Annotated in this window: 58 protein-coding genes and 2 pseudogenes (1 of these 60 running past the window's edge); 22 read left to right on the top strand and 38 right to left on the bottom strand. The window is 42.0% G+C overall.

Translation table 11 applies throughout. The features are described from left to right. Window positions 1-420, top strand: partial view of a beta-barrel domain-containing protein gene (locus CJU60_RS00700; protein ID WP_095712619.1) — the final stretch only. Its footprint begins 1053 nt before the window's first position; 420 of the gene's 1473 nt are visible here — the last part of the coding sequence; its start codon lies beyond the left edge, outside the window; its stop codon occupies window positions 418-420. Window positions 421-737: 317 nt separating this feature from the next. Here the strand turns inward: CJU60_RS00700 and CJU60_RS00690 are convergent, their stop codons facing one another. Next, window positions 738-1880: a TetR/AcrR family transcriptional regulator gene (locus CJU60_RS00690; RefSeq protein ID WP_095712618.1), complete on the bottom strand. Its 1143-nt coding sequence runs from the start codon at window positions 1878-1880 to the stop codon at window positions 738-740. 141 nt (window positions 1881-2021) lie between these two features. Between CJU60_RS00690 and CJU60_RS00685 the strand changes: the two genes are divergently transcribed. Further along, window positions 2022-3359, top strand: coding sequence for an aldehyde dehydrogenase family protein (locus CJU60_RS00685; RefSeq protein WP_095712617.1), 1338 nt, complete (start codon window positions 2022-2024; stop codon window positions 3357-3359). A gap of 122 nt (window positions 3360-3481) precedes the next feature. Here the strand turns inward: CJU60_RS00685 and CJU60_RS00680 are convergent, their stop codons facing one another. After that, window positions 3482-3907 carry a DUF5391 family protein gene (locus CJU60_RS00680; RefSeq protein ID WP_024123470.1) on the bottom strand — a complete coding sequence of 142 codons (426 nt, stop codon included), beginning with the start codon at window positions 3905-3907 and terminating at the stop codon, window positions 3482-3484. Window positions 3908-4051: 144 nt separating this feature from the next. Next, on the bottom strand, window positions 4052-4468 hold the full coding sequence (locus CJU60_RS00675; RefSeq protein WP_232351001.1) for an aldo/keto reductase: 417 nt from the start codon (window positions 4466-4468) through the stop codon (window positions 4052-4054). A 273-nt stretch (window positions 4469-4741) separates the two neighbouring features. Between CJU60_RS00675 and CJU60_RS00670 the strand changes: the two genes are divergently transcribed. Then, window positions 4742-5197: an RDD family protein gene (locus tag CJU60_RS00670; RefSeq protein WP_095712616.1), complete on the top strand. Its 456-nt coding sequence runs from the start codon at window positions 4742-4744 to the stop codon at window positions 5195-5197. A 53-nt stretch (window positions 5198-5250) separates the two neighbouring features. Here the strand turns inward: CJU60_RS00670 and CJU60_RS00665 are convergent, their stop codons facing one another. From CJU60_RS00665 to yxaF, 3 genes are all read right to left on the bottom strand, one after another. Next, window positions 5251-6453 carry a DUF418 domain-containing protein gene (locus CJU60_RS00665; protein WP_095712615.1) on the bottom strand — a complete coding sequence of 401 codons (1203 nt, stop codon included), beginning with the start codon at window positions 6451-6453 and terminating at the stop codon, window positions 5251-5253. 149 nt (window positions 6454-6602) lie between these two features. Then, window positions 6603-7616 (bottom strand): quercetin 2,3-dioxygenase, encoded by a 1014-nt coding sequence (locus tag CJU60_RS00660; protein ID WP_095712614.1) that lies wholly within the window; start codon window positions 7614-7616, stop codon window positions 6603-6605. Window positions 7617-7705: 89 nt separating this feature from the next. After that, window positions 7706-8281: a transcriptional regulator YxaF gene (gene yxaF, locus CJU60_RS00655; RefSeq protein ID WP_095712613.1), complete on the bottom strand. Its 576-nt coding sequence runs from the start codon at window positions 8279-8281 to the stop codon at window positions 7706-7708. 130 nt (window positions 8282-8411) lie between these two features. Here yxaF and CJU60_RS00650 point away from each other — a divergent pair, with 130 nt between their 5' ends. Then, complete coding sequence (locus tag CJU60_RS00650) at window positions 8412-9482, top strand: SDR family oxidoreductase (protein WP_095712612.1); 1071 nt, start codon at window positions 8412-8414, stop codon at window positions 9480-9482. A 69-nt stretch (window positions 9483-9551) separates the two neighbouring features. Here the strand turns inward: CJU60_RS00650 and CJU60_RS00645 are convergent, their stop codons facing one another. Further along, window positions 9552-9983 (bottom strand): MarR family winged helix-turn-helix transcriptional regulator, encoded by a 432-nt coding sequence (locus tag CJU60_RS00645; RefSeq protein ID WP_095712611.1) that lies wholly within the window; start codon window positions 9981-9983, stop codon window positions 9552-9554. A gap of 223 nt (window positions 9984-10206) precedes the next feature. Here CJU60_RS00645 and CJU60_RS00640 point away from each other — a divergent pair, with 223 nt between their 5' ends. Together CJU60_RS00640 and CJU60_RS00635 are read left to right on the top strand one after the other, a co-directional pair. Further along, on the top strand, window positions 10207-10611 hold the full coding sequence (locus CJU60_RS00640; RefSeq protein WP_095712610.1) for a CidA/LrgA family holin-like protein: 405 nt from the start codon (window positions 10207-10209) through the stop codon (window positions 10609-10611). After that, window positions 10581-11273, top strand: a complete 693-nt coding sequence (locus tag CJU60_RS00635; protein WP_095712609.1) for an LrgB family protein — start codon at window positions 10581-10583, stop codon at window positions 11271-11273. The genes CJU60_RS00640 and CJU60_RS00635 overlap by 31 nt, the downstream gene beginning before the upstream one ends. A 131-nt stretch (window positions 11274-11404) precedes the next feature. Here the strand turns inward: CJU60_RS00635 and CJU60_RS00630 are convergent, their stop codons facing one another. Next, window positions 11405-11911, bottom strand: coding sequence for a DUF1433 domain-containing protein (locus CJU60_RS00630; RefSeq protein ID WP_095712608.1), 507 nt, complete (start codon window positions 11909-11911; stop codon window positions 11405-11407). A gap of 74 nt (window positions 11912-11985) precedes the next feature. Here CJU60_RS00630 and CJU60_RS00625 point away from each other — a divergent pair, with 74 nt between their 5' ends. Together CJU60_RS00625 and CJU60_RS00620 are read left to right on the top strand one after the other, a co-directional pair. Then, window positions 11986-13443 carry a DUF2974 domain-containing protein gene (locus CJU60_RS00625; protein ID WP_095712769.1) on the top strand — a complete coding sequence of 486 codons (1458 nt, stop codon included), beginning with the start codon at window positions 11986-11988 and terminating at the stop codon, window positions 13441-13443. Between the two features lie 14 nt (window positions 13444-13457). Then, window positions 13458-13868 carry a hypothetical protein gene (locus CJU60_RS00620; protein ID WP_010332560.1) on the top strand — a complete coding sequence of 137 codons (411 nt, stop codon included), beginning with the start codon at window positions 13458-13460 and terminating at the stop codon, window positions 13866-13868. A gap of 98 nt (window positions 13869-13966) precedes the next feature. Here the strand turns inward: CJU60_RS00620 and CJU60_RS00615 are convergent, their stop codons facing one another. Continuing rightward, window positions 13967-14998, bottom strand: coding sequence for a polysaccharide pyruvyl transferase family protein (locus CJU60_RS00615; RefSeq protein WP_095712607.1), 1032 nt, complete (start codon window positions 14996-14998; stop codon window positions 13967-13969). Window positions 14999-15086: 88 nt separating this feature from the next. Then, window positions 15087-16235: a glycerate kinase gene (locus CJU60_RS00610; protein WP_095712606.1), complete on the bottom strand. Its 1149-nt coding sequence runs from the start codon at window positions 16233-16235 to the stop codon at window positions 15087-15089. Window positions 16236-16428: 193 nt separating this feature from the next. Between CJU60_RS00610 and gntR the strand changes: the two genes are divergently transcribed. From gntR to ahpF, 6 genes are all read left to right on the top strand, one after another. After that, on the top strand, window positions 16429-17160 hold the full coding sequence (gene gntR / locus CJU60_RS00605) for a gluconate operon transcriptional repressor GntR (protein WP_095712605.1): 732 nt from the start codon (window positions 16429-16431) through the stop codon (window positions 17158-17160). Next, a complete protein-coding gene (gene gntK, locus CJU60_RS00600) occupies window positions 17153-18694 on the top strand; it encodes a gluconokinase (protein WP_024123482.1) in 1542 nt (513 codons plus the stop codon). The genes gntR and gntK overlap by 8 nt, the downstream gene beginning before the upstream one ends. A 28-nt stretch (window positions 18695-18722) precedes the next feature. Beyond that, a complete protein-coding gene (gntP, locus tag CJU60_RS00595) occupies window positions 18723-20069 on the top strand; it encodes a gluconate permease GntP (protein ID WP_024123483.1) in 1347 nt (448 codons plus the stop codon). Window positions 20070-20094: 25 nt separating this feature from the next. Then, on the top strand, window positions 20095-21507 hold the full coding sequence (gene gnd, locus CJU60_RS00590; protein ID WP_095712604.1) for a decarboxylating NADP(+)-dependent phosphogluconate dehydrogenase: 1413 nt from the start codon (window positions 20095-20097) through the stop codon (window positions 21505-21507). Window positions 21508-21797: 290 nt separating this feature from the next. Then, window positions 21798-22361, top strand: a complete 564-nt coding sequence (gene ahpC / locus CJU60_RS00585; protein ID WP_024123485.1) for an alkyl hydroperoxide reductase subunit C — start codon at window positions 21798-21800, stop codon at window positions 22359-22361. A gap of 13 nt (window positions 22362-22374) precedes the next feature. Then, window positions 22375-23904 (top strand): alkyl hydroperoxide reductase subunit F, encoded by a 1530-nt coding sequence (ahpF, locus tag CJU60_RS00580; protein WP_095712603.1) that lies wholly within the window; start codon window positions 22375-22377, stop codon window positions 23902-23904. Window positions 23905-24016: 112 nt separating this feature from the next. Here ahpF and CJU60_RS22105 read toward each other — a convergent pair. Then, window positions 24017-24150 (bottom strand): annotated as a pseudogene (locus CJU60_RS22105) (hypothetical protein); the annotation flags it as partial. An 82-nt stretch (window positions 24151-24232) separates the two neighbouring features. Continuing rightward, window positions 24233-25246 carry a hypothetical protein gene (locus CJU60_RS00575; protein ID WP_095712602.1) on the bottom strand — a complete coding sequence of 338 codons (1014 nt, stop codon included), beginning with the start codon at window positions 25244-25246 and terminating at the stop codon, window positions 24233-24235. Window positions 25247-25532: 286 nt separating this feature from the next. Between CJU60_RS00575 and CJU60_RS00570 the strand changes: the two genes are divergently transcribed. The 3 genes from CJU60_RS00570 (at window position 25533) to fbp (ending at window position 28414) form a co-directional block, all read left to right on the top strand. Beyond that, window positions 25533-26087: a Pathogenicity island protein gene (locus tag CJU60_RS00570; RefSeq protein WP_095712768.1), complete on the top strand. Its 555-nt coding sequence runs from the start codon at window positions 25533-25535 to the stop codon at window positions 26085-26087. A 40-nt stretch (window positions 26088-26127) separates the two neighbouring features. Continuing rightward, the gene (locus CJU60_RS00565) at window positions 26128-26286 is read left to right on the top strand and encodes a hypothetical protein (RefSeq protein WP_095712601.1); all 159 of its coding nucleotides are present in this window, start codon (window positions 26128-26130) and stop codon (window positions 26284-26286) included. 202 nt (window positions 26287-26488) lie between these two features. Next, window positions 26489-28414, top strand: coding sequence for a fructose-1,6-bisphosphatase (gene fbp / locus CJU60_RS00560; RefSeq protein ID WP_095712600.1), 1926 nt, complete (start codon window positions 26489-26491; stop codon window positions 28412-28414). A gap of 690 nt (window positions 28415-29104) precedes the next feature. On the opposite strand, the gene CJU60_RS00555 is transcribed toward fbp, so the two are convergent. From CJU60_RS00555 to CJU60_RS00530, 6 genes are all read right to left on the bottom strand, one after another. Next, a complete protein-coding gene (locus tag CJU60_RS00555) occupies window positions 29105-30040 on the bottom strand; it encodes a hypothetical protein (protein ID WP_095712599.1) in 936 nt (311 codons plus the stop codon). Next, the gene (locus CJU60_RS00550; protein ID WP_095712598.1) at window positions 30033-31817 is read right to left on the bottom strand and encodes a hypothetical protein; all 1785 of its coding nucleotides are present in this window, start codon (window positions 31815-31817) and stop codon (window positions 30033-30035) included. Before CJU60_RS00550 ends, CJU60_RS00555 begins: the two co-directional genes overlap by 8 nt. Window positions 31818-31965: 148 nt before the next feature. Beyond that, the gene (locus CJU60_RS00545; protein WP_095712597.1) at window positions 31966-32991 is read right to left on the bottom strand and encodes a DUF4365 domain-containing protein; all 1026 of its coding nucleotides are present in this window, start codon (window positions 32989-32991) and stop codon (window positions 31966-31968) included. A gap of 164 nt (window positions 32992-33155) precedes the next feature. Continuing rightward, complete coding sequence (locus CJU60_RS00540; RefSeq protein WP_095712596.1) at window positions 33156-33701, bottom strand: hypothetical protein; 546 nt, start codon at window positions 33699-33701, stop codon at window positions 33156-33158. Between the two features lie 112 nt (window positions 33702-33813). Then, on the bottom strand, window positions 33814-34293 hold the full coding sequence (rlmH, locus tag CJU60_RS00535; protein ID WP_003226975.1) for a 23S rRNA (pseudouridine(1915)-N(3))-methyltransferase RlmH: 480 nt from the start codon (window positions 34291-34293) through the stop codon (window positions 33814-33816). An 80-nt stretch (window positions 34294-34373) separates the two neighbouring features. Then, a complete protein-coding gene (locus CJU60_RS00530; protein WP_003236479.1) occupies window positions 34374-34544 on the bottom strand; it encodes a CxxH/CxxC protein in 171 nt (56 codons plus the stop codon). Between the two features lie 184 nt (window positions 34545-34728). Here CJU60_RS00530 and CJU60_RS00525 point away from each other — a divergent pair, with 184 nt between their 5' ends. After that, window positions 34729-35142: a hypothetical protein gene (locus CJU60_RS00525; protein WP_095712595.1), complete on the top strand. Its 414-nt coding sequence runs from the start codon at window positions 34729-34731 to the stop codon at window positions 35140-35142. A gap of 33 nt (window positions 35143-35175) precedes the next feature. Here the strand turns inward: CJU60_RS00525 and fdhA are convergent. From fdhA to CJU60_RS00495, 6 genes and pseudogenes are all read right to left on the bottom strand, one after another. Further along, window positions 35176-36391 (bottom strand): annotated as a pseudogene (gene fdhA, locus CJU60_RS00520) (formaldehyde dehydrogenase, glutathione-independent). A gap of 62 nt (window positions 36392-36453) precedes the next feature. After that, entirely contained in the window at window positions 36454-36624 is a 171-nt protein-coding gene (locus tag CJU60_RS00515) for a hypothetical protein (RefSeq protein ID WP_010332581.1), read from the bottom strand. A gap of 195 nt (window positions 36625-36819) precedes the next feature. Continuing rightward, entirely contained in the window at window positions 36820-37068 is a 249-nt protein-coding gene (locus CJU60_RS00510) for a DUF2651 family protein (protein WP_095712594.1), read from the bottom strand. A gap of 18 nt (window positions 37069-37086) precedes the next feature. Then, window positions 37087-38250, bottom strand: a complete 1164-nt coding sequence (locus CJU60_RS00505; protein WP_095712593.1) for a hypothetical protein — start codon at window positions 38248-38250, stop codon at window positions 37087-37089. Between the two features lie 9 nt (window positions 38251-38259). Further along, window positions 38260-38997, bottom strand: coding sequence for a YiiX/YebB-like N1pC/P60 family cysteine hydrolase (locus tag CJU60_RS00500; RefSeq protein ID WP_095712592.1), 738 nt, complete (start codon window positions 38995-38997; stop codon window positions 38260-38262). Window positions 38998-39146: 149 nt separating this feature from the next. Next, a complete protein-coding gene (locus tag CJU60_RS00495) occupies window positions 39147-39617 on the bottom strand; it encodes a GNAT family N-acetyltransferase (protein ID WP_095712591.1) in 471 nt (156 codons plus the stop codon). A gap of 109 nt (window positions 39618-39726) precedes the next feature. On the opposite strand from CJU60_RS00495, the gene rapG reads away from it, so the two are divergent. Both rapG and CJU60_RS00485 read left to right on the top strand, forming a co-directional pair. Continuing rightward, complete coding sequence (gene rapG, locus CJU60_RS00490; protein WP_095712590.1) at window positions 39727-40824, top strand: response regulator aspartate phosphatase RapG; 1098 nt, start codon at window positions 39727-39729, stop codon at window positions 40822-40824. Further along, on the top strand, window positions 40825-40941 hold the full coding sequence (locus CJU60_RS00485) for a Phr family secreted Rap phosphatase inhibitor (RefSeq protein ID WP_010332587.1): 117 nt from the start codon (window positions 40825-40827) through the stop codon (window positions 40939-40941). It abuts the gene before it with no gap. 40 nt (window positions 40942-40981) lie between these two features. Here the strand turns inward: CJU60_RS00485 and rocF are convergent, their stop codons facing one another. The 8 genes from rocF to CJU60_RS00445 all read right to left on the bottom strand — a co-directional run bounded on the left by rocF (window position 40982) and on the right by CJU60_RS00445 (window position 48372). After that, complete coding sequence (gene rocF / locus CJU60_RS00480) at window positions 40982-41872, bottom strand: arginase (RefSeq protein WP_024123509.1); 891 nt, start codon at window positions 41870-41872, stop codon at window positions 40982-40984. 74 nt (window positions 41873-41946) lie between these two features. After that, a complete protein-coding gene (locus CJU60_RS00475; protein WP_095712589.1) occupies window positions 41947-43350 on the bottom strand; it encodes an amino acid permease in 1404 nt (467 codons plus the stop codon). Window positions 43351-43573: 223 nt separating this feature from the next. Then, the gene (rocD, locus tag CJU60_RS00470; RefSeq protein WP_095712588.1) at window positions 43574-44779 is read right to left on the bottom strand and encodes an ornithine aminotransferase; all 1206 of its coding nucleotides are present in this window, start codon (window positions 44777-44779) and stop codon (window positions 43574-43576) included. Between the two features lie 340 nt (window positions 44780-45119). Continuing rightward, window positions 45120-45722: a sporulation delaying protein family toxin gene (locus CJU60_RS00465; protein WP_095712587.1), complete on the bottom strand. Its 603-nt coding sequence runs from the start codon at window positions 45720-45722 to the stop codon at window positions 45120-45122. 61 nt (window positions 45723-45783) lie between these two features. Further along, the gene (locus CJU60_RS00460; RefSeq protein WP_095712586.1) at window positions 45784-46737 is read right to left on the bottom strand and encodes a sporulation-delaying protein SdpB family protein; all 954 of its coding nucleotides are present in this window, start codon (window positions 46735-46737) and stop codon (window positions 45784-45786) included. Continuing rightward, window positions 46722-47276, bottom strand: coding sequence for an SdpA family antimicrobial peptide system protein (locus CJU60_RS00455; RefSeq protein WP_095712585.1), 555 nt, complete (start codon window positions 47274-47276; stop codon window positions 46722-46724). The genes CJU60_RS00460 and CJU60_RS00455 overlap by 16 nt, the downstream gene beginning before the upstream one ends. 182 nt (window positions 47277-47458) lie before the next feature. Continuing rightward, complete coding sequence (locus CJU60_RS00450) at window positions 47459-48094, bottom strand: SdpI family protein (RefSeq protein WP_095712767.1); 636 nt, start codon at window positions 48092-48094, stop codon at window positions 47459-47461. Beyond that, complete coding sequence (locus tag CJU60_RS00445; protein WP_095712584.1) at window positions 48094-48372, bottom strand: autorepressor SdpR family transcription factor; 279 nt, start codon at window positions 48370-48372, stop codon at window positions 48094-48096. The genes CJU60_RS00450 and CJU60_RS00445 overlap by 1 nt, the downstream gene beginning before the upstream one ends. 221 nt (window positions 48373-48593) lie before the next feature. Between CJU60_RS00445 and rocR the strand changes: the two genes are divergently transcribed. Further along, window positions 48594-49976 carry an arginine utilization regulatory protein RocR gene (rocR, locus tag CJU60_RS00440; RefSeq protein WP_095712583.1) on the top strand — a complete coding sequence of 461 codons (1383 nt, stop codon included), beginning with the start codon at window positions 48594-48596 and terminating at the stop codon, window positions 49974-49976. A gap of 80 nt (window positions 49977-50056) precedes the next feature. After that, window positions 50057-50344: a PepSY domain-containing protein gene (locus CJU60_RS00435; protein ID WP_176471061.1), complete on the top strand. Its 288-nt coding sequence runs from the start codon at window positions 50057-50059 to the stop codon at window positions 50342-50344. Between the two features lie 116 nt (window positions 50345-50460). Here CJU60_RS00435 and htrC read toward each other — a convergent pair whose 3' ends face one another. From htrC to walR, 6 genes are all read right to left on the bottom strand, one after another. Next, window positions 50461-51660, bottom strand: coding sequence for a serine protease HtrC (gene htrC, locus CJU60_RS00430; RefSeq protein ID WP_095712582.1), 1200 nt, complete (start codon window positions 51658-51660; stop codon window positions 50461-50463). A gap of 81 nt (window positions 51661-51741) precedes the next feature. Continuing rightward, window positions 51742-52536: an MBL fold metallo-hydrolase gene (locus tag CJU60_RS00425; RefSeq protein ID WP_024123515.1), complete on the bottom strand. Its 795-nt coding sequence runs from the start codon at window positions 52534-52536 to the stop codon at window positions 51742-51744. Window positions 52537-52550: 14 nt separating this feature from the next. Then, the gene (locus tag CJU60_RS00420; protein ID WP_024123516.1) at window positions 52551-53396 is read right to left on the bottom strand and encodes a two-component system regulatory protein YycI; all 846 of its coding nucleotides are present in this window, start codon (window positions 53394-53396) and stop codon (window positions 52551-52553) included. Next, a complete protein-coding gene (yycH, locus tag CJU60_RS00415) occupies window positions 53383-54750 on the bottom strand; it encodes a two-component system activity regulator YycH (protein ID WP_095712766.1) in 1368 nt (455 codons plus the stop codon). The genes CJU60_RS00420 and yycH overlap by 14 nt, the downstream gene beginning before the upstream one ends. Further along, window positions 54740-56575 carry a cell wall metabolism sensor histidine kinase WalK gene (walK, locus tag CJU60_RS00410; protein ID WP_044160205.1) on the bottom strand — a complete coding sequence of 612 codons (1836 nt, stop codon included), beginning with the start codon at window positions 56573-56575 and terminating at the stop codon, window positions 54740-54742. Before walK ends, yycH begins: the two co-directional genes overlap by 11 nt. A 6-nt stretch (window positions 56576-56581) precedes the next feature. Continuing rightward, complete coding sequence (walR, locus tag CJU60_RS00405; RefSeq protein ID WP_010332599.1) at window positions 56582-57289, bottom strand: cell wall metabolism DNA-binding response regulator WalR; 708 nt, start codon at window positions 57287-57289, stop codon at window positions 56582-56584. Between the last annotated feature and the right edge of the window lie 382 nt (window positions 57290-57671).

Genomic DNA, 57671 nt, shown 5'->3' with positions numbered 1-57671 from the left:
AAAATAAAAGCAACTAGTGACGGCTATGTTAATGTACTAACAAATATATCTCCAGGTGACAATTTACAAGCAGGCACTGCTATTTTGACTATTGTCCCTGATAAAGAGAAGCTTAGAGCTAACATTTATATTCCGAGTCATGAGATCACAAATATTAATGAAAAAGATGAAGTAAGATTCCATATTGAAAATACAAATCAAACCATTAAAGGTGTCATTATCAAAATAAGTCCAGACAGTATTAGTGATCAAAATGGGCAAAAATTTTATATTGCTGAAAGCAAAATAGAAAGCAAAGAAATAGTTAAAAATAACGGAACAAAAATACACTTAAAAAATGGCATGCAGACTGATGTATCTATTATTGTTGATTCAAAAAGATATATTGATTATTTTTTAGATACATTAAACTTACATTAATCCCCATCAAGAGAAGTGTGCATATATGCCTCAAAGCAGATGAGCATCTGCTTTGAGGCATTTTTTTTTTAGAAAGGTAGAGGACGTATAGAATCATGTTTCAAAACAAACTGTTATTTTTACTCTTTTTATTCTCTTCAATCGTTCGCCTTTTCTTTAATACAGTATTGTTCCCCACTGTAAGCTGGAAGTCTTGGACGGTGAATATTGTTTTTATTCTTTTGTCTCTTCTATTTCTCAATCTCACCTTAAAAGAAAGAAAATCAAAAGACCAAGTATCATAACGACCTAAAGCCCGGATTAAGTCTCCGGGCACTTCAAAGCAATACAACCTTATACTTCTTCACATCCAAAAACTGCAAAAACTCCCTCGTCAGCACTTCCGGCGCATACGCCTTCCCTTCATCGAGCCGATACAATATCAGCCCGATAATCATCGCCGATACATAATAGGCATAAAGCTTTTTCTCCGCAGGAATATTAGTTTGCTGATGCAGATAAAATGATTCCAACGCTTTGAGCATCTCGGGTATCACATGAGGAACACTCCAGTCCCGATTGAGCAAATGGACAATAGGCATGCGGTCTAAAGCAGAAAGCAGGCTGGCGAGCGCCTCCCTCGCTTCCTCTAAAGAAAGCTCATTCGGACTGAAGGCAATCGACAGGTGATCTATGATCTCCGCACACGCTTGCTGAATGATGGTCTGCAGCAATTCTTCTTTACTGGCATAGTGATCATAAAAGGTTGCGCGGCGGATATTGCTTTTCCGGGTAATGTCAGAAATCGTGATGGCCGCGTAGTCTTTTTTCTCTGACAATACGTCCAGCAAAGCCTTCTGCAGCGCTTCTCTCGTTCGAACCACACGCCTGTCGATTTGCTTGTCCTCCTGCCGCTCCCATGACGGAGCCTGTCCAAACAGCCAATAAAACCGCTTTTGAGAAACGAGCTCCCATACTTTTTGGCTGATGGCTTCCGGAGACGCCTCCGCATCCTCATTCAGCCAATACAGGATAATCGCGTACGTGTACAAGGCCCGGTAATGTCCGTAAATTTCCCGTTCGATCGGCGTCAAATTCACATGAATCGGTGCCAGCAACACATCCTGCTGAAACACATCCTTAAAAAAACGATGAAACTGTCCTCTGTTCATCATCGTGCCAAAAAAGGATAGATGCTCGTGGACAAAAGACAAAGTCGGATGCACGGTGTGCCATTTTTTATTTAAATGGAATGTGTCTATATGCTTGAAGGCGTTATAGAGCGCCTTGCCCAGACCTTCCTTCATGTCTACGATTACATCCTCAATAATGGAGAACTTGTCTTCATAATAAAGATAGAGTGTCCCGCGGCTCACTTGTGCGTGTTCAGCAATTTCTTTCATTGTAATCTGTCGAATATCCCTTTTTTCTAATAAATCCAGAAGCGCCTGTTTGATTTGAGCCTCAGCAGATTCCGGCAAAAGAGTCACCTCCAAACTTAGACAGATGTTCGATATATGTACGGTAACGTATAGATGATTCTCCGTTGTCTTTCTTATAGAAAAGATACCACTTTATAATAGTTCCGAGATAAGCAGAAAGCAAATCAGGGGGATTTTACAATGGAACAGCAAGTAAAAGACGACATTCAGCGCGTCTTCCAGCTTCAGAAAAAACAGCAAAAAGTGCTGCGCGCTTCAACAGCGGAACAGCGTAAAGAAAAGCTTCAGCGCTTTTTGGATTCCGTCATGGCACATGAAGAGGAAATCATCGAAGCGATCCGCAAAGACGTGCGGAAGCCATATCACGAGGTCAAAAAAGCGGAAATCGAGGGTACAAAAAAAGCGATCAGAGATAATATGAACAACCTGGAAACATGGATGGCACCCAAAGAAGTCGGTTCATCCTTAAGCTCTGATGCCAACGGAATCCTTATGTACGAGCCTAAAGGCGTCACGCTTATACTCGGTCCGTGGAACTACCCGTTTATGCTGACGATGGCGCCGCTTGCCGCTTCTATCGCTGCAGGAAACAGCGCCATTGTGAAGCTGTCAGACTTTACGATGAACACGAGCAATATTGCCGCAAAAGTCATCCGAGATGCTTTTGACGAAAAAGAAGTTGCCATTTTTGAAGGAGAGGTTGAAGTGGCCACTGAACTTCTTGATCAGCCGTTCGACCACATTTTCTTCACCGGAAGCACAAATGTCGGAAAAATCGTCATGACAGCCGCCGCCAAACACTTGTCATCTGTCACGCTTGAGCTTGGCGGCAAGAGTCCGACCATCATCGACAGTGAATACGACTTAATGGACGCAGCGAAAAAAATTGCTGTCGGCAAGTTCGTAAATGCCGGCCAAACCTGCATCGCACCGGATTATATCTTCATTAAAAAAGACGTGCAGGACAAGTTCGCAGGCATTTTACAAACCATTGTCAACGCAGGATTTATGGAAGATGATTACACGCCGGATCGAAACAAATTTACGCAAATTGTCAATGACCGCAACTTTAACCGCGTCAAAGCTTTATACGACGATGCCATCGAGAAAGGCGCCGAAGTCGTGTTCGGCGGCGTATTTGATGCAAGCGACCGTACGATCTCGCCAACCGTTTTGAAAAACATTACGCCAGATATGAAGATCATGCAGGAAGAAATCTTTGCACCGATCCTGCCGATGATGAACTATGAAGACATCGATGAGGTCATTGATTACGTAAATGACCGCGATAAACCGCTCGCGCTTTATGTATTCAGCCACAACCAAGACCTGATCGACAACGTCCTTCAGCACACCACATCAGGAAATGCAGCTATCAATGATGTCGTCGTTCATTTCAGTGACGTCAACCTGCCATTCGGCGGCGTAAATACAAGCGGAATCGGCTCTTACCATGGGGTATACGGATTTAAAGAGTTTTCTCATGAAAAAGGTGTGTTTATTCAAGCAGCTAAATAAACATGATTTAGAGAATCTGCATCATCTTGCAGGTTCTCTTTTTCTATCATCCCCGACAAAGTTTCATAACAATAAATAAATGTAGTTCACAGAAAAATCATGCATTAACACAAAATAGAAAACTATGTAAAATCCCTTGTGACAGGTTTCTTTGGCGCAGAACGAAACGCTGCAAAAAACCAAATGATGTTTACAGCCGCTGAAGCGAGACAGAGCCCCATCACAGTGATCACATCAGAGAGCGGATGGTCACTGAATATACTGACCATCAGCACAATGGCGGCAGTAGATAAGTGAATCAGCAAACCCATGCCGCAAAGCGCCGCCATCACATATCTCATTGCATCCACACCCAGCATGTAAATGAGGATTGGAATGAGATAGAAAACAAGTATCATACCAATTGCCGACCACATACCGATAGAGTTGAACTGATTGGCTGAGGACCCCGTGTCTGCCAGCGGAGAAAGTGAAGCCGCAGCAATCATCACGCAAAAAAGGATCGCAGAAATCGCAGTCATGATCACCACGCTATTTTTTCTGGACATGATCAATTGACACCTCCTAAAATAGAAATATTAACCTTTATTATCATAAGGTAATATCTAATAGAAATCGATGGGTTTTCTAAAAACACCCATAAAAAAAGATATACTCCATTCATTTGAAATAGAGTATAACTGGAAAAAACGTTAAGAACTGAACATCTGATCCATTTGTTTCAGTTCATCTTCTGATAAATGAAGATTTGCTGTTTTGATATTCGTCTTGAGCTGGCCAGGCCGAGTGGCTCCAGGAATGATCAAATCAATCCCAGGCTGATGCAGCAGCCATGACAAAGCGACCTGTGCCGGCTCCGCTTGTTTTTGTTCAGCAAACCGCTTTAATTTCTCCAGCTTCGCTTCGATCAGCTCCCACATCTGCTGCAAGTCACTTTGCTTCTGTTTCAATTTCTCCTGGTAATTTCTTAGCAGCTCGCGCTGAGTATCATCCAAGCGATCTGTCTGTTCCTGCAGGCTGAGGAACGGCTTCATTTCCTCTAAAGACATGCCCGTTTTCTTCAAACATCTGATGAACAGCAGTCGTTTCTTATTATCCTCACTAAACACCCGATGCCCTTCGCCTTTCGTTTATCCGGCAGAAGCAAGCCAATTTTCTCATCATAACGAACTACATCCTCAGTCAATTGGCACTGCTTTATGGCTTCTAATAATGTATAAGACATGTTTTTTAATCATCTCTGGTATATTTATATAGTAGAAAACAAAGGATAAAAGACTCATTTTTCAGTAATATCAGGATTTTATCACCATATCATATTGCAAAAGCTTTTTTTACAAAGTATACTGTTCCAGATTAATTCAAAGGAGAGAGAAATATACATGGAAAAACCGGCAGGATTTTGGATTCGTGTTTTAGCTTATTTGATTGATGGCATTATTGTATCTGTTCCTAGCTATATTATTCTATTTATTATCAATTCCGTATTTATCGCTGGATCCATCGCAACAGACCCATACATGACAAAAGACGAATATATGGTGAAATACTTAACGCTTGCCTTTTTGCCAGCCATGCTGATTATGATCGTCATCAGTGTGTTATATTACGGGCTGCTTACAGCTTCTAAAATGCAAGGTACGCTCGGCAAGAAAATTCTCGGGCTGAAAGTAGTCAATGAACAAGGCGGACGCGTGTCTATCGGGCAGGCAATCGGCCGTTACTTTGCGTACATATTATCTGGAATTATCTTTTATATCGGTTTTATCATGGTGGCATTCGGAGAGAAAAAAGGCCTGCATGACATCATTTGCCGTACACGGGTTGTATATAAATAATTGAAAACATGAAAAAGTCTAGACGTCAATTATGAGTCTAGACTTTTATTTATCTATGATTTCTTCAAGATTGGCTGCCACTTCATATACGTAAGACTCCTCCAAAACCATTCAAACGGTCCCATTCGGAATGCCCGCAGCCAAAGGTGACTGGTGATCATTTGAAGGGCACATACCGCGATCGTGATCAGCACGCCCGCAGCCGGATATACTTTTCCGTATAACCCTAACCCGTAATGATAGAAAATCCACGTACAAATGATTGATTGCATGAGATAGTTGGTAAATGCCATTCTCCCGACTGCGGAAAAGTATTGCAGCGGCTTAGCCAGTCTTGTCTTATGATAAAGATACACAATCGTTGTGACGTAGAAAAACATAAGAAAAGGTGCTCCAACCAGCAAAAATACTTCTATTTCGGTCACACTGTACAATATATGAGCGCTGATGCCAATGACCAGCCCCAACAGCCATACTCTTTTTAACGCTTTGCGGTGCTTTTCCGGCTGATGCAGCAATCTTGATTTTGCCGCCGCGGCGCCCAGCAAAAACATACTGAAATATGGGATGGAGGCAAAAAAGAAATTCAGCGGATTATAGGTCAGCATGCCATTCATTGACATATAAACGAGCCGATCGTGGATTCGCTGTTCCGCAATATCTTTCAAGCTGCCGTTTCCGTAAGCATGCAGCGCCTGCTTCGCTTGCTGAATGGCTGCTTGTGCCCATTCTTGTCCGTTTGCTTGATGAAAGCTTGCCAAAATGAACGGAAGAGAAAACAGGAGATACAAAGAGACTGCCCATATCAACAGTGTTTTCGGCTTTGCTTTTCTGAACAAAAGTAAAACCAAACCAAGCAGGGCGTATTCCGTTAAGATATCCCCGTCCCATATCAAAAAAGCATGAATGGTTCCAAAGATGAAGAGTGCCAATAATCTTCTGATATAAAGCGGGACAAAACGTTTTCCTTTGCTTAACGCTCTCTCCATCATCACCACCATGCCAAACCCAAATAAAAATGAAAACAGTAAAATACATTTGGTTTGAATCAAAAATTTCAATATTTCTGCTGCAGCAAAGTCTGCACCAGACCACTTTTCCGTGAAAAAATTATCCTTTCCAAGCATAGACAAATACATATCCGGATAACTGAAGTGCGCCAAATTCACAAATAGGATGCCGAAAATGGCAATTCCTCTTAACACGTCAAGCACACCAATCCGCTCATTTGTCAGAGTCGGCTGTAATGAAGCCATATGGATCACGCTCCTTTTTTCTATACCTCAAGCGTATGAAAAAAAGAAGCGAAGAAACATCGATTTAGGTGGCAGCAAAAAGGAAAAACCTTACAATCTTGTCACCTTCACAATAAAAACCAGGCTTCACAGGAAGCCCGGCGGAGATATTATGGTTTCATGACCTTTAAATCTAATGTCTCGATATTCTGCAAGACACGGTCGAATCGCAAAGCTTGAGGCTCACTCGGGAAAATATGCCCTTCATACGGATCTCCTAACGTGCGGAAAAACGGCTCGAATAAGCCCGGAGCCAATACACCCACCATTTTTGTATAGTGAGAATCCAAGCGATATGAGTGTACAGTGTTGGCAGGAACATGCAGGAAATCTCCAGGATTAAGCTGAATTTCTTCACCATCGGCCCACATCGTCATTTGCCCTTCAAGGCAATAGAAAGTTTCTGTATGATGCTCATGGTAATGATCAACGACGCGATCGCCTTTAGGACCTTCAGATGATACAACGATAAATTGCCCGTCCGTATTCTTTTGCGCAGCCACAATGCGGTGAAGCTGATCGCCCGTCAATAGGCGGTCTCCTTCTCCAGACTCAAGCACATATGGAACAACGCCAGCCGGAAGTTCTGTATTCTCCACTAGTTTTGGAGCACCGGCAGGGGTTTCATCCTCCGCAAATATAATGTCCGCCGCCTCAGCCGCTTTTGCAAAACGCTCTTTTGATACCTCTTCGCTTGCGTGCGGTGGATGTTCAGCGTGATCATACGGCGTTCCAAGCACGGAATACATATGTGCGACATTCCCTTTCATTGTGTAAGACACCAGCCGTGTTCTGTGGCTATGCATCCGGTAGCTGTGCGGCGTTCCGGCCGGAATGTTCGCATAATCACCAGCTACTAAAAGATGATGTTCTCCATCAAGCGTCAGTTCAAGCTTACCGTCAAGAACAAGAAGCCCTTCATGCGTATTTTTGTGAATATGAAGCGGAAAGGCATCTCCTTTTCCCCCAGAAAGCAGCACGATCTCGAACAAACCTCCCGTGCTCTTTCCGTTTGCCATCACTGTCGCGACCTGTCTGCCGAACAAATAGCGCTCTCCCTCTCCGCTGCGTAGCAAGTAAGGCACTTTTTCTTTGGGCAGTGAATGTTTACTTAACGTTTTCATGTTGTTTCCTCCAATTTAGACCAGTCTATATATTTTAGGTTTCCTACTAGACCGTTCTATATAATTGTAGGGGAAAGGATAACAAATTGCTACCCTTTTTTCCTCACCAATAATGGAATTTGTTCGGCAATGAGAAGAAGGGGCGTTTTGTCTTTATTCGTTAAAGAAAGCATAATGCCGCCTTCAATCATCGAATTAATCAGCATTCCAAGCTGGCTTGCTTCTTCTTCTGCAAATCCGTTTTCCATTAATTTTTTGGCGAAAACCGCTTCCCAGCTTTTAAACACTTTCATGCAAACCGTGCGCAGCGGCTCGCTGATTAACGCCGTTTCACTCGCCAGCAAGCCGACTGGAATCCCTTGAATGCTTTCCGTATTGTCAAACTGGCTGGCGGTTTTTTTGATAAAACGCTGAATCGCTTCAACAGGATCAGAGGATTCATCCATGCTTTTCTGTATCACATGTTCAACGATCTTACCCGTATATGTAACCGCTTCAATTGCTAATTCTTCTTTACCATTCGGAAAAAAGTGATATAGCGATCCCTTAGGAGCACCGCTTTCCTTCACAATCTGGTTTAAGCCCGTCGCGTGATATCCTTGCAGCTGGAACAGACGTGACGCTGTGTGAAGGATTTTTTCACGTGAATCTCCTCTGCTAGTCATTGAAACATTCCCTCCTAGGTATGGTAGAGCGACTTATATAATATAAAAAAGAACCGTGGGATTGTCAAAAGGGGTAAGAACCTCCTGGATGGGGTAAAAGTAGACAAACATGTCTAGGAGGGGATTCTCGATGACAACTGATGATACGGTCACCAATACTGAACAGCTTGAAAAACAGCAAAACCCGAAAACGAAGCTCAAACTGAAAAAAGTAAAGGATCAAGTCATCGTCATTACCGGTGCTACAAGCGGAATCGGCCTCGTCACCGCGCGAATGGCGGCCGAAAAAGGAGCAAAAGTCGTCGCAGCAGCCCGAAATGAAGACGCCCTTCAGGAGCTCGTTGATGAAGTAAAGAAAAAAGGGCACGAAGCCATCTATGTAAAAGCGGATGTGGGAAAAGAAGAAGACGTCAACCGCATCGCAGAAACCGCGATCAGCACATTCGGCCGCTTTGACACATGGGTTAACAACGCCGCTGTTTCGGTTTTCGGACACGCCATGGATGTTACCACCGAAGACATGAAGCGCGTGTTTGACACCAATTTCTGGGGTCCGGTCTATGGAACAAGGGCAGCCGTCAAACACTTTACAAGCAGAGGCGGTCCGGGTGCTCTCATCAATGTAGGAAGCCTGTTCGGCGACAGAGGAACCGTTATACAATCCACCTACGCGTCTGCGAAATTCGCGCTTCACGGATGGACAGAAAGCATCCGAATGGAGCTTGAAAAAGAACAGGCACCCGTCTCGGTCACACTCATCCATCCAGGCAGAATCGACACGCCTTACAACGAACACGCCAGAAGCTACCTGGACAAACAGCCGGCTCATTACCGCTCTATGATCTACCCGCCGGAAGCTGCAGCCGAAGCCATTCTGTTTGCCGCTGAACATCCGAAACGCGACATGTACATCGGCTCACAGGCAAAAGCCATCTCCATGCTGGGTGCACTCTTCCCCCGGCTGACCGACAGACTGATGGAAAAAATCATGTACTGCAGCCAGCATGCGGAAAGACCGTCCAAACCGCGTGAAGAAAGCGCGCTTTACCATGCGGGCTACGGCATGCCTGACAGGGGGACAAATAAAGGGTGGCTTCGGTCAAGAAGCTATTATGTAAAGGCCACAAAGCGCCCAGCGGTAACTGCGGCTGCGGCTGTCGGGCTTGCTTGTGTCTGGGCTGCCGTTAAACGCACCAAATGAGACCTTCCATCATTTGATTGCACACCATAAAAACCCATGCAGTTAACATAACGCATGGGTTTTTTGATGTTAATCGACAAAGGCCTTGTTCATACGCTGCAGAAGTTCGCCAAACATCTCTTTTTCATGTATTGACCACTCTTTCAGCATCTGTTCATAACGTTCTAAGCGCATCTGCTGATCTGCCTTTAATGCTTGTTTGCCGAGTTTTGTAATGGTAAACAGACTGACTCTTCTATCGGAAGGATCGGTAAAACGATAGATGAGCTCCTTGGCCTCTAAAGCTGCAGCTTGTCTGGAAAGAGTAGAAATATCAAGCTTAAACGACTCCGCCAGCTCTTTTACACGAGCGGGTCCAAACTCATCCAATTGTCTCAATAATAAGTAAGAGGATCTCTCCAAATTCCCTGTTCTTTTCTCTGATTGATCCAGATAAACAGCTCTCCTGATAAACGTGGTCAGCTCATATTCAATCAATTCGACTGGATTCTGTTTTTGCAATGGCTTTCGCTCCCCATTCCGATGTTTGACATTGACAGCATTCTATATACTTGTATAATACAAATGTATAAGCTCTGTATGAATAAGTATTGGATGATAAAATCTATTTATTTACTTGTATAGTACAACCATATAAAAAGAAAGTAAAGTCATTCCTCAGAACAAACCAAAAGGAAGTCAACCAGAAAGGAGGAAGCTGTTCTAATAGAGAGCAGTACTTGCTGTGAAAATCATTCGAATAATTTTGCAAGTGTTGATATTATATGTGTTTTTTATCATCGGAGAAGCACTTCAGCATCTGTTTCATTTACCGATATCAGGAAGCATAGTGGGCTTGGTATTGCTGCTGATCTGCTTAGCCCTCCGTATTGTGCCGGTTGCCATTATTGAAGACGGAGCCGGGTTTTTATTGTCCTTTCTGCCATTATTATTCATTCCGGCAATGACCGGAGTGATGAAGTATCCATCTCTCGTTTCATTAAATGGGTTGATGTTGCTGATTACAGTCGTTTTGAGCACCATCTTCACGATCATTGCAGCAGGAGCCGCCAGCCAAGTTCTGGAAAAGAGAGCCAACAAACGAAAGGAGAAAAAGAAATGCAGCAAGCATGTATCGCAATCATTATAATTCTTTTGACAGTTGCGGCTTACTTAGCGATGGTACAGCTCTACAAGCGATTCCCTTTTCCATTTCTTATCCCTGTTCTGACAACGACAATTTTGATTGTCGCGTGTTTGGCGATGTTCCATATTTCGTATGAAGGCTATATGATCGGGGGAAAATGGATCAATTCTTTGCTTGGGCCGGCTGTTGTGGCACTGGCATATCCGCTTTATAAACAACGGCACATTATTATGAAATACAGTATTCCCATTATAGGCGGTGTGCTGGTCGGGTTGTGTATGGGGATGATCAGCGGACTCATTTTCGCAGAAGCATTCGGGATCAATCATGACCTCGTATTGTCCATTCTGCCGAAGTCGATCACAACCCCAGTTGCTATCCAAATTGCCGCCGGCCTTGGCGGTGTTCCTTCCATGACAGTCGTATTTGTCATGATCGCGGGTTTTTCAGGCGTCATTCTCGGGCCGCTGATCCTAAACTGGCTTCGTATCCGCAGTTCACTCGGAAAAGGCATCGCATTAGGCAGCGCCTCCCATGCACTCGGCACCTCAAAAGCATTTGAATATGGAGAACTGGCTGTATCCATGAGTTCGGTCTCAATGACACTTTGTGCGGTACTCGGCTCATTCTTTGGGCCGCTCGTCGTCTGGCTGTTTCATATTTAACAAAAAAAGACTGCATTCAGTGGGCAGTCTTTTTCCATATCTATTTTACGCTGCTGATGCCGAACTGGCGTCTTGGAAAATGGCAAAGAGGAGAAAGTAAACCGATCAAAATAAACAGGCATTTCGCCTGTTTATTTTGATTCTCCAATGTCTTTTAAATATTGTTCCCGTTCTTCTTTCGTCAAACTATTTAAAAAGTCTTCTTTAACCTCTTTATCAAAATCATCCCAGTTTTCAAATCGATCCGCTAAGTCTTTAGAATAACCTATTGAATCTACTTTATCAGTTCCATATCTTAAGGAGACATCGAATGAGAACTTTTCAGGATTGTTGTTTACGTACCCTGTTAGTTCAATCATTCCCATTGGGCTGATTGAGACATTCTTATCAAACGTTATCTCATTTACAAAATGATGTATATCATCCTTCTTCAATTTTTCCTTTATTTTCGGTTTCATTTTTTCAGCATATTCTTCTGCTTTTTGTTGATCATTTTTCTCCTCTGTATTCACGCTCTGATTCCCCCCAGATTTATCTGATGATTGATTAGAATTTGAGTTTTTATGATTAAAGTAAACAATTCCTATTAAAAGTACTATAATCATGCCAACAAAAAGTGTTTTTTTGGAAAATGACATGGTTTTTCACCCTTTTTTATTTTATTATACTAGATATGTAAAGATTAGGAGTGTTGCGATTGTCTCATAAATACATGTCTAAAAAATTAACCGATGAAGATTTCAACCTTATTTCAAATAATGCTTATAAAATAGGAAAATACCATGTTGGAGAAACCATTGAAGTCAGTAATGGAGAAAAATTATACGTTATCGATTATAAAAAAACAGAAAAGGGCCTTAACGCTCTTACTCTTGTTTCCCGTGAGGATTACCGTAATTCTCATGAAGGCAAACACCCTGAAAAAATCCAAAACGCCATCATCGCATACCGCGGGTCAGAACCTATCAGCACTAACCAATTAAAAGAAACGATTAAGGAAACAAATCAGCGTGGAAAAAGAGAAGAGCTCATTAAAGAACTAGAGAAAAAAGGGATCAATATTCCAGCTGAAGAAGATGGGTCTTCTTTTGACTCAGTAACAGGTTTCTCTGAATATGCAAATGAAATCATCCAAGATTGGCTTCACATGGATACTAGTTATCTAGTTGGCAAAAAGCCGTTTGATGATGGAACAGATAACCAGGCCATTCAGGCAGATCAATATGCAAAAACAATACATAAGGATTTTAAAAATGCTGACATTCAAGTAACGGGTCACTCATTAGGCGGATCTAATGCAAGCTATGCAGTCGTGATGAATGACTTTATCAAACGCGGTGTCACTTTCGAGAATCCTAACATATATGAAAACCTGCCTGAGGATGTAAAAGCCCAGGCGTTAAAGGGAGAGTTTCGCAGCCGTTTAACAGAATATATTAATTTAAATGATGGATTATCCTTGCTGAATCGGGATGCTGCTGAAGTAGGCAAAGTAAAAGTGATGTATGACGAAGCTTTGCCCAATGGTGTACAGAATAATAGCCTCCCTGATGAAGTGAAAATGCTGGGTCTTGGACTGAAACATTATGGCAATCAATCTCTTGATATCACACTATTTGCTGAAGCCTTGATGGGAAGTCACGGCTTGGATCGATACAGCTTCCATTCAGATGGCTCTGCCCAAACTGTGGATGATGTTTTAAAGAACAACCCTGACTTTGCATTAACGATGCTTAAGCAAATGAAATCAACGAATGTGAAGGCCAATACAGGTGTTTCGATTCTCATTAAGTCACATGTATTGATGAATACAAGCACCCAGTTAAAACATATCGCTGAATCAGAATGGTCTAAGATTATACGCCAGATTGAAAGAATTGATGACAAAGTAAAGGATTCAATTGAGGATGTCAGGAATATGCATACACGAATGGTTGGTTTTGGCGCCTATGATGAATTATCAGTTTCCGATGTCGATGATCTGATCAATAAGATCAAAATGAACAAACCGCACCACCTTTTTTACTCAAAAGAAAAATATGATCAGGCAGTAGATGCAGCGCTCAATCTGCAACACTTTCTACAGATGATTGCAGATGATCTCGGACATATGGGACATGCGTATCATGATGCAGATCTGGCAGCGGCCAGTCGAATGGGGATTTCATAAGGAGAGAAAGAGACATGGATTTTATGAATAAGAAACCAACAGACGCTGACCGTTTTATGCAAAGAATGACGAGTCAGCATTCAAGCACTTCGATTTTTTCAAATGCTGGTGTAAATACCTCTGAAATGACACCTGAACAATTGGCTGCGTTCAAAGAGAGGAAGAGACAAGAACAAAAATTGGCGTTAATGAATTCAATCAAAAAACAATTAAGCTATGCATTCCAGGAAGACCGTAAGAATTTGTCTTCGATCCTTGAAAACATTACAGATGCCGAGCAGGCTATAAAGACAAAACGAGAAATCCTCAACCATCATATGTCTGGAAAAGCAATAGATAGTGTCACTGATAAAATGAAAGATCACCTTTCATTTGATAAAGTTCATTCTGATGTTTCGAGTGTAATCAATTCCATTGGCTTATAAGGTAGAGAGTCAATATCGCTTAAAATAAGGAAGATATCATCTCCGACAAAGTGGCGCAGCACAGAAAAAGCAGACTGTTCCCAGTCTGCTTTTTTCCATTACGATCTAAAGAAATCAACCAGCGGCTGAAAATCCTTAGACAAATCAACATCATTCGGCTCAGCTTGAAGCAGGCGGTCAATCATTTGCTCTAATTCCTCAATATCGTTTTTATCTGTGTATTCAATGAAGTTTAAGCTTTCAAGCCAATCCCGGTATGAATGTTTAGCTTTGCCGTAGCTATTTCCAAAGACGAGGCATGGCGTTTTTGTGATAATCGAGAAGATCATAGCGTGAAGGCGGTCTGTCACCACCAATTTACTGGAACCAATGCGGTCGAGCATTTCCATGAAATGCTTTTCCCGATCCTCGTAATCAATCATATCGACCGTATCAAGCACCGTGTCTGTACGCTCCGCATAGGTTGTTTTTTCTGCCCATTTCATCATGTGTGAAATAAAATCTTCATCGGTTACCTTCTCCTTGTCCGCTCTTAAAATAAAAAGAACGCCGTCCCGTTCAAGCTCTTTCGGTACGATATCCAAAGACAGCACCATATCCGGTGTAAAGATGACATCTGAATTGAAGGTTTCTTTCACAACATCGAGCGTCTGTGTCTCCCGCGCGGCAATCGTTAAATTTGGATTTTGATGGTACGCATCCTGTGTTTTTTTCTTTTCTTTGTTTCCGTCCTCTGTATCTTCAAAATAGACGGATTGCGGAAGAGAAATGGATTTATAGTCTTTAAACGCTGCAAAGACCTTCCTTCTGTCCTCCTCAATATCAAGGTAAAGGTTCCCCAGATTTCCTCCGCCGGTAAAGCAGACAATATCGTCTTCACGGATGATCTCCTTCACCAATTCAATGCCTTCGTCCGTCGCGTAGTCCATAATTTCAATATATTCATAGTACGGAAAATGATTTTTAATAAATTTCTCTTCCGCATACGCAATCGCTTGGTCTCCGATGTTTGTGTAACTCGGAGAACCAAACAAAAATACTTTTCGTTTATCATTTAATAAGGCTTCGGGTTTTACATTCGGTGCGATCCCTTTTACTAGTTTTTTGCCTTTGATTTCTTGTACAGTCATGTCTGTGTCCTCCTTCTAGGTTGTGTTTGGTTATCTGTCTGTACCCAGAAAGGAGGGTGTATATGCATGGGCATGTGCTTGACCGGCTTTATGTCAGATCCATCGTTTTCGCTAGTTTTAAGGATGCGGCAATGTTTCTTGCCGTTCTTTCCATATTCTCGGCTGCATGCTCAAGTGCGTCTGCAAGGGGCACGGCTCCCGGCACGATGCTGAAAAGGGTGTCCATCCCGTGTTCATAGACCGCATCACTGTCTCGCGAAACTGATCCTGCAAGTCCAATGACAGGCACATCGTATGCCTTAGCCGCTTTGGCCACGCCAATCGGCGTCTTGCCGTAAACTGTCTGGCTGTCAATCCGCCCTTCGCCGGTAATCACAAGATCTGCATCCTGAACCTTGCTTTCAAACTGGACCGCATCGAGGACGATATCAATGCCTCTTTTCAAATCAGCATGGAGAAAAGTAAGCAGACTCCATCCGAGACCGCCTGCTGCACCGGCGCCCTCTGTTTCCCTGAAGCTTGTTTCAAGCGTTGTTTCTGCCACATCCGCAAAGTGAGACAGGTTCTGGTCAAGTATACGCACCATGTCAGGCGTGGCGCCTTTTTGAGGACCGAAAACAGCGGAAGCCCCTCTTGGCCCTGTTAACGGGTTATCCACGTCGCAGGCGACTTCGATTTTCACATTTCGTAATCTGGGATCAAGTCCTGCCACATCTATTGAGGAAAGCTGAGAAAGCGCACCGCCTCCGGGGCCGATTTCATAGCCTGATTCATCAAGAAGCCTTCCGCCCAGCGCCTGAACCATCCCGGCTCCGCCATCATTTGTGGCGCTTCCGCCGATTCCGATGATCAAATGCTCTGCACCCGCATCAAGAGCCGCTGCGATTAACTCTCCCGTTCCTCTAGTAGAAGTGACAAGCGGATTCCTCTTCTCTGCGGGCACAAGATGCAACCCTGATGCGGCAGCCATCTCAATCACAGCTGATTTTCCGTCTCCCATTATGCCAAAAAACGCTTTAACCGGTTCCCCCAGCGGACCCGTGACAATCTGCTCTGTTATGGTTCCGCCCGTGGCATCAATTAATGACTGGACAGTCCCCTCACCGCCGTCCGCCATCGGCAGCTTCCGATATTCGGCATCGGGGAAAACTGTTTTGAAGCCTCTTTCTATGGCGTGAGCAGCCTCTAACGCTGATAAGCTTTCCTTAAAAGAATCCGGTGCAATAATGATTTTCATCCAATCGCCTCTTTCAAAAAATGATGATTCACACTGTCTTTTCTTCAATTTACCATAGTGAAGATGCACAATACATATTGAGTAATTGGGAAAAATTTTATAAAAAATTAGAAATGAAAGTGTTTGCATTAATAAAACATTCACGTTATCATACTTGTATACAAGTATACTCCTTAGTGAGGAAGGTGAGCGTATGCTAGACTCCAAGGACCTGTTGTATCCCGCAAAATGGCTTTCAAAAGCGTCAACCGGCGTTCGCGTCGCATGCGAGCTGAGAATGCGGATTATTTCAGGCATGATTGAAAGCGGTACCATTCTATCAGAAAATACAATCGCGGCTGAGTTTTCCGTAAGCCGTTCGCCGGTTCGCGAAGCGTTAAAAATACTGGCTTCCGAAAAAATCATTCGTTTAGAACGAATGGGAGCGGTTGTGATTGGGTTAACTGAAAAGGAAATCGCAGAAATATATGACGTGCGTTTATTATTAGAAACGTTTGTCTTTGAACGGCTTGTCAAAATCGACATTGAGCCTTTAGTCAAAGATCTCAGCAAGATTCTAGAAATAATGAAAGTCTCCATCAAATACGAGGACGCGGACGAGTTTTCATTTCAGGATGTGTTATTCCATGAAACGATTATCCGCGCCATTGATCACTCATACATTCAGATGATCTGGAACAATCTAAAACCCGTAATGGAAAGCTTTATTCTTTTATCAATGCGGGTACGGTTAAAGGAAAAGTACGAAGATTTCTCAAGGATTCTGGATAACCATGAGCTTTATATTCAAGCGATCAAAACAAAGGACAGGGCGCTGATGGTTCAGTCTCTGCACCAGAATTTTGACGATGTGCAAGAAAAAGTAGAGGACCTCTGGCTCTCACAACAAATGCTGGCAAAAGGAGCTGAACACAAAAATGACTAGTTATATGTTAGGAATCGATATCGGTACGACCAGCACAAAGGCTGTATTATTCACTGAAAACGGAGACGTGGTACAGAAAGAAAGCATCGGCTATCCGCTCCATACGCCAGACATCTCAACGGCTGAACAAAACCCGGAATTGATTTTTCAGGCTGTCATCCATACAACTGCAAAAATCACGAAACAGCACCCGGAAAAACAGATCTCATTTATTTCCTTCAGCAGCGCCATGCACAGCGTCATTGCCATGGGCGAAAATGATCAGCCTCTGACACCATGCATCACGTGGGCAGACAATCGAAGCGAAGGCTGGGCGCATAAGATTAAAGATGAACTCAACGGGCATGAGGTCTACAAACGAACAGGAACACCCATTCATCCCATGTCACCGTTAAGCAAAATTGCCTGGATCACAAACGAACGGAAAGAAATCGCTTCCAAGGCAAAAAAATATATCGGCATCAAAGAATACATCTTTAAACAGCTGTTTGATGAATATGTCATCGACTATTCCTTAGCATCAGCGACTGGCATGATGAACTTGAAAAGCTTGAATTGGGACGAAGAAGCGTTACACATCGCAGGGATCACGCCGGATCACTTATCCAAACTCGTGCCGACAACCGAGATTTTTCAGCACTGCAGCCCGGAATTAGCGATCCAGATGGGAATCGATCCCGACACACCTTTTGTCATCGGTGCAAGCGACGGCGTACTGTCCAATCTCGGCGTCAATGCCATTAAAAAAGGAGAAATCGCCGTTACAATCGGTACGAGCGGCGCTATCCGAACCATTATCGACCAGCCGCAAACCGATGAAAAGGGGAGAATTTTCTGCTACGCGTTAACGGACAAGCATTGGGTCATCGGCGGTCCGGTGAACAATGGAGGCATCGTTCTTCGCTGGATCAGAGATGAATTTGCTTCGTCAGAAATCGAAACAGCGACAAGACTGGGAATTGACCCATATGACGTGCTGACGAAGATTGCTGAACGCGTCAGACCGGGTTCTGACGGCCTGCTGTTCCATCCGTATCTCGCCGGGGAACGCGCTCCGTTATGGAACCCGGATGTACGCGGCTCATTTTTCGGCCTTACCATGTCACATAAAAAAGAACATATGATACGTGCAGCATTAGAAGGGGTCATTTACAATCTGTACACTGTGTTCCTGGCGCTAACAGAATGCATGGACGGACCGGTCACCCGAATTCAAGCGACTGGCGGCTTTGCAAGATCAGAGGTTTGGCGGCAAATGATGTCGGACATATTCGAATCTGAAGTCGTCGTTCCCGAAAGCTACGAAAGCTCATGTCTCGGCGCCTGCATTTTAGGCCTGTATGCGACAGGGAAAATCGATTCGTTCGATGCCGTGTCCGACATGATCGGCAGCACGTACAGACATACGCCAATCGAAGACTCAGCCAAAGAATATAGAACATTAATGCCGATATTCATCAATCTATCAAGATCATTAGAAAATCAATACACCCAAATTGCAAATTATCAAAGAAGCCTAATTACACACAAATAGCACATGACATGAAGGGGAGGGCATTATCATGCCATTAATCATTGTTGCACTTGGGATCTTAGCATTACTATTTTTGATTATGGGCTTGAAATTAAATACATTTATTTCCTTATTAGTTGTATCATTCGGCGTGGCACTGGCACTTGGGATGCCGTTTGATAAAGTTGTCAGCTCCATTGAAGAAGGTATAGGGGGGACACTTGGCCACATCGCACTCATCTTCGGACTCGGTGCGATGCTGGGCAAGCTGATTGCTGATTCAGGCGGCGCACAGCGTATAGCAATGACGCTCGTCAACAAATTCGGGGAGAAAAATATACAGTGGGCTGTTGTGATTGCTTCCTTTATTATCGGAATCGCGTTGTTCTTTGAAGTAGGATTGGTTCTATTAATCCCGATCGTATTCGCGATTTCAAGAGAATTGAAGATTTCTATTTTATATCTCGGTATTCCGATGGTCGCAGCATTATCCGTCACACACGGGTTCCTGCCGCCGCACCCGGGACCGACAGCGATTGCCGGAGAATACGGCGCAAATATCGGGGAAGTACTGCTGTACGGCTTCATTGTTGCTGTTCCGACAGTCCTGATTGCAGGGCCAATATTTACAAAGTTCGCGAAAAAAATCGTTCCTGCATCATTTGCGAAAAACGGAAATATTTCGTCACTCGGCACACAAAAAACATTCAAGCTTGAAGAAACACCAGGCTTTGGAATCAGTGTGTTTACAGCCATGCTTCCGATTATCATCATGTCGATCGCTACCATCATTGATTTGCTTCAAGAAACAATAGGATTTGCGGATAACAGTTTCCTGGCTTTCATCCGTTTAATCGGGAATGCATCGACTGCCATGATTATCTCACTGCTCGTTGCTGTTTACACAATGGGAATCGCACGCAACATTCCAATCAAAACCGTCATGGACTCTTGTTCTACAGCCATCTCGCAAATTGGCATGATGCTGTTGATCATCGGGGGAGGCGGCGCCTTTAAACAAGTGTTAATCAACGGCGGTGTCGGCGACTACGTAGCGGATTTATTCAAAGAAACGGCATTATCGCCGATTCTGCTGGCATGGCTCATCGCAGCGATCCTGCGCATCTCCTTAGGATCAGCAACCGTTGCCGCATTAAGCACGACGGGACTCGTCATTCCATTGCTGGGACAGTCCGATGCCAACCTTGCATTAGTGGTGCTCGCAACAGGCGCAGGAAGCGTCATCGCTTCACACGTCAACGATGCCGGCTTCTGGATGTTCAAAGAATACTTTGGATTAAGCATGAAAGAAACATTTGCCACATGGACCTTGCTGGAAACAATTATCTCCGTTGCTGGACTAGGATTTATATTATTGTTAAGTTTAGTTGTATGAAATTAATGAAGGAGATGTAACACACATGTTCAATACAATTGGTGTCATAGGCTTAGGCGTAATGGGAAGCAATATCGCCTTAAACATGGCAAATAAAGGCGAAAAAGTCGCCGTCTATAATTACACCAGAGATTTAACGGACCAGCTTGTGAAAAAGCTGGATGGACAATCGCTGAGCCCGTACTACGAGCTTCAAGATTTTGTTCAATCACTAGAAACACCAAGAAAAATCTTTCTGATGGTCACAGCGGGAAAACCGGTCGATTCCGTCATCCATTCGTTAATGCCTTTGCTTGAAGAAGGAGACGTCATCATGGACGGAGGCAACTCCCACTACGAAGACACAGAAAGAAGATATGACGAGCTGAAGGAAAAAGGAATCGGCTACTTGGGAATCGGCATTTCCGGCGGTGAAGTCGGCGCATTAACAGGGCCTTCCATCATGCCGGGCGGAGATCGAGACGTTTATGAAAAAGCCGCTCCGATCCTGACCAAAATCGCAGCGCAAGTCGGAGAAGACCCATGCTGTGTCTACATCGGACCAAAAGGGGCAGGGCACTTTACAAAAATGGTGCACAACGGCATTGAGTATGCAGATATGCAGCTGATTGCTGAAGCCTATACATTTCTTAGAGAAACGCTTCGTCTGCCGCTCGAAGAAATCGCCAGCATCTTTGAAATGTGGAATCAAGGTGAGCTGAAAAGCTATTTAATAGAGATTACAGCGGAGATTTTACGGAAAAAGGACGAACATACAGGTCAGCCGCTGATCGATGTCATTCTTGATAAAACCGGCCAGAAAGGCACAGGAAAATGGACAAGCATGCAAGCTATTGATAACGGCATTCCATCCGCTATTATCACCGAGTCCTTGTTTGCCCGCTACCTGTCGTCCTTAAAAGAAGAACGTATGGCGGCTGAACCATTGTTAGCCGGTCCGGAAACAGAGGAAAAACATTACGATAAGGATCTCTGGATTGAATACGTCAGACAAGCCTTATACATGGGAAAAGTATGCGCCTACGCACAAGGCTTTGCTCAATATAAAATGTCATCTGAGCTTTACGGATGGAACCTGCCGCTTAAAGACATCGCTTTGATTTTCCGCGGCGGCTGCATCATCCGCGCGGATTTCCTGAACGTCATCAGCGAAGCATTCCAAGAGCAGCCAGATCTCTCAAACCTGCTGATTGCACCTTATTTTTCAGAAAAGCTTAAAGCTTATCAGACAGGCATGCGAAAAGTCGTTTGCGAGGGAATCAGCGCCGGAAGCGCATTCCCATGCTTAAGTACCGCGCTCTCTTACTACGACGGCTACCGCACAGGGCGTTCCAACGCCAACCTGTTACAGGCGCAGCGCGATTATTTCGGCGCCCATACGTACGAGCGGACAGATATGGATGGCGTTTTCCATACCAATTGGTCTGATGCAAACTAATAGATAAGGCTGACAGCTGGAGCTTTTATACCAGCTGCCAGCTTTTTTTATAGGCTAAACTCACATATCACAACTAATTGAGAATCAGACATATAAAATTTGAATATTTGTCAAAGTGCAATTTATGCTGATAACACCAGCACTTTCCTTCACGATGAAAGGAAAAAGAGAAAATAATTAAGGGGTTTTGTCTTGACAAAAAATATATATTAATTAATAATTCATATATAATTAGAATTATTATTGAAAGCACTATTGCTTTCTAAACCATTTTTAGGAGGAATAACATTATGTCTTTAATCGGTAAAGAAGTACAACCATTCGAAGCAAAAGCATTCAAAAACGGTGAATTCATCGATGTAACAAACGAATCTCTAAAAGGTCAATGGAGCGTATTCTGCTTCTACCCAGCAGATTTCTCTTTCGTATGCCCAACTGAGCTTGAAGATCTTCAAAACCAATACGCTGCACTTAAAGAATTAGGTGTTGAAGTGTACTCTATCTCTACAGATACTCACTTCGTACACAAAGGCTGGCATGACAGCTCTGAAAAAATCGGCAAAATCACTTACGCAATGATCGGTGACCCATCTCAAACGATCTCTCGCAACTTCGATGTTCTTGACGAAGAATCTGGTCTTGCTGACCGCGGAACATTCATCATCGATCCAGATGGCGTGATCCAAACTGTTGAAATCAATGCAGGCGGTATCGGCCGTGACGCAAGCAACCTGATCAGCAAAGTAAAAGCAGCACAATACGTTCGTCAAAACCCAGGTGAAGTTTGCCCGGCTAAATGGGAAGAAGGCGGCGAAACGCTTACACCTAGCCTTGATCTAGTAGGTAAAATCTAAGGAGTGCATTCAATTGGTACTTGATCCAAATATCAAAGCACAATTAAATCAATACATGCAGCTAATTGAGAACGACATTGTTCTCAAAGTGAGTGCAGGTGAAGATGACACTTCTAAGGACATGCTGGCTCTCGTTGATGAGCTGGCTTCCATGTCATCTAAAATCACTGTTGAAAAAGCTGAATTGAACAGAACGCCAAGCTTCAGTGTGAACCGCGTCGGAGAAGACACTGGCGTCACTTTCGCCGGTATTCCTCTTGGACACGAATTCACTTCTTTAGTGTTGGCATTGCTGCAAGTCAGCGGCAGACCGCCTAAGGTAGACCAAAAAGTCATTGATCAGGTGAAAAAGATCAGCGGTGAATACCACTTTGAATCTTATATCAGCCTGACATGCCACAACTGTCCTGACGTTGTACAAGCTTTAAACATGATGAGCGTGCTGAACCCGAACATTACGCACACGATGATCGACGGTGCGGCATACAAATCAGAAGTTGAAAGCAAAAACATTATGGCAGTGCCAACGGTTTACCTTAACGGCGAATCCTTCGGAAGCGGCCGTATGACCCTCGAAGAGATTCTTGCGAAAATGGGCAGCGGCGCAGATGCATCTGAGTTCGCTGACAAAGATCCTTACGACGTTCTTGTTGTCGGCGGCGGACCTGCCGGCGCAAGTGCAGCCATTTATACGGCACGTAAAGGAATCCGCACAGGTGTTGTCGCTGAACGCTTCGGCGGACAGGTTCTCGACACAATGAGCATCGAAAACTTCATCAGCGTAAAAGCAACTGAAGGACCGAAGCTTGCTGCAAGTCTTGAAGAGCACGTGAAGGAATATGATATTGATGTCATGAACCTTCAGCGCGCAAAACGACTTGAGAAAAAAGATCTGTTCGAACTTGAACTCGAAAACGGTGCTGTCCTGAAAAGTAAAACAGTCATCCTTTCAACAGGTGCCCGCTGGCGCAATGTCAACGTACCTGGTGAACAAGAGTTCAAAAACAAAGGTGTCGCATACTGCCCGCACTGTGATGGACCATTGTTTGAAGGCAAAGACGTAGCCGTTATCGGCGGCGGAAACTCTGGTATCGAAGCAGCGATTGATCTTGCAGGTATTGTTAATCACGTCACTGTGCTAGAGTTCGCGCCGGAACTGAAGGCAGACGAAGTCTTGCAAAAACGTCTCTACAGCCTGCCAAACGTCACTGTACTCAAAAATGCACAAACAAAAGAAATCACAGGCGATCAGAGCGTAAACGGCATCACATACACAGACCGCGAAACAGGCGAAGAAAAACACGTTGAACTCCAAGGTGTATTCGTCCAAATCGGTCTCGTACCAAACACTGAATGGTTAGACGAAACCGTTGAACGCAACCGCATCGGCGAAATCGTAGTCGACAAAAATGGCGCTACAAGCGTCCCAGGCTTATTCGCTGCCGGCGACTGCACAGACGGTCCTTACAACCAAATCATTATTTCAATGGGATCAGGAGCGACTGCCGCTTTAGGCGCGTTTGATTATTTGATCCGGAATTAATATAAGAAATCCGCTATATTGCCAGATTGGCAGGATAGCGGATTTTTCTTATTTTATAGAAAAAAAACCGAACCAGGCACTTCAGTAAAAGTGCTTGATTCGAGCCAGCTTCTTATAGTTCCTCGCCATTCGTTTGAATGACGTTTTTGTACCACTCAAATGAATCTTTTTTATATCGCTTCATCTCGCCTGTTGTGAAGAAGACGATATCAATAATGCCCAAGGCGTATAGCCCAATTTTTGAATGTAAAGAGCTTAACCCGCCCTACCCTAAAAAGGTGCAAGAGAATCTCTTGCACCCTAATATATTAGAATTTCAAACGTGATTTTACTTATAATAATTATAATTATTAAATGTTGCGATCATATCTTCTTGTGTTCCTTTGTTTCCGCGGTTCGTATTAAAGTATAACGTGCCATCATCAAAATCAACAGATTCTATTTCGAAAAGTGTGTAGGCACCGCTGGTAATCCGGAAAGATAAGTTGTTACGGGTGAACAATTCTTTCGAAAAGTCAGCTGTTTGAGTTGTTTTTTGTTCTTTAATCAAACTATTTATATCCAAAGGATACGTTAATATAATGCTAACATTAGAGGCATTTCCATTTGCGTCTGGTTTTGAAAGCGGCACATATAAGGTTCCTTGATAGAAGGAAATCCCTTGCTGAATATACTTGGAAACATCGGTTGTAACATTATTAACTATAGCTTTCGTGTAATTGAGTTTAAAAGTAGCCTCATAGTCAAATCGTCCAGTTTTATCATTAAATGTACCAACAAAAAACCTTTTTCCTGATCTAACGATAAATTTATCTGTTCCGACTGAATATGTAATGCCACTTACAGATAAATTAGAACCTTTATAATTCAGAACGTAAGTTTTGGCAACTTTGTATGTTTTCTTTGTTGTATCTACACTCAGTTTTATTATTTTATTGACATACTTGGTTCCGTCTGACATTGGAGCAACATAAATGCTGACGTTTTTATCACCTGCAGATGCTTTTACAGCTAAGTCATTAGCGTGCCCTAAATCATAACTGGTACTATTTGTATCGGAATTTTTAAGGAGTGTAACAGTTCTATTACTCGATGTACTGCTCATTTTAATAGAGAATAATTGAGTTTTTTGAGTTGCACTGTTAAGTTTTGCTGCATAAATAGCGTTATTGTTGCGATCCACACACATTCCCTGCATCGCAGTAAAATACCCTGATTTTGATAAAGGTGTATAAGTTGTATATGTATTAAAGTAACCGGATTGAGCATATACAGTTGTGGCAGCTAAACTGCTTATAGCTAAGACAACCGCCGTTATGAAGACTCTTGGTTTTCTAAACATCCACGCTATCCTCCTATATTTTATTTCCAAATTATATATTGAAGAGATTTTATCGTCAATGCATTACCCATTTATGTAAATTCGATTTCTTACCTTATAAACTAAGAAATTGTTTGTTTAACCATTAAATATTGAAAACAAAAAGACCTACCAATGTCTGAGACTTTTGGAGGAAAAATAAATATCTTGGTGATTCAATGTAATGAAATTCAGTATTTTTTATATATAAGGGTTTAACAGGCAAAATATCTCTGTTAGTATGGCAACCAAAGGAGGAGGATAAATGATGCAAAGGATAATGAAGCTAACCGCAGTAAAACTGGCAGCCTTGGTATTCCTAGTAGGTGCCCTAGCCCTCCCGGTTTTGACTAATGCTGCGGGTGCCGCAGAATCCCAAGCCACATACAAAGTTGAAAACCTCAACGATAGTGTGCTGAAGATGACGTTCGATCATGCAGATGTTCATATTGACGCTGATGGAAATGCTACACTAAAAGATCACGTAACGGGCGAAGAACAAGTTCTCCCTAAAAGCTCAACTGACAAAAATGGTAATCCTGTTACACTTCAATACGAAAAAATTGATCATGGAGTTTTGATCAAAGTTGTAAACCAAGACTCTGGACAAACTAGCGGTACAATCAGCACTCAATCAGTTGGAAAATGTATTCTAGGGACTGGCGGCGGTGCGATAACTGGCGGCGGTACACTGGGTCTTGCAGGAGCTGCCGTAGGAACAGTCACAATCCCCGGTATTGGAACTGTAGGGGCTGGCGCTGTTGGTGCGATTACCGGCGCTGTTGGCGGTGCGATGACAGGGGCTGCTGCATCTTGCTTCTAATATAGAACTCTTCTTTCATTAACTATGGAAGGTGGTCGACATGTACAAAATCATCATTCCTGCAATACTAACCATCTTTGCGCTCTGGATACTCTTACAAATTTCACTGGAGATGAGCATCGTTAAGAACCCAATGAACTACTTTATCGTATTCATTATCTTTTTCCTCTTTATCAAGATGGTGAAAGAAAAACAATAGTTTGCTTTGAACAGGAAACCAGATTTGACATCTGGTTTTTTTGTGTTTCACTTTATCCACTCGTTTCAATTGTCTCTAAAAGCAGTTATGCGGTACTATCATATAAGGGTCCAATGATGAAAAATAATGACATACTTTTAAATTAACCTGATATGCACACGCTCATAAATAGGGGTTTATTCTAAAAAGGGGATGGACGGTTTTGGAAAGCAAGTACTTAGATTTACTCGCACAAAAATACGATTGTGAAGAAAAAGTGGTAACGGAAATCATTAATTTGAAAGCGATACTGAACCTGCCAAAAGGCACCGAGCATTTTGTCAGTGATTTGCACGGGGAATATCAGGCATTCCAGCACGTGCTGCGTAATGGTTCAGGACGAGTCAAAGAGAAGATACGCGACATTTTCAGCGGTGTCATTTACGATAAAGAAATTGATGACTTAGCAGCATTGGTCTATTATCCGGAAGACAAATTGAAGTTAATCAAACATGATTTTGATGCGAAAGAAGCGTTAAACGAGTGGTATAAAGAAACGATTAACAGAATGATTAAACTCGTTTCTTATTGCTCCTCGAAGTATACCCGCTCTAAACTGCGTAAAGCACTGCCTGCCCAGTTTGCTTATATTACGGAGGAGCTGCTATACAAAACAGAACAAGCTGGCAACAAGGAGCAATATTACTCCGAAATCATTGATCAGATCATTGAACTTGGCCAAGCCGATAAGCTGATCACCGGTCTTGCTTACAGCGTTCAGCGATTGGTGGTCGACCATCTGCATGTTGTCGGCGATATTTACGACCGCGGACCACAGCCGGACAGGATTATGGAGGAGCTGATCAACTACCATTCAGTCGATATTCAGTGGGGAAATCACGATGTCCTTTGGATCGGTGCCTACTCCGGTTCCAAAGTGTGCCTGGCCAATATTATCCGCATCTGTGCCCGCTATGACAACCTGGATATTATTGAAGACGTGTACGGCATCAATTTAAGACCGCTGCTGAACTTGGCCGAAAAATACTATGACGATAATCCAGCGTTCCGTCCAAAAGCAGACGACAACAGGCCAGAGGATGAGATTAAGCAAATCACAAAAATCCATCAAGCGATTGCCATGATCCAATTCAAGCTTGAGAGCCCGATTATCAAGAGACGGCCGAACTTTAATATGGAAGAACGCTTGTTACTAGAGAAAATTGATTACGATAAAAATGAAATCACGCTGCACGGAAAAACATATCAGCTGGAAAACACCTGCTTTGCGACAATTAATCCCGAACAGCCAGATCAGCTATTAGAAGAAGAAGCAGAAGTCATAGACAAGCTGCTATTCTCTGTCCAGCATTCCGAAAAGCTGGGCCGCCATATGAATTTTATGATGAAAAAAGGCAGCCTTTATTTAAAATATAACGGCAACCTGTTGATTCACGGCTGTATTCCTGTCGATGAAAACGGCAATATGGAAACGATGATGATTGAGGATAAACCGTATGCGGGCCGTGAGCTGCTCGATGTATTTGAACGGTTCTTGCGGGAAGCGTTTACCCACCCGGAAGAAACCGATGATCTTGCGACAGATATGGCTTGGTATTTATGGACAGGCGAGTACTCTTCCCTCTTCGGAAAACGCGCCATGACGACATTTGAGCGGTATTTCATTAAAGAGAAGGAAACGCATAAAGAAAAGAAAAACCCGTATTATTATTTACGCGAGGACGAGGCAACCTGCCGAAACATCCTGGCAGAATTCGGCCTCAATCCAGATCATGGCCATATCATCAACGGCCATACACCCGTAAAAGAAATCGAAGGAGAAGACCCCATCAAAGCAAACGGAAAAATGATCGTCATCGACGGCGGCTTCTCCAAAGCCTACCAATCCACAACAGGCATCGCCGGCTACACGCTGCTATACAACTCCTACGGCATGCAGCTCGTCGCCCATAAACACTTCAACTCCAAGGCAGAAGTCCTAAGCACCGGAACCGATGTCTTAACGGTGAAACGATTAGTGGATAAAGAGCTTGAACGGAAGAAAGTGAAGGAAACGAATGTTGGTGAGGAATTATTGCAGGAGGTTGCGATTTTGGAGAGTTTGCGGGAGTATCGGTATATGAAGTGAGGGATGTGGGGTTCAGGGAAAATGATATGCTCCCCCAAGGTAGACAGATGGTATAAAAAAATCTGTTTGTCTGGGGAGTTTTTTTATGGTTGGAAAATGGCACTCAAAAGAAGACAAAACTAAACATCTCTCTGAATGTGATCAGGAAAATGTATCGATGAAAAAATTCAAGAAAAATATAGAACTTACACAGAAATAATCCATAATGCATAACATTGCACGACATAGCCGAAGTTGAGATTCTGGCACACTCTAAACACTATAAGATCTACCTTGTGCTACTGAAAACGCGCTGTCGTGAAGGTCTTCTTATCTGGTTGTCCAATAACAAATAGAAACCCCAAGGTATCAAATTTCCAGAAGATCACGCTAAAAGACAAATGAGGAAAACGAAAGACAAAAAAGAGCTGACGCCTGATGAAAAAGTTCATCGGGAAAATGAGCTTCTACGTGCTAGTTCAAAAGGAGGCGTTTTAAGTTAGGTTCGGTAGAAGTTCGATACTTGCAATTTCAGAGCTATCTCTAAAGGAAAGCTTCTCTGTCCATATTTTAGGTGGGATTTCTAAGTTTCTCTAAGTAAGATACTAAAAAAGGTTAAATCATTATGGGGGTACTCTATATCAAGACAGAAAAGGGACGGAATAGCATTAACGCCCCACCCTTTTTTACCTTTCCTAGAAAGTTTTTGAATTAATTTTGAATATTTGCTGCAAATAGATTATAATCTATTTTTGGATATAGTAGACCCTCAATTGTTAAATAAGATTTATCATCCATTAAGTCTCTTGCTAGTCTTCTTTTTATCCAGCCAATATCTTTTATTGTGTTGTTTTCAAATAGCAAAGTAAAATTCCCTTGATATTCAAAAACTTCTATGTCAAAAACCTTTGTCGAAAAAACACGGACTTTATTTCGTGCCTTTTCTCTATAATCAACTATCTCATTTTTATCCAACCGAGGAAGGCGATTGAAATGGGTTTCAAAAATAATTTGAAAAACTGAATTTTTGAGGACATCAAAGAGTTCCAAAGAATACATGATATTTTTATCAGTTTTATTTTTTGCCAATTTACTAATAAGTACTCTGTTATGCTTTGAAAAGGGATAGAAATTCTTTAATTTTATTAATTGTTGAGTGTTACCTTGTTTATTTTCTATAATGGCTTTATATTGATGTAGGTAAGAAAATATTTTGGTGCTGTGCAATTGGTAAAAAAGATTTATCCAAGCTCTGTATAAATTTAAAGACTTAAAGGTTCCAGAATTATTCTTTAAAGGTAGCCCTACAAACATTTGAAGAAGTGAATTTTCTATATCCCTTCCGAGTTGATTCCCCTCATCAATTAAGGAATGCACCTCGCTACAATCTTGCAATTCAAAAAAACTTTTTTGATAGGATCCTTCTTTTTCTGAATATACAGCCTGAATTTTTTTATAGGCAAGTTCAAAACTGTAATAGTGTTGAAATGGACATGTCTTAATTACATCTTGATATAGCGAATAAGTTTCTGGTGATAATTTACTTTTTAAGTGATTATATCTTTGGTGGAGTGTTCTTCCGAAAGAGGTTTTTGCTATTTCATTTCCTAAATGATAGGATGCTACTAAAGTATTTATATCAATCACCGTCTTCCATACTTCTTAATCTATAAACAATAAACTCACCTAAAAGAATATTTGCAGCTAAAATGTTTGCTGGGTTTATTTGCAATTCATCCTTTCCATGAACCAAGTCATTTCGGTAATCTCTAACCTTCCATAACTTACTGAAGTCTTCATCAGTTATAGGGATAGAAAGTTGGCGAATCAGAGTTTGCACCTTGATTTTTAAAGGCGGATCTTTCAGTTTCCCAAAACTCTTATCTTTTATTTTTCTTGAATATTCTTCTGTAAAAATATCACTTTTTTCTTTTAATAGTTGCTTCAACAATTTTTTGAACTCTTGAATAATATCATCAGGCAAAAAAGGGTCAGTTTTTATTTTATCAACCAAAAATTCCATTGATATATTTGTATATATAACTTTATCTTCTATGTCTTCTGCTTTCCAACTTCTATTTAACCACTTTATGGCATTAAATAACTGCTTTTCTAAAATTGAATACTGCCCGGCCTGTTTTTTATACAATTTCTCTTCAAACCAATCCAATTCTCTAAACATTCTTTCAAATTGGGAATCAACACCTAAAGAAGTTTTTACCCACGTGTTTTTAGAATCACCCAAAATGTGTTCTAAGCCTATTATATTTTCTACATAATAAAGTGAAGAGCATTTTGGGTTTTGATATAATCGCAATCTATTCCATTCATTTGGCTCATTGCCTAAGTTGTATAAATTAAACACCCTCTCATTTTTGGAGAGTAAAATTATCATATCAATTGCATCTTGTACTTTTTGCCTTCCTAACAAGTAGGCATCATATGCGTTATCGGATTCGACAATTGTTTGAGCAAATATGTCAAACTGACCAAGTAAATTTTGATTGTATTTTTCTTCAAATCCCTTATACCTATTAAAGGCTTCGTTTTTAGTTAAAAAGGTTACATCTCCCAAACCAAATTCAGTGTTTTTTAACAAGAGATCTTCTATTGGAAGCAACACAAGATAAGGAACGAATTTAACTTCAAATCCTTCTATATTAATTTGTTCCTTCAACATCCCCGAACTCCTTAAAATCGCATGTAATGGAGAATGTGGATCAGAACCTTGAAAAGAAAGGAAATCTAACTTCTTATTAGTCAATTCATGAATAAACGAACTTAGAATAATATTGATACCATCTGTGCTTTTTTTCAACTCGAATATAGTACCTGTCGCTTCCAATGAACTACCATTTAACTGATACTTGAAAACCAAATCCTCAGCAAGATGTATTTTTTTTAAATCTTTTACTATATCTTGATTACTCTCAAATTGAAATTCCCCAAAACTTAGACCTCTTTTGCTAGAAATAAATAAGGATTTATGAGGTCGTATTAATTTACCATTACTGTATGCTTCACAGCTCCCACTTATTATATTTCGCTGTGTTGATGTCAAAATTGATAAATCTTTATATGTATCAATTCCATTTTTTATTTTCTTTGTCTTGAAATGTTCTACAATTTCTTCAATAGACTCAATAACTATATTCACAGTGTTATATTCACTATTTAAAAAATCCCTAAGGTTTCCAAGAATACTACCTATACTCCTAATTTCTATATGAATAATTGATTCTCTAATGAAATCAAAGCCACAAATCATATATTTTTTTTTGTTTTTTTGTTTTAGTACTAAATAATGCAAAATGATATTATCCTTAGAATATAGCATTGATAAGACCAAATCACAATTTCCAAATCCATTATATGGAACACTATAACTATTTAAAAAAAGGGATGATCCAAGTGGATTTATCATTTTTTTGCTCTTCTCCTTATTTATATGATTTCTAACAAATTTCTATGGGTTGCCTTTAATTTTTGTGATTTCTTAATATAAAATTATCTATTTTAATATGGTCTATAAATTCAAGTAACCTATTTATAATAAGACTCCGGTGATGTGTCTAAGAGCGGTTTAGTGTTATTATCTTTTCTTTTTTATCTCTAAGCTTATCCAACCCATTTGTAAGTTTTGTATAATCTCCAGAAGGGTTATCTTCACAACTCATTTCATATAAAAAAGCTAAGAGATTTATTTGATACTCTAAAAGCTCACTATAAATCTCCTTTAAATCTTCTAGTCTTGAAACTGTTAACTTATTTAATTCGAATTCTATTATTATGCTATTAACTTCTTGCTTCAAATCATTATAACTTTTGCCTGATAGTATGAATCCGGTATCAGTTTGAAAATTAGATACCCAATTTCTTGCTGGTAAATTGTGAATTAACTTTATCAAGTATTCTTTAGATTCAGACCAACTATCTTTTATTTCTTGTATTAAATGCTCAATTATTGTTTTGTAATGTTCGTGAATTTCCTCTATTGAAGGAATAATATTTTGCAGTAATTGAATTGAGAAATCTAAATCTAAACTTTCATTGTTTTCTAAAGCACTACTTAATCTCTTTACTAGTGAAGTAGCTATATTTAAATTATTCGCTACATATAAAAGAATACGCTGAATAAATTCTGTAGGTAATTCTGTAGTTTGTTTATTTATCAAATTAGTTTTGGGAATTTTAATATTAACAGTCTCTTGCCCTTGAATCTCACTCATTCTATCATTCAAATCGATAATTGGATTACACCAATAACAATTTTCAGTAGCATTATCCACAAGGAATAAAAATGTAGTATCATTTTGTTGATTCCAATAATTAATAGTAGTGACGCTTATTTGTTTTGTAAAATAATCTTCCGTACTTTCAATATCTAAACTGGCTGTCCCTTTACATTGAATATTAAAAAACTGATTTTTAGGTACTCCATTTTCAACTATTTGCCCTCTCATATCTATCCCCAAATCAATAGATTCTTCATGAGGATTAATAATTGCAAATCTTTGTAAAGAAGCTTTTAAAATATCCGCTGCAATATTCCCTGTTTGTTTATTGACACCATATGTAGGTAGTTTGTAATCAACCATATCTTTATCTCCTAGTCTAAGTAAAATCTTAGTCTGGTTAATATAGCATAAAATGCATTTAAGAGATGAGCAAAATTAAAAAAGAAAAAGAATCTTCCCTCACTTTATTTACCTGTTGGTTATTGTGTTTTACATATTCTAATAGGTTTATGGTTAAAAAAATATTATATACTTAAAGTGTAGTTCTGTATTAGTTCCCCATTTTGATAATATTCCACTAATGCTTCCATACGGGAAATATTCAATTCATAATAAACACCTAGTATGTATCTACAAACATGTTTAGGTAAAGTTTTTCCATCATAACTCCAAATATTATCAAAAGATTGTCTTGTTAAAGCTTTTAAACGCTCTCTATCTTTTTCTTTCTCACTTCTTCTTCCATTAGACTTTTTCATTTCTAAAGCAATCAAATTATCCTGTACCAGATTTTCCCCTCTACTGTGAAAAACTAAATCACAGTTAATTGTAATGATTTCTCCTTCTCTATCTTTTATTGTCTTTAGTCTTCCATTAATATTTCTGTTGTACTCAATATCAACATAATATTGCCTATAAAGAGTCTTATCTTTTTCGTTATTTAAGTAAAGCATTAACTGACCACATAAAGTTCGTTCAGAGACTCCACTTTGTATGAGCTCCTTTTGTTCAATTAAATATTTACTATTAGCTAATTCAAACAACTTTCTCATTTCGTTATACTTATACATAAATATATCCTCCACCTATTTCTTGCTATACATATTGAACCATTTATTCCCAAAAACCCACATACTTCCTTATTGCTTAATTGATTTTCTATGATAAACTCTAAAACCTCATTCACTTATGATAAGGCTCCCCACGATTAATCCGAAAAGCCCGATAAATCTGCTCCACTAAAATAAGACGCATCAACTGATGAGGAAACGTCATTTTCGAGAACGACAGCTTCTCATCCGCTCGCTTCATCACCGCGTCACTCAATCCGAGTGATCCGCCGATGACGAAGGTGACTTTGCTTTTTCCATAAGTAGCCAGCTTATCTATTGTATCGGCTAGTTCTTCGGATGTTTTCATTTTTCCTTCGATGGCGAGGGCTATGACGTGGGCGTCGGGGCTGATTTTTGATAGGATGCGGTCGCCTTCTTTGTCTTTTATGATTTTCATGTCCTGGTCGCTTAGGTTTTCCGGCGCTTTTTCGTCCGGGAGTTCGATGATGTCGATTTTTGCGTAGGCCGAAAGTCGTTTGGTGTATTCTTCAATGCCTTGCTTGAGGTATTTTTCTTTTAGTTTTCCGATTGTCACAATATTGATATTCACAGGTCATCCCCACTTTAAAAACAAGTTATTCATATATGTTGTCCACAATTGTGGATATCTTTTCTGTATTTTGTGTAAGATCATTCGTTCCCCACTATATATACTGCGGGGTCTCCACATAATTCACAGGCTGTGGATAAACTGTTAGTATGTTCGATTTTTCTGATTTCGGGCGGCAGCTCGTGGTCGTCTATGTACATATCCAGCACGGTTTCGATGTGTTCTTCACAGGAATAATACGTTTGTTTCATGTTCAAATCCTCCGATGGTTTCTTGCATTTTTGCAAATATTCTCTTCCCAATATAACCTATTTATTCACATGTTAGTAGTGCTTCGGGCTGAGTTTTATCCACAAATCGACAAACAAGCTGTTGATGACTCTATTTCGCCCGTATGTTAGTTTGGTTGTAACCGATGTTTGGGGAGGTCTGCATGTGCGCTTCAGATGGGTTTGGCTTTTTGTGATCATGTTGCTGCTTGCTGGGTGTCAGTCGTCTTATTGGGTGTTAGAGAAGGATCGGATCGGTGAAGGGAGTTCCGAGCTAGAATTATACGCAAATTACCTTCAAACACATGGTGATGTGAAAGGATACCAAGTCTTCATTATATCAGAAGGCAAAAAAATGGTCGTGGTGTCTCTCGGAAGCAGCGAGAAGGATAAGAAGCTTGAGGTGTCAGACGTCAAATACTCGCCTAAAGAAACGATTGTAATTGTGAAACGAAAGCCGGCTCCCGAGGAAAATGAGAAAAACCCTTATATTCTGATTGGACTGGACAAAATTGAAGGGGATTTAATTGTCCAAGACGAATCACGAGATCGATTTGAAGAAACGGATTATCAGCAATAAAGCCGGCGTTCTGAGAACGCCCGGCTTTTTCTTTTACTTCAATGTTCCATGCGGGTCGATGACGAATTTTTTGGCTGCTCCTTTGTCAAAGTCGCTGTATCCTTTTGGCGCGTCGTCCAAAGAAATGACAGTGGCGTTGACGGCTTTTGCGATTTGCGCCCTGCCGCTCAGGATCGCTTTCATCAAGTTGCGGTTGTATGTCATAGCGGGTGTTTGCCCGGTGACGAAGGTGTGGGCTTTGGCCCAGCCGAGTCCAAAGCGGATTTTTAAAGAGCCTGTTTTGGCGTCCGCATCCTTTGCACCGGGATCTTCGGTCACGTATAAGCCTGGAATACCGAGACTTCCGCCGACCTGGGTGACATCCATGATCGAGTTCAGTACGGCGGCCGGCGCTTCTCCTTGGCTGCCGTGTCCGGATGCTTCAAAGCCGACACAGTCCACTGCGGCATCAACGGTTGGTTCACCTAGTATTTGTTCAATTTGTTCGCCGAGGCGGTCGTGTTTTTGCACGTTGACCGTTTCACAGCCAAAGCTTCTGGCCTGTGCCAGTCTGTCTTCATTCAAATCGCCTACAATCACTGTGGAAGCGCCAAGGAGCTGGGCGGAGTGCGCAGCGGCTAAGCCGACAGGCCCCGCTCCCGCGATATAAACGGTAGAACCTGTTTGCACGCCTGCTGTATATGCCCCGTGAAATCCGGTTGGAAAAATATCGGACAGCATTTGTTAAATCAAGAATTTTCTCCAACGCCTGTTCTTTATCCGGGAAGACCAACAGCTGAAAATCGGCGTATGGCACCATGACGTATTCAGACTGGCCGCCCATATCAACGTAGCCGTAAGCCGATCCCGGCCGGTCCGGATTGACATTCAGGCACACATGCGTTTTCTGCGTTTTGCACATCACACAGCGTCCGCAGGCAATATTGAAAGGAACGGATACGATGTCGCCTTTTTTGATAAATTCAACATCCCGACCCGTTTCAATGACTTCTCCCGTAATTTCATGCCCGAGCACTAAGCCATCAGGCGCCGTCGTGCGGCCTCTGACCATGTGCTGGTCGCTTCCGCAGATGTTTGTGGTAATCACCTTCAAAATCACCCCGTGCTCACATTTCCGGTTTACATTCGCCTTCGGAACGCCGGGCCCGTCCCTCAAGATTAACTCCGGATAGCCGATATCCTCCACCGCCACGTTTCCTTTGCCTTTGTACACAACCGCTTTGTTTCCTGTCAACGCCATTCCTCCCATTCATGTGTTTGGACTTTGCGTCCTTGAACATGACTTCGGTTCGGCATGACCCTTTCCCTTTTTCACGCCTGCTTTTTCTGTATTCTTACAACAACAAATATGCCAAGAAAGCACCCGATAATGATTCCGATGATGTCGAACCAATCTGCTTTACCTCCGTTTAACAGGAACATCGTAGCCGCCGAAATCAGACTGATGATAACTGCAAGAAGAATGACCCGTTTGGTGCGCATATGCTTCCTCCTTTATCTGCATCCATTCTATATATTCATTTTACAGTAATTAACACCTGTTTGCTTAAAAAGGCCATTCGAGCTTTATAGTATTGAACCATGTTTAGATGGAGGCTGGACAATGTTCTATCATTGATATGTATCAAATTGCGTAACAGAAAAAAGAGACTTCACAAGTCTCTTCATAAACAGCGGTCAGTTGAATAATAATTTCCTGAGAAATAATGTGACAATACTGGCTGCTAATGCAATTGCAGTATAAAGCACAACCCAAAACATGAATGAACTGTTGCCAGAGGCTAACGTAAACAACAATATCAAACTCGCAATAAAGACGATGAGCGGACCAATCCAAACTTTCTTCCATATGAAATAACCCGCTGCACCAATTACGCCTGACATCATCGGAAAAACAAAAACGATAAGCAGTATAACGGCTCCCAAGTCGGAACCCCCTTCACCTTAAAAATCCTTCATCACCTCAAAATCATACAGCTTCAAATGACTCTTCGGCGCCACAATCTCCTTTACCTTCCCGATCTCTTTTTCCTTCAGTTTCTTTCCGGTTTTCAGGCTGTATTGTTCAATGTATGCAGGCTGGTTGTAGGTATATGTGAAGAAATAGAGGCTGCTGCCTTTTTGTGTGATTTCTTTGAAATCGGCTTTCATTTTTTCTGGGGAAAGGGCGAAGGCAATCCGGCTTTTTCCTGTCTTTGCATCGATCTTGTATACCTTTCCGAAGCCGTCAATGAAATACAGGGACCCGTGATACGAGAAAAAGCTTTTTTTAAAGCTGAATGGCATAGAGCTGTATATTGTTTGCTCGTCGTTTTTGTATTCGGCGATATTGTAAAGCTTCACCTTGCCGTTTTTCTTATTGATTTTCACCATTTGATAGAGATTGCTGGCTTTTTGCCCCCGAACCATCACATATACAGCTTGATCGTCCGCAGCAAGCTGAGACTCGATTGAGGCTCCTTCCCGATACTGCCATTCAGTGATGGTTTGATATGTGAGCTTCTTTTGATCGACTTGAATCTGAAGGAGCTGGTAGCCTTTCTCATCGTCTGTCGGGACAAGTGCGTAAATGGCGCCACCGTGAAAACCGGAGGCTCGGATGTAGTAAGGAATGACGTCTTTTTTCCACTCCCCGTTCATCTGGCGGTACAGCTCTGAGCGGTACCCGTCTCCCTTTTTGTCGTAGCCGGAATTGTAGAGGGTGTAAAAACCATCCGTATTTTGCAGAAAGCCTGCGCTGTCTCCGGTGTGCTGATAGGCTCTTTTATGGGAGCTCAGGCCGTCTTTGATCGTGAAAATCGTGTTTTTGTCCTCCAGCATCACACTGTCGTCATGAACCTTGGCGGAACCCAGCTCAAGGCCCTTCATCTGAAATGAAGATAGCGACCTGTCTTGGCTGATAAACAGGGCATAGCTTTTCCCGCCGCCGAATGCATCTTGATCCGCTGAGGTTGAGAAATACAGCAGGACTTCTTTGTCGTTCAGAAAATCAGGGTCTCGGAGATCCTGCTGACTCACAGCTATATGGCTTTTGAGAGGGGAAACGAAGACAAATAATGCGATTCCTGCGAGCATCAGCAAGGCGATGGTGATCATCCACTTTTTCATATCCGCTCCTTAATGAATCGTCATGACGGTTGTCGTATAGGAAGAACTTGTGATGTCACGCGGGTAAACGCCTAACCCTTTATTGCTGTCGATATCAATGCCGGCTTTGAGCAAAAATGCGGACCACAGGAGCTTGGAGCAGTTTTTGGCGCCGTCATGGCCGGTATTTCTGTTATTGACGAAGTTAAACGAGTATGAGTCGCCGACTTTCGATACCGCCCAGTCGGCAGCGGATGTTTTCTGTGAAGAAGTGACATTGACTGTCTGTACGATGGAGTTGTCTTCCACGTCTCTGGCGTTATAAGCAATTTGTCTGACGCCGTCGCTTGGAACCGATTCAACAATTTTGTCAGCGGCGGAGTACATGCCGACGTGGCCATGGTTGTAGTAGGCTGTGTAGGAGTTGGTGTAGTAGATGTTTCCTTTCGAGCTTGTGGGAAGTTTTTTCGTACCGGATGAGCCGCCCATCACGGACATGCCGCTTTCCTTGGCGAGCTGGTCTCCTTCTGCTTTATCTGCGGTGATTTCACTGTAAAACTGTTTGAGAATGACATCGGTCTTTACGTGCTGCTGTTTGGCAATCTGGCTGGCGGATTTTGTGATTTCTTCTGGGGTCGTGCCTGGCTGAAGCGCTGCAATTTCTTCAGCATAGTTCGTGGCCTTTACAGCTTTGGCGGGAGAAATAAACAGGCCGCCGCTAATTGTAAGCGCTACCAAAATAATAAACATTTTTCCCTTAATACTCATAACATCTCCTCTTTTCATGTGTGTTAGGAAAGATGATTTCCTTTATCAACATTATATTAGGGAAATGTGGAAGGTAACTAGGTGATTTACAGAATTTTTAGAAATCATTTACAGGAAGGTTGTCTCACAAAAAAAGGCCTTCCCCAGGCCTAGAGCTTCTTACTCATGATTACATCAGTCTCCTGAAATCCAGCCCGCTCATACAGCCGCCTAGCCGTCTCATTATGAGCAAATACGTGAAGAGACAGTTTTCGAATGCCCATGTTTCCCGCCATCTCGTCCAGTGCGTTCAAGGCTTGCTTCGCGAAACCTTTTCCCCGATATGATTCATACAGCCCGAAATCGTAAATAAACACTTCCTGCTGCGGGTGTTCCGGTTCTGCGTGAATCCAGAGCCAGCCAGCCGTTTCCTTTCCGTTCAGGATGATACTCCACAAATGGTGATGATGCGTTTGCAGGCCATTCGGCAGCAAATCAGAAAAAGTCTGTTTGGACAAAAGCATGGCCTCATCAGGGAGCCACGATCCTGCCTTTACCTTTTCTCTTGCATAATGCTTTGTCGTGTATGTCAGATAGGATCGAAATTCTTCGATCTGCATGGGGGTTAGCGTGATGGTCATATAGCTTCTCCTTTATTTATTGACTAGAGGATTTTACATAAAATAGAAAGAGGTGTTACTATCAAGATAAGCAAATAGATTGATAAATGAATAGAGAAGGGAGTTTCAAATGAATAAGATTGCACCCGCAGAAATCGCTAACATGCTCAACGATTGGTACCTTGCGATCAAGAAACATGAAGTTGAAGAGTCCGCCCGTATCTTTGAAGAAGTGAAGCCTTTATTGGATGATATGGAAGAGGATCAGGAGGTGCTTGCCTACTTCTCCTTATTAGAATTGCGCCATAAAGTATTGCTTCATGAAGCGAGAGGGCTGGGCTTTGAGCATGAGGAGTCTCCTCATATGAATGCTACGTCAGACATGCTGAAATATTACTTTTTTCTGTTTGAAGGCATGTATGAAGCCTATAAAAATAATTACGAAATTGCCATCGGGCTCTATAAAGAAGCGGAGCAGTATCTCAGCAACATCCCCGATCCGATCGAAAAAGCCGAATTTCATCTGAAAGTCGGCAAGCTCTATTATAAGCTGGGACAAAATATGGTGTCTCTCAACCATACACGGCAAGCGGTCAAAACGTTCAGAGAAGAAACGGATTACAAAAAGAAACTCGCCTCCGCATTAATTACGATGTCAGGCAATTTTACCGAGATGAACCAGTTTGAAGAGGCGGAAACTTATTTGGATGAAGCCATTCGCATGACGAGAGAATTAGAGGATCATTTTTTTGAGGCCCAGCTTTTACATAACTTTGGACTTCTTCATGCCCAAAGCGGCAAATCAGACAAGGCCATCTCAAAATTAGAAGAGGCTTTACAGAACGAAGAGTACGCCCGATCTGCCTATTACTATCATTCTGTTTACTTGCTGATACGAGAGCTGTTTAAGATTGAAAAGAAAGAACAGGCCCTAGCTTATTACCAAAAATTGAAGGAAAAATTAAATACTGAGCCGAATAAAATATGTGAGGCGAAAATTGATATTTTATATGCCATTTACGCAGAAGGAGGTCATGCGGAAACGTTTCACTTATGCAAAGAACATATGGATGTGTTGATGTTGGAGAGAGAATACGACAGTGTAAGAGAACTTTCCATTTTGGCTGGCGAACGGTATAGGGAAAATGAGCTTTATAAAGAAGCTGCCCACTTTTTTTATGAAGCGATACAGATTGAGGAACTCATTAAACAAACGGAGGTTATGTAAATGAAAAAGTTTCTAATTGGCGCAGGCGTTGCAGCAGTGATTTTATCCGGCTGGTTTATTGCAGATCATCAATCACACTCACAAGAGATGAAAGTCGCTGAGAAAATGATTGGATAATTAAGAAAACCCCCGCTGGGATGCGGGGGTTTTCACATGTCTACAGCAATTTCTTCCCTAGCAGGGATTCTACGAGCTCTACTGCTGTTTGACCAGTCTTGTTTTCGTGATCAAGAATCGGGTTGACCTCAACAAATTCAGCTGAGGTAATGATACCTGCGTCATACAGCATTTCCATAGCCAGGTGGCTTTCGCGGTAGCTGATGCCGCCGACGACAGGGGTTCCGACACCCGGTGCGTCGTTTGGATCAAGTCCGTCCAGATCAAGGCTGAGATGGACGCCGTCGCAGTCTGATAAATAATCGAGGGTTTCTTCGATCACCTTTGTCATGCCGAGGCGGTCGATTTCGTGCATGGTGTACACCTTCATGCCGCTTTCCTTAATATACTGGCGCTCTCCTTCATCAAGTGACCGGGCACCGATAATGACGACATTTTCCGGTTTGATTTTAGGCGCATATCCTTCAAGGTTCACCAGTGACTCGTGTCCGATACCGAGGCTGACGGCAAGCGGCATGCCGTGAATATTGCCTGAAGGTGATGTTTCAAGCGTATTCAGGTCACCGTGCGCGTCATACCAGATGACGCCGAGCTTATCGTAATGCTTCGCTGTACCTGCGAGCGTGCCGATCGCGATACTGTGATCGCCGCCAAGAACAAGCGGGAATTTTTTCTCTTCAATCACGGTGTTCACCTTTTGAGCGAGCTTTTCGTTTCCTGCCAGTACGGAATTTAGGTTTTTCAGTTCTTCATCGTTTTTGATCTTTTCACGGCTGATCGGAATGTCACCGAGATCTTCAACCGTATAACCCATTTCTGACAGCCTCTCAATCAGATGGGCATACCGGATGGCACTTGGTCCCATGTCCACTCCGCGTCGTGCTTGTCCTAAATCCATTGGCATTCCAATAACCGAAATCGTTTTATCCATCTGTGATTCCACCTCAACATATAAGATAATGTCCTTATGCGGGTTCTAACAAAGATGACTTGCGGACAACGTTTTTAAAGCTCTAGCTGACGATTTGCCTGCTTGCGTTTTTTAATGACGACATGATAAATGATGTAGCAAATGACCATAAACGGTACTCCGCAATACAGCGCGATACGCTGCTCCGGATCAAACGCGAGACTGATGAGAACGACTGTATTTAACGTCAGGCCGATCAGCGGAAGTACCGGATATAGCGGTGTTTTAAATTTCAGATCTTCTATCTTGCCGCCTTCACGGATATATTTTCGTCTGAACCTGATTTGGGAAAGCGATATCGCGATCCAGCCGACTTGCGCGCTCATGCCCGCCAAGGATAGAAGCACCATATACACGGTTTCGGCCGCCGCTACTTTTGACAGAAGCGACAGGCAGGCCACAGCCATCGTTACAATTAACGCGTTCAGCGGCACACCTCTTTTATTTGTTTTGCCGAGCGCTTTGAAGGCCTGTCCTTCATTCGCCATCGCGTACAGGATACGAGTCGATGCGTATAAACCTGAGTTTGCAACGGATAGCAGCGCAATTAAAATAACAAAGTTCATGATATCAGCTGCATATGGAATTCCGATTTGCTCAAATACGGCAACAAACGGACTTTCCACAACACCCGCCTGTTTCCACGGAATCATGCCGGCAATGACAATGATTGAAAGAACAAAGAAGACAAGTGTTCTCCATACTGTCTGTTTGATGGACCGCGGAATCGTTTTTTCAGGGTTTTCACTTTCTCCGGCTGCAACCCCGATCAGCTCAGTTCCCTGGAATGCGAAGTTCACGGTAATCATCGTTATCAATATTGCCTTTATGCCGTTCGGGAATAACCCATCTTCATAAAAATGCGTCAGAAACGGCGCTTGCTCTCCGCCTTTTAGGTCAATGAAGCCGAACATAGCGGCTCCGCCGAGAATAATAAATAAAAGGATAATCAATATTTTAATGCCGGAAAACCAAAATTCAGATTCTGCAAAGGCTTTCGCGGTTATTGCATTTAAGGTAAACATTAGGGCCGCAAAGACCAGACACCAAATCCAGACATCAACGTGCGGAAACCAGCGGAGCATCAGCTGCCCCGCTGACAAAAATTCTATTGCGCATGTAACTGCCCAGCCGAGCCAGTACAGCCAGCCGAACGCAAACCCAAAGGCCGGGCTGATAAATTTTGTCGCATAGGTCTGGAAGGACCCCGATACAGGAAAGGCGACCGCAAGCTCCCCTAAGCAGAGCATGGTCAAAAACATGATAAAGCCGCCCACTAAATAAGACAGAACCGCGCCGAGCGGTCCCGCTTGGTTAATGGTAAACCCGGTTCCCAGGAAGAAACCGGTTCCGATCACTCCGCCCAATGAAATCATAAACAAGTGGCGAGATTTCATTGTCCGCTGGAGCTGATTTCCGTTATCTTGGTTCGTATTCACATTCTGCACCCCTTCAGCAACTTGTATTGGATCTAAGCTGGAACATCTACATGGTGCGTATCCCAGTTTGCTGTCCAAAGAGTCTCTATCTATTTAATATAAAATTCACTTCTTCTCATAAAGATACATTATACTAAAATACTGTAGCTGAGCAAATAGGGAGTGCTAATTTTTCTGTTGTAAATTTATACAAACGAAGTGAATATCCCGCCATGATGCGGATTTATGCCTTTTGCAGCACATGCTTAATTTTTTCAATCGCCCAATCCAAATCCTTTTTGGAAATGATTAATGGCGGTGCAAAACGAATGACGGTATCATGCGTTTCCTTGCATAAAAGTCCTTCATCTTTTAAACGCTCACAATATGGACGCGCCGCTTCCGTCAGTTCCATACCGATAAACAGCCCTCTGCCGCGGACTTCTTTAATGATTGGGTTATCAATGCTCTCCAGCTCTTGTTTAAAATACTCGCCAAGCTCAAGAGAACGCTCCGCCAGCTTTTCATCTTCCAGCACTTCCAGTGAGGCGATGGACACCGCACATGCCAGCGGATTTCCGCCAAATGTGGAGCCGTGTGAGCCCGGGTTAAACACGCCTAAAACGTCGCGGTCCGCCGCAATGCATGAGATCGGGAACACACCGCCGCCAAGCGCTTTCCCCAAAATGTACATATCAGGATCAATGCCATCCCAGTCACAAGCGAATGTCTTACCTGTACGTCCGAGACCCGTCTGAATTTCATCGGCAATCAACAGCACATTTTCTTCCTTACAAATTGCCGCCGCTTCCTGCAAAAATCCTTCAGGCGGAATCACAATGCCCGCTTCGCCTTGAATCGGTTCAAATAAGAATGCCGCTGTGTTTGGCGTAATCGCCTGGCGCAGCGCTTCCGCATCTCCGTAAGGGATTAGTTTGATTCCCGGAAGCATCGGGCCGAACCCTCTTTTATACTCTTCTTCAGAAGAAAGAGAAACCGCCAGCATCGTCCGGCCATGGAAATTTCCGACGCACGCAATGATCTCCGCCTGATTGTCCGCCACGCCCTTCACTTCATAAGCCCAGCGTCTCGCTGCTTTCACCGCAGACTCAACCGCTTCAGCCCCCGTATTCATCGGCAGAATCATTTCTTTGCCCGTCAGCTTAGCCGCCTTTTCGTAAAACGGTCCGAGCTGATCGTTGTGAAACGCGCGAGACGTCAGCGTAATTTTATCAGCCTGATCCTTTAACGCCTGAATGATCTTCGGATGTCTGTGCCCCTGATTCACCGCAGAATAAGCACTCAGCATATCCATATATTCATTGCCTTCCGGGTCCTTTACCCAAGCACCCAGCGCTTCAGAAATAACAATCGGCAGCGGATGATAATTGTTGGCACCGTAATGAGACGTCTGATCAATAATTTCTTTGGATTTTGATAAAGCTGGCATATTTGAATTCCCCCTTGTTTTCTGTTTCAACACTATATCCTGCTTTCCCTTTTTATAAATGCAAGTTTCGTGCCAACTCGCACATTCGTGTATTTTCTACAATATTCGAGGCAAGGGTGCAAAAATATTCAGATATTTCGCGCGAAATTTTCATATAGTGCAAAATTCTTTTGCATTTTCGAATGAATATGTTCAACAAAAAAGGTATACACAAGTCCGATAAGAAGAATTCTTTTAAATAAATATAATTGATACAAGAATGACATGTTAAAAGAATACGTATTCGTTACAATATAAAAAGGCGTAATCTGTATGATGATTACGCCTTTTATCTATAATCTTAGTTTAGCTTCTCTGCAACATCCTTAACAAACATCTCTGTAGCGAGTTTAGACTCTTTATCGTTAGAAGTTATTCCCCAAAATTTCGTTGCATTGTAAACGTACAGATAGTCTACAGCGCCACCTGCTGCTAGTACCAAAACAAAAATAGCAGCACCCAGAGTTTCAACACACTTCCCTGAGACTAAATCCGCATGTTCAGAGCTGCCCATGTTAACCTTCTCAGCAGCTTTTTTTAAAAGATCTCCACCCTTGCCGAATTCCTCATCAATTAATTTAAGATCCTTTTTGTAAACCGATGTTTTCAAATCATTAAAATATTGAGGATCGATTTTTTTCATTTCATTTATTAATAATTGAGTAAGTTCTTTAGATTTATCTGAATTTCTAACATTATAATCGTTAGTGTTCCAAATTTCGGGAAATTTTTTCGAGATTTCACCTTGACCAAAAACAATTCCAGCAAAAACTTCTTCACCTGAGTATTTATGTAGATTCTTTGCTTGAGTAATAGGTGTTGCACCAGAAAATATAGATAGAACCAACATAATGAGCATTAAATAGACCAATTTAAGTTTTAGATCTTGAGCTGCTAAACGCATATCCATTTCTCCTCCCAATTTTTATTCCTATGGCTACGACTAGTGACAGCAAAAACAATGGCTATAATGACTTTCCTGCATCACCCCTTTTCATAAATAAATGGCTAATATAAAATCGTTTTCCTAATGAAAAATGAAATTGTTTTTCTATGGGCCTTAAATAGAGAATTAAAATACCTAGCATAATCATTGAAAAACTTATGAGACCAAACATAACTGCAAAAACTTCATGCATAAGTATTGCGATAATAAACATATATCTTCGATATGGCTTAGGTGAAAATAAAAATGCAAATAATATTAATTGAATAATTAAAGTTCCCCAAGTTGGGATCACAACTAAAGGTGATGACAAAAAGTCATTAAATAAGTTATGTAATAAAGGCGGAAAACCTAACATTGGATCTTGAGCGTAATAATAAACAGCAGTTCCATTTAACCAATCTTGATCAGCTAATTTTGCCGCGGCTGAGTTAAAATATAAAATTGCAATTTGAATCCTAATAAACACAAAAGTTGTTAGTGCTATGACGCGAAAATATAAATCTTTCTTGTTGAGGAGACTCGTACCTGTCTGTATATTTTCCCAATGCCATTTTCTTGAATCGGTCAATGTTATAGGCAGGAGTAATAATGTGAAAACTGCACTCACTTGCTCTCCTCCATCAATAGTCATAGCGGATACTTGTAAACTATAAGATATCCACCAGTGTATAATTCCAGTCAATCTGGGTCTCCAGCCTGACACAACAACCAGTAATAAGATGACACAAATCCATCGTATTAAATTAAGGTATATATGGTTATTAGGCACTGTACAAAAAATGCTGTATGTTCCATTACAATACGGTGTTACTTGTCCTGCACCCGGTCTAAAGAAAATGCTAGGATCATTTAAAGCAAGTGTTAAAGCTGTAGATAATGCCATAATACTTCTTGCCAAACCATAGACATTGGTCCAGGGTACGTTATCATTTGCCCACTTATAAATTTTAGTGTTTAACGTTTCGAACATTTTACATTCACCCTCACAACCTTAGAAGTTGGAACCACCTTATATTGGCTCCATGCCCATGGTATAAGACTTCCACTTACGATTCCCAGATCACCGCAAAGTGAAGCATATGGCGTAGGGTTTGTAAGGTCCGTTTGTACCTTCATCTCATCAAGACAATTCTTTGCATCCTTATCACATGTTTTCCACTTTAAAGAACTTGGCAGTTTAGAAATAATTAATCCAAGTTCTATGCCCTGTGCTCTTCCATATCTATTAAGCCCAAAGACATTTCTTATATTGTTATTTGGCCATGAAAGCATATCTGTATCACCATTCATACTGTATGCATAAAGATGATCAGATCTTGGATCTCTACTGTAAAACCCCCATCCTTGTGGAATAAATTGTTTTACCAAAAACTCTGCTCTAACAGTTGTGGAGAGAGGATTTTTCGGTAATGCAACTATGATACTTGAGATAAGCAAGATCGTTAGACATGCACAAATTGTTAAAAAAAAGAGACCTATTCTACTTTTATCACTACTAAAATCGTTCAATTATGAACACTCTCCCGATTACAATTTATCCTATTTATTTCTAAATAAACCCATAAAATACAGAAAAATATTATCATAATCTGAGTGAAAAATGAATAGTTTTTGAATATTTAGTTATTTTTTCCTAATTAAAAAGAGGTTAGAATAAGACTCTAACCTCTTTAAACAGGAAACATAACCGGCTACTTATTTAGTTCTTTTTGATATATGAAATAAGATCCTAATACGGATAAGAGTATGCTGCCTATTACCGCTATAAAAATAATCGGCTCAGTAAAAGACTCAGGAATAAATGCAGTTAAAACAATAATGATTCCGGCTAGAACAAATATTCTTGAACTCAATCTATGTGTAAGCCTCCATACATTTTCACTGCTTAATGTCCAAGGAGTTCTAATTCCCAAGAAGTAATTCGGTCTAACCTGCTGAAGAAAATTACCGAAAACCATAAATATAGCTCCAAGAATAAATGATCCTAAATATGGAATAGGAAGTTTTACACCTAACCCCGTCAATATTGTAATCAAATTAATGATAAATAAAACGAGAAACATGGTATTAAAAATAGTTAAGTATGCACGAGTAAAGGCCGTATAGTTTCGCCGGGGATCAATTTTAGGAATAAGCACCATAAGAATATATTGAATTATCATTATACCTACCAATGTGGCTATAGCGGTAGGTTTCTTAGAAAAATCATCTGCTTCACCGCTTATTCCCCAATGTGTTGCCAATTCATTTGGTAATTGTGAATATGTTATAATCCAAGCTAAAACTGTTAATGCTATCATAATTAGTGCAAAGAAATATTTTTTCATCATTCTTCACCTTCCTTCTTGTCATGGTCTGTAAGGGAAAAAAACCAGCCAATAAGATCTTGAAGTACAGTCGTATTTAAAGAATAAATAATATATTGTCCCTTTTTTTGGTCTCGAACTAAATCAGTGTTTTTTAAAATATTTAAGTGATGAGAAATACTAGGTTTTGACATATCAAATTGGTCAGCAATCTGCCCGGCTGTTAAATCTTGTTGTTTTAACAAATCCAAAATCCTTCTCCTTGTAGGATCGGCCAAAGCTTTAAAAGCCTTATTCAAATAATTCTCCCCCCTTTTAGGAAACATTAGGATTTAGATATTTATCTAAATAATAAAACATTTTATTTTTCCAGTCAATATACAATATCAGTATTTCCTTCCTATACGATAAAAAGATTAACTGTAACCGAATCATAAGTGCAAAATTCTTTTGCATATCATCTCCATTCTTTTATAAAATAGAAGCAATATTAAGAAAATAAATGAGGGAGGTTTATACTTTGGTCAAAGACAGCGAATTCCTCACATTAGTGTTTCAGAGCATTTTGGATGAAATTGATGTCGGCCTGCACGTGGTGGACGAGCATGGAAACACGATTGTTTATAACAACAAAATGATGCAAATTGAAGATATGGAGAAGCAGGACGTCTTAAATAAAAACCTGATGGATGTATTTATGTTTTCGAAGCAGCAGGACAGCACACTTGTGCAAGCCCTTCAGGAAGGCAAAACGATCAAAAATGTAAAGCAGAGCTATTTCAATAATAAAGGCCAGGAAATTACGACAATCAATCATACATATCCGATCGTCCAAGACGGCAACATCAAAGGCGCTGTCGAAATTGCCAAGGACGTGACAAAGCTGGAACGCCTGATCAGAGAGAATATGCATAAAAAAGGAAACGCGACGTACACATTTGACAGCATTCTCGGCACCAGTCCGGCGATTCAGGATGTCATCGAAAATGCCAAGCGGGCGACCCGCACGTCTTCATCGATTCTTCTCGCAGGTGAAACCGGCACGGGAAAAGAGCTGTTCGCACAAAGTATCCATAACGGCAGCGACCGATCAAGCGGCCCGTTCATTTCTCAAAACTGTGCGGCTCTGCCGGACAGCCTGGTGGAAAGCATCCTGTTCGGTACGAAAAAAGGCGCGTTTACAGGTGCCGTTGACCAGCCTGGCTTGTTTGAGCAAGCGCATGGCGGCACACTTCTGTTAGATGAAATCAACTCACTGAATTTGAGCTTGCAGGCAAAATTGCTGCGCGCCCTGCAAGAACGGAAAATCAGACGCATTGGTTCGACCAAGGATACACCGATTGACGTGCGCATTATCGCCACGATGAATGAAGACCCGATTGATGCCATTGCGGGTGAACGGATGCGAAAGGACTTGTATTACAGGCTGAGCGTCGTGACACTGATCATCCCTCCGCTTCGGGAACGCAAAGAGGACATTTTGCTTCTCGCGTCAGAGTTCATCCAGAAAAACAACCACCTGTTTCAAATGGCTGTCGAACATATCAGTGAAGATGTGAAGCAATTTTTCTTATCCTATGATTGGCCGGGAAATATTCGCGAACTTGAGCATATGATCGAGGGTGCGATGAATTTCATGACAGATGAACAAACGATTACGGCCAACCATCTGCCATATCAATACCGCATGAAAATCAAGCCGGCAGACATCTCGAAGACGGAACCCGCAGGGCATCAGCCCGCCGCTGATTTGAAAGAAAAAATGGAGAGCTTCGAAAAATATGTGATCGAAAACATCCTTAGAAAACACGGCCATAACATTTCAAAAACCGCTCAGGAGCTCGGCATCAGCAGACAAAGCCTGCAATACCGGCTGAAGAAGTTTTCTCTGCACGCAAAATAACAATCTTAATTACCCGAGGAGAGCCGGATCAGAAAAACCGTTCATCTTCCGATTTCACTTTTCACTTCAGTTTACATCTGATGATAAGGAGGAAATACCAAGGGACTGTTCAATCAGCTCAAATGAAGAAAGTGGACGGCGTATACGTCTATGTCATTAAAGTGCTTGGAGAAGATGGCAAACTTCATACCTTCAATGTCCAGAGCAGCATGAAAGTAATGAAACATCAGGTTCAGAAACCATCACAAAAGCAAAAGCACATAGCATTGCGGTCACAAATACAAAAGTACCGGGAAATCTTCTACGTTGTCGAAAGAAAACGGAAGTATTTGCAGCTGACAAGCCCTTACACGCTGTTTCACGTGTAACATCCATCTTGTATTTTTCTTCATATTCGATCTATCCTTTTAGAAACGGAACGGACGCCCCCGTTCCGTTTTTTTGCATAAAAAAACAGCCTGGCATCAGTGCCAGACTGCTTTTATTAACTTCCTAACTGATCTGCGGAGGACAGCTTCACTTCAACGGATTTTTCTTTTCCGCCGCGGTAAAACGTCACCTTCACCCGATCACCGACTCTTTTCTGATAAAGCCGCTTCCGAAGATCCACAATATCATTTATTTTTTGCCCGTCAAATTCAGTGATGACATCCAGCTCCTTGAGTCCCGCTTTTCCGGCAGGTGAAAAGGCATCTACACCCATTATCACCGCTCCATTGGTCACATGTTTAGGAAGCTTCAGTGTTTCATCCCAATGATAGCTTGCAATATCGCTTAACGATTTCATTTCAATTCCAAGAAACGGACGCTTCACTTTGCCGTATTTCTCTAAATCCTCTATCACCGGGATCACAAGCTTAGATGGAATGGACAGGCCAATCCCTTCAACCGCTGACTCCGCGATTTTCATTGAATTGATGCCAATGACTTTTCCGTCCATATTCAACAAAGCTCCGCCGCTGTTCCCCGGGTTAATGGCCGCATCGGTTTGCAGCACCTCTGCATTCCAGTCAGGCTGACCGTCATCATTGGAATCTACCGGAATCGCCCTCTCTGTTCCCGATATGACGCCCTGTGTGACAGAACCTGCAAATTCAAGGCCTAACGGATTGCCGATCGCAATCACCGGTTCACCAGATTTCACTTTATCTGAATTGCCAAAATCAGCGACAGCTTTGATTTTATCGCTTTTCACCCGCAAAACGGCAAGATCCATCAGCTGGTCGCTGCCGACAAGCTCAGCAGACACGCGCGAACCGTCTTTTAAACTGATTTCAATTTGGGAAGCGCCCTCGATCACATGATGATTGGTCACGACATAAGCAGAGTTGTCATTTTTCTTATAGATGACGCCTGAGCCGCTCCCAGCCTCACCGCTTTCTCCCCAAATATCTGTTTTTTGAATGTTTACGACACCGACAACAGCCGGCGACACTTTGCTGACAATCTGAGTGACAGCGTTGTTCACACTGACATTCACTGTTCGAATTGATTCCCGGCCGTTGGTCTGCTGCTGATCCGCCTCGCCCGTATCAAACCCCTCATTCGAAAGGTACGGCATAATAAACGCCATCAATACAGCGCCGACAATCACCCCGATCAGGCTTGAAAGAAAATAACCTTTTTTGCTTCTCTTCGGCTGTTCAGGAGTATTATGTTCTTCCTCACGCTCGTAATCCACCATATTCCATCCTTTCAGAGAACGTTGATATGGTTATATTGTGGATTAGAAACTCCTATAATAGTCATGTTACACAAGAAAAAATTATACAGCGCAAAGCGGAGTAGCCTTTTTCGGATCGGTATCAAACAAATCAAATGTTTCGCCTGTCACAAATCCTTTAGAAGCCAATGTCTGCTGGACAGACATTCTGGCCAGCTCTTTCATATTGTTGTCCTGACTCAAATGAGCGAGGTAGATACGAGACGTCTCGTCGCCGATGACATCAGTCATCGCCAACGCAGCGTCTTCATTTGAAACGTGCCCGACATCACTTAAAATCCGCCGCTTAATGCTCCAAGGGTATCTTCCCATTTGCAGCATGCCGACATCATGATTGCTTTCAAAAACGAACACATTCGCCGAGCGGATAATGCCCTTCATCCGGTCGCTGACATACCCTGTATCTGTCATTAAAGCGAGCTTGCGCCCATTACAATGAAACACATAAAACATGGGCTCTGCCGCATCGTGAGAGACGCCAAACGATTCTACATCAAGTCCGCCAAACGACTTCACCGTCTCCATCGGAAACTCAAACTTTTGATCGGTATCAATTTTGCCGATCTGGTTCTCCATCGCCTTCCACGTCTTCTCGTTCGCATAGATCGGAAGCTTGTACTTTCTGGCGATGACGCCGAGGCCTTTAATATGGTCACTATGCTCATGCGTCACAAAAATGCCGTCCACATCATCCAGCTTACGTCCGATTTGCGCCATTAATCCGTCCATGGCTTTCCCGCTCAAACCGGCGTCCACTAAAAACGCGTGATCCTCTGTTTCCAGATAAAACGCATTTCCCGTACTCCCGCTCGCAAGAACGCTAAATTGCAAGCTCATTTCAGTTCACTCCATTATTTTGATTGGTCTGTATCTAAAATCGTACTCTCCAAAGCATTCACAGTAAAATACTCTTGCACTTTCTTTTTCTCGCCGTTCACTTTTTTATCATACTCCACCGTAACTCTCCATACCGGAGCCAGCACCTGCGTGCTTGTCAGCGGATATTGCGCCACATAGCCGAATTTCACACTCTTTATGGTGCAGTATTCTTTTAATTGATTTTGATAGTACAATAATTCAACCGCATCAAGCTCAGTAATTAAGTTTTCCTTCTGAATCTGTTTAAAGGTTTCAAGCGTCGACTGCTCGTATGACACAACCTCGTTTTTATCGTTTAAGTGCAAAATCACTTGTCCGATCATATTAGAGGAGTTGTCAGTCTTCTGATAAATGTAATGACCTTCATACGTTTGGAAGTAAATGATTTCTTTTTTAGATTTATCCACCTTCCAAAGCTTATATTTTTCACCATCTTGAATTTTAGAAGACACAAGCGCCTGTGCATCGTCCTCTATGTTTTTCTTTGAAAGGGCAATCGGGCTCGTAAACTTCATCTTTAAGTTCGTTACTTTATGATCATCACTAGGCATATCCATCATAGGCTTTTGATCCTTGAGTGATTCAATATCATCCTTCGTGAAGACTTTTTGATTCGCTGTGATCCGATAGCCTTCTATCGCTTCTTTATCCAGACCTTCATACGTGATATGGTCTGCCTTCATGTCATGCTCTACATCATTTTTAATGACTTCATATTCTTTACTATTAGATCGCTTCTCAAAAAACTGATAGCCTAAGAAAATATCTAAAATGAGGAAGGCAACGATGAAGATTGTTTTTGTCTTATTCCACTCCATTGTCTGCCCCCTCCTTCGTCAATAATTCCTTCGTAATCGGCACCATTTTTCCGTTTATTTTCATAGCCCAAACCGGTTCAAGCTCAACAAGAGGATCATCGTTGGTTGATGTTGAGATCATCTGATACGCAGGGAAAATCTGATCAATTTTGTCCGTATCATACGCCGTTTGTTTGGACAGAAGGGCCCTCACTTCCCTGCCGCTCATCAGCTGTGTCTCACTTGTTTTAATCGGATTCGTTCCAAGACTGTAGTTCGGCCGTTTATAGCTGAGAATATCGTCATTGGCCCATTGGACGGTGATTGCCGAAGTTCCGCCAAACGGTTTAGACATGCTGTTAATGACCGGGAGCTGATCCATAAAGATATAGAAGCTCAGCTGCTGGCTGTCGTTGATATTAAAAAATTGATAGTGATCCGTCCAGCTTCCTGTATCCTCTAGGTACTTCTGGCTCTTTTTGATTAATTCACCTGTTTGATACGAAGTGCTCTGCACTAAATTACGCTGCTGGAATTGAACCTGCCGCTGGGTCAGGCTGACATCTAAACGGCTGATGCCGTCCGTCAGTACATTTCTGTTATTATAATTCGAATCTTCTCTTACAATGCTCGGATCGCTGAACAGCGCTTGTTTAAAAGTGTTTGTTTTAATTGATTCCGTGACAAATTCCTTTTTATCCATCGTAAGCGATTTGTTCGGAAGCAAAAACTCTTTCTTTGTGCCGATCGAGAACAAGCTGTACGCAGGCATATTTGATTCTTTGTTTTTTAAATCGTTCATGATATTCCGGTAGTTTGCTGATTCAACCGTCACTTCCAGAATAAGCTGCTTGCTGTAAGATACCAAATAAATCTTCTTATTGGTTTTTGTTTCATCGAATGGGACCATAATATGATCAAACGAGCTGTATTCAAACGATTGATTGGACCATTTAAACAGCGTTTGAATAATATCAATAGGTATCGTGTCACTGAATTGCAGATCAAGCTTGGCAGCAGAACCGCCTCTTCCATAAAACCAGCTCTTAAATCCGGCCTTATCATATTGATCCGATATATCTTTAATGCCTTTTACATCCCAATGCGGCAAATCTGACCAGACTTCATCATAAAGCGTTTCATCATCGACCTTATAATGAGCACCGTCATCATGTATAAACATTTCCCGCGGTTTTACCGTTTCAGACAGCTTTTGGGTATTTTTTTCAATTTTATGCTTCTCACGCACCGTAGACTCTGCTGATGACGAGTCTTCAGAAAAATTAGGCTGAAATGTCCATATGCTCCATGTAAAAACAAGACTGATGACGACGAGTACCGTAAGTAATATTGTTTTTATATTTTCACGCTTCATCCCAATCATCCTCTTGTTCCTCTTTATATGGAAGAGTAAAAGTTATCGTTGTGCCTTTTCCTTCTACACTGTCTGCCCAAATATCTCCGCCGTGCGCCTGAACCATTTCCCTGGCAATAGCAAGTCCCAGACCGGTCCCGCCGAGCTTTCTCGTTCTCGCTTTATCAACCCTGTAGAAGCGGTCAAAGACTTTTTCGACATCCTTTTTCGGAATCCCGATCCCTTCATCCTTAACGCTGATATAGAGAAGTTCTTCCTCTTCATTTACGTCAATTGAGAAGGTGACATGTCCGCCTTCAGGTGAATATTTTAAAGCGTTGGAAATAATATTATCGAGCACCTGCGTAATTTTATCCTGGTCAATCTCCACATACAGGTTTCTGTCCGGCAGATTGCGGATAAATTCCACATGCTGCTCTTTCGTCATTTCAAAACGATCAATAATGAGCGACATAAATCGGACGATTTGAATCCACTCACGATTAAATTGATAATCCTTGCTGTCAAACTTAGAAAGCTGAAGCAAATCGTTTACAAGCCGAATCATCCGCTCTGTTTCATTCTGCGTCACCATTAAGAAACGCGGTGCAATGTCTTTATTTTCCCACGCGCCTTCCGCTAGTGCCTCTAAATAACTGCGCATGGTCGTAAGCGGCGTCCGCAGCTCGTGTGATACATTCGCTACAAACTCTCTGCGCTCCTGGTCAATTTTCTCCTGCTCGGTTACATCGTAAATGACAGCAATTAAACCGTCGATTTTGCCATGCTCCCTTTGAATCACGGAGAAATTGACACGAAGCACTGTCAATTCATCGTCGCGCTCAATTTCGAGCAGCATAGAGTCCTGCTGTTCGACTAAATCTTCAAAAGTATAATTCTCTTGAATCCCCAGCAGGCTTGTAATCGGCATTTCTAAGGCTGTTTCACGTGAAACGTTCAGCAGCTCCAGCGCCGGGCTGTTCAAGAGAATAATCGCGCCGTTTCGGTTTGTGGCAATAACGCCATCCGTCATATAGGCAATAACAGAGGAAAGCTTTCTGCGTTCACCCTCTGTCATTGCCTGAGCATCTTCAAGCTCTCTCGTTAAGTGATTAAACGTTGTGGCGAGCTGTCCAATTTCATCATGTCCGTACTTTCTAACCTTCCTGGAGAAATTCCCTTTCGCAAGCTCCATTGCCTGCTTCCTCATATCTGAAAGCGGGTGGGTAATGGTTCTGGCCAGAAAAATACCGAGAAGGGCTGTCAAAACGAGGGCCAAACCAGTGCCGGAGGCCAGTATCGTGTTGATGGTCTTCATTTGGCCAAAGACATCTTCCATGCTCGCTACTACATAAATCGCTCCGACAACCTCTTGGTTTTCAGTCGTAACGGGCTTTGCGGAAATGAGGACTCTTATTTTGCTTTTCGGGTCATAATATTTTCTCGAATAAGACTGTTTAGTAGAAAAAATTCTTTTGAAAATGAGATCTGTCGTTTGTTTCCCTGCAACTTCTTCTCCATATGGCCTTGAAGAGCCAACCACTTCATAGCTTTTATCAACAAAACTAATTTCTCGTATCTCATCACTCTTCGTGAAGTCATTCAAAATACGGCTGACATCATCCTTAATGACGGTGCTGTCATTATCACTCTTATATTCCTGCTCAATATAATAAGAAAGGTTGTCGATTCGCTGATTAAGCGATTGTTCATAAGAGGTAATCAGCGACTTCTCTACCTGATTGACAAAATACACACCAATGACTTGCATCGCGATGATAATCAAAAGCACATAAATCAAGGTAATCTTAAATTGGATCGACCGAAAAAAACCAACCTTATTCATTGGGCATTAGTCCTGTTCTGGGTTTCTCAAGTAATAACCGACGCCGCGGCGTGTGACAATCCAATTTGGATGGCTCGGGTTGTCCTCAATTTTTTCACGAAGGCGGCGCACTGTTACGTCAACCGTTCTGACATCCCCAAAGTAATCGTAGCCCCAGACTGTTTGCAGCAAGTGCTCACGTGTCATGACTTGACCGATGTGTTTTGCCAGGTAATGCAGCAATTCGAACTCACGATGGGTTAATTCGATCGTTTCATCTCGTTTTGACACTACATACGCGTCAGGGAAGATCACGAGGGAGCCGATATGAATGTCGTTGGAAGATGATTCTTCCTCCGCTGGCGCTGTTGTCAGTTGGCGGCGCAAGTTCGCTTTCACACGGGCTAAAAGCTCTCGTGTGCTGAATGGTTTCGTAACATAGTCATCCGCGCCGATTTCAAGCCCGATGACCTTATCAATTTCTGAATCCTTAGCCGTCAGCATAATGATAGGCATATCGTATTTCTTTCTGACTTCACGGCATACTTCAACGCCGTCTTTATTCGGAAGCATAATATCTAAAAGAATTAAATCAGGCTGAAGCTCTTCCACCATTTCAACGGCTTCATTTCCGTCATAGGCGCAATGCACTTCATAGCCCTCTTTTCTTAAGTTAAATTCTAATATATCTGCAATCGGTTTTTCATCATCTACTACAAGGATCTTTTTATCCATCATTTTTGATTTCCTCCTGCCGAATGGTCTTCATTTCATCTATATCACATTCGTTACATCACTTATGGCCCAAATAGAACAATGGGTCCTTGTCTATTATAACGGTTTAAGGTCAAAAGATAAAAAAAATAAAGGTTTAGAAAAAAACACATTTTTCACCTTCATCCACCAGTTGTCTATCTTTTGTCATGTTTTTCAACTTTTCTTAAAAAAGATAACTTAAATGAAACCTCCCCTCACCTGCGTGCGTCATTTCATTGACGTCTTCTTCTTTGAACCGGCCGCAGGGCCGGTTCTCCCTTTTTCTTCTATTATAACACTCCGCATGTTTATCTTTTTTATAAAGAAAAAACGCACCTACGATTGCAGATGCGTTTGGTAA

This window comes from Bacillus sp. 7705b (assembly GCF_002289525.1).
Taxonomy (GTDB): Bacteria; Bacillota; Bacilli; order Bacillales; family Bacillaceae; genus Bacillus; species Bacillus halotolerans.
This window is presented reverse-complemented; position numbering and strand designations above follow the sequence as displayed.

Bases quoted from the DNA above. Each gene is read 5' to 3' on its own strand.
- CJU60_RS00500 (WP_095712592.1), bottom strand. From the start codon at position 38,997: ATGAGTATTAAGGGAAAAATGTTTATTATTTTGGTAGCGCTTACAATT.
- walK (WP_044160205.1), bottom strand. From the start codon at position 56,575: ATGAATAAGGTTGGTTTTTTTCGGTCGATCCAATTTAAGATTACCTTG.
- CJU60_RS00650 (WP_095712612.1), top strand. From the start codon at position 8,412: ATGACAACTGATGATACGGTCACCAATACTGAACAGCTTGAAAAACAG.
- gnd (WP_095712604.1), top strand. From the start codon at position 20,095: ATGTTCAATACAATTGGTGTCATAGGCTTAGGCGTAATGGGAAGCAAT.
- CJU60_RS00685 (WP_095712617.1), top strand. From the start codon at position 2,022: ATGGAACAGCAAGTAAAAGACGACATTCAGCGCGTCTTCCAGCTTCAG.
- CJU60_RS00545 (WP_095712597.1), bottom strand. From the start codon at position 32,991: ATGGTTGATTACAAACTACCTACATATGGTGTCAATAAACAAACAGGG.
- CJU60_RS00670 (WP_095712616.1), top strand. From the start codon at position 4,742: ATGGAAAAACCGGCAGGATTTTGGATTCGTGTTTTAGCTTATTTGATT.
- CJU60_RS00465 (WP_095712587.1), bottom strand. From the start codon at position 45,722: ATGCGTTTAGCAGCTCAAGATCTAAAACTTAAATTGGTCTATTTAATG.
- CJU60_RS00450 (WP_095712767.1), bottom strand. From the start codon at position 48,094: ATGAAAAAATATTTCTTTGCACTAATTATGATAGCATTAACAGTTTTA.
- ahpC (WP_024123485.1), top strand. From the start codon at position 21,798: ATGTCTTTAATCGGTAAAGAAGTACAACCATTCGAAGCAAAAGCATTC.
- CJU60_RS00615 (WP_095712607.1), bottom strand. From the start codon at position 14,998: ATGACTGTACAAGAAATCAAAGGCAAAAAACTAGTAAAAGGGATCGCA.
- rapG (WP_095712590.1), top strand. From the start codon at position 39,727: ATGAATAAGATTGCACCCGCAGAAATCGCTAACATGCTCAACGATTGG.
- walR (WP_010332599.1), bottom strand. From the start codon at position 57,289: ATGGATAAAAAGATCCTTGTAGTAGATGATGAAAAACCGATTGCAGAT.
- rocD (WP_095712588.1), bottom strand. From the start codon at position 44,779: ATGCCAGCTTTATCAAAATCCAAAGAAATTATTGATCAGACGTCTCAT.
- CJU60_RS00630 (WP_095712608.1), bottom strand. From the start codon at position 11,911: ATGTCATTTTCCAAAAAAACACTTTTTGTTGGCATGATTATAGTACTT.
- CJU60_RS00530 (WP_003236479.1), bottom strand. From the start codon at position 34,544: ATGAAACAAACGTATTATTCCTGTGAAGAACACATCGAAACCGTGCTG.
- CJU60_RS00625 (WP_095712769.1), top strand. From the start codon at position 11,986: ATGTCTAAAAAATTAACCGATGAAGATTTCAACCTTATTTCAAATAAT.
- CJU60_RS00680 (WP_024123470.1), bottom strand. From the start codon at position 3,907: ATGTCCAGAAAAAATAGCGTGGTGATCATGACTGCGATTTCTGCGATC.
- CJU60_RS00575 (WP_095712602.1), bottom strand. From the start codon at position 25,246: ATGTTTAGAAAACCAAGAGTCTTCATAACGGCGGTTGTCTTAGCTATA.
- CJU60_RS00460 (WP_095712586.1), bottom strand. From the start codon at position 46,737: ATGTTCGAAACGTTAAACACTAAAATTTATAAGTGGGCAAATGATAAC.
- CJU60_RS00570 (WP_095712768.1), top strand. From the start codon at position 25,533: ATGCAAAGGATAATGAAGCTAACCGCAGTAAAACTGGCAGCCTTGGTA.
- yxaF (WP_095712613.1), bottom strand. From the start codon at position 8,281: ATGACTAGCAGAGGAGATTCACGTGAAAAAATCCTTCACACAGCGTCA.
- CJU60_RS00540 (WP_095712596.1), bottom strand. From the start codon at position 33,701: ATGTATAAGTATAACGAAATGAGAAAGTTGTTTGAATTAGCTAATAGT.
- gntK (WP_024123482.1), top strand. From the start codon at position 17,153: ATGACTAGTTATATGTTAGGAATCGATATCGGTACGACCAGCACAAAG.
- gntP (WP_024123483.1), top strand. From the start codon at position 18,723: ATGCCATTAATCATTGTTGCACTTGGGATCTTAGCATTACTATTTTTG.
- CJU60_RS00665 (WP_095712615.1), bottom strand. From the start codon at position 6,453: ATGGCTTCATTACAGCCGACTCTGACAAATGAGCGGATTGGTGTGCTT.
- CJU60_RS00495 (WP_095712591.1), bottom strand. From the start codon at position 39,617: ATGACCATCACGCTAACCCCCATGCAGATCGAAGAATTTCGATCCTAT.
- CJU60_RS00435 (WP_176471061.1), top strand. From the start codon at position 50,057: ATGATAAGGAGGAAATACCAAGGGACTGTTCAATCAGCTCAAATGAAG.
- CJU60_RS00505 (WP_095712593.1), bottom strand. From the start codon at position 38,250: ATGAAAAAGTGGATGATCACCATCGCCTTGCTGATGCTCGCAGGAATC.
- htrC (WP_095712582.1), bottom strand. From the start codon at position 51,660: ATGGTGGATTACGAGCGTGAGGAAGAACATAATACTCCTGAACAGCCG.
- CJU60_RS00515 (WP_010332581.1), bottom strand. From the start codon at position 36,624: ATGCGCACCAAACGGGTCATTCTTCTTGCAGTTATCATCAGTCTGATT.
- CJU60_RS00420 (WP_024123516.1), bottom strand. From the start codon at position 53,396: ATGGAGTGGAATAAGACAAAAACAATCTTCATCGTTGCCTTCCTCATT.
- CJU60_RS00565 (WP_095712601.1), top strand. From the start codon at position 26,128: ATGTACAAAATCATCATTCCTGCAATACTAACCATCTTTGCGCTCTGG.
- CJU60_RS00425 (WP_024123515.1), bottom strand. From the start codon at position 52,536: ATGAGCTTGCAATTTAGCGTTCTTGCGAGCGGGAGTACGGGAAATGCG.
- CJU60_RS00550 (WP_095712598.1), bottom strand. From the start codon at position 31,817: ATGATAAATCCACTTGGATCATCCCTTTTTTTAAATAGTTATAGTGTT.
- rocF (WP_024123509.1), bottom strand. From the start codon at position 41,872: ATGGATAAAACGATTTCGGTTATTGGAATGCCAATGGATTTAGGACAA.
- CJU60_RS00635 (WP_095712609.1), top strand. From the start codon at position 10,581: ATGCAGCAAGCATGTATCGCAATCATTATAATTCTTTTGACAGTTGCG.
- CJU60_RS00485 (WP_010332587.1), top strand. From the start codon at position 40,825: ATGAAAAAGTTTCTAATTGGCGCAGGCGTTGCAGCAGTGATTTTATCC.
- yycH (WP_095712766.1), bottom strand. From the start codon at position 54,750: ATGAAGCGTGAAAATATAAAAACAATATTACTTACGGTACTCGTCGTC.
- gntR (WP_095712605.1), top strand. From the start codon at position 16,429: ATGCTAGACTCCAAGGACCTGTTGTATCCCGCAAAATGGCTTTCAAAA.
- CJU60_RS00660 (WP_095712614.1), bottom strand. From the start codon at position 7,616: ATGAAAACGTTAAGTAAACATTCACTGCCCAAAGAAAAAGTGCCTTAC.
- CJU60_RS00610 (WP_095712606.1), bottom strand. From the start codon at position 16,235: ATGAAAATCATTATTGCACCGGATTCTTTTAAGGAAAGCTTATCAGCG.
- CJU60_RS00620 (WP_010332560.1), top strand. From the start codon at position 13,458: ATGGATTTTATGAATAAGAAACCAACAGACGCTGACCGTTTTATGCAA.